The following is a 57,671-nucleotide window of genomic DNA, read 5'->3' as shown; positions in this document are numbered from 1 at the left end:
CAGTGGCTGGCATTAGGAGTTCACTGGGATGGTGACGGGCTGGGGTTGGATGGCGGGGTTAGACTCCGTGACGGCTGCTGCTTTCCTGACTGCCCAGGCTTCTTTGAATTTCTTGCAAAGATACGGGGGCAAATCCAGAATAAGCGAGGAGATAACCATTACGGCTGTCATTCCGAACAATGCTTCGATCAGTAGCTGTCTCATGATGTTCACCTCCTTCGGCAGGGTTGGCTGCTTTTCTGATTAGGCAACAGAACACAATTTCTTTTTTGGTAAAAGGCGCTATGTTTTGGTGCTTAGTCTCTCAAGGAACGATTCTTGATTATATTGATATTATACTCCTATTTGCTAAAAATGTCAATATATTGGATAATATACCCTAATATTGAACAAAAAATAAGGCCATCACATTGATGGCCTTTTTGGCGAGGATCGGAATCTTATCTGTTATTGGTTGACTGCCTCAAGTATGGGCAATTCGACCGGGGTGTCGGAAATGCCGCTGACCTGATGGAACAAGTTCGCGGCTTGGGAAGGAACGGCATAACAGGTCTGGTTGGTCTTGGCCGATCGCAGGAAGCCGAAGCGTTCGGAGTCGTTCAAGATGTTTTCTGATGTCAGACCGAAAAAAGCAGCGATGAGTCCGGCCTGGGCATTGTCGGCGATCAGGATCGTCTTGCCAAGAGCGCCGAAGCTGTCGAACAAGGTGTTCGAACCTGATCTCCTGGCGGATGCGGCCGCCGCCTCGCGGGTATTGGCCACGTTGATCCGCAGGTGCTCGCCTCGGAAAACGATTTCCTTGATGCTTATCGCAGTCGTCACTCTGCCCTCAATTACACGCTTCACGAAAAACCTCCTTTGTTTTGTTGTGGTTATCGAATGATCCTCGCACAAAGGTAAATCATACTTTCTTTTGCCTGATTTTGCAAGGTACAGGCCGAAGCGGCGAATAAAAAAGGCCGCGGTTCCTTGGGAACCGCGGCCGCGTGATCAGTATCCGATCACCGAGCCGCCCAATCTTTCAGCCAGATCACCTAGCCACTCGTTGCCATGGGGCATATCCAGCGGACTGTAGGCGATGGTGCCTGCAAGCGGCAAGCCGCTGACTGAGTAGCGTTGCCTCATCGCTTCATTGAATGCCTTGCCGTCGCCGCCGAGATCTTCGCCATCGAGCGTCTTGGGCGCTTGCCAAAGGGCATGATAGCCGGATTTAGGCTGCACCAGCAGCCTGAGTCCTCGTAGGGATAGGACTTTGCATAGATCGGATAAAGCCGAGCGTTTGCTCAGGATGACCGCCGAACTCTCGACCAATCCTTCCCTGAACGCGGCCAGGACTCCGGCCGCGACCGGCAAAAACAGCTCCCTGCCGCTGCCGCCGACCATCCTGAAGTCGGCCACGAAATCATCCGAACCTATCACCGAGACCAATGACCAGCCTTCGCTCTTCCCAAGCATGGTGCAAGGATCGAAGATCTCGAGCCAGGAGAGGTTCTCGAACCCAGCCGCCACCTTATGGAAACGGCTGATTTTCGATTGAGGATCCGCCGAACGGTTGTAATTCACCAGCCTGGTTCCGGATTCTTCGCAGTAAGCGCAGAGCTCACGCCAAGCCGCCGGAAGCATGATGGCGCCGCTCGGGTAATGGGGGAAGCTCGTGACGACCAGCTTGGAACTCTTATTGATCATCCGCAGCTGCGGGAGGAAACCGGAGGCTTCGCCGCACACGATTTCCTGATGCCACAATCCGGACTGTTTAGCCGAAAGGGCGAACTGCTCCAAACCAGGCTGCATCGAACTGGCCCAGAAGCGGCTAGTGCCGGCTCCGCAAGCGAGCAGCAAGCGCGGCCAGACCGTCTCGATATTCTGGACCGCCAGACCGTCGATCAACAATTCCCCCTTCTGTCCGGCGATCGCTGACGCCAAGAGCTGCGCCAGCCGAGGCTCGACATTGCGCTGCCATTCGTCAGCGACCATGGGACTGCTCATCATCAATGAAGCGACATTCTTGCCGCTCCTGACCATCTCCGGGACCTTGATGCCGGCCAGCCGGAATCTTACCGACTCCGGATAAGCCGCGGTCTGGGCCGCGGAGGCTAAATTGCCTGCCAACTCCCTATTCAACCAGCTTCGCTTCATCTTGCACCTCCTCGGTTTTATTTAATATTGGGTATTTTTGTTACCAATGAGCGTTTATCTAATGATAAGCTTAGCCCCGAACAAAGTCAAACCGTTGACAAATATGCAATATTGAATTATAATATAAAAAATCAGAAAAACTACTCACCCGAGTCGGGCGGGCAGTTTTTTTGTTTACATACTGCTCTTTGAGCAAATAAAAACTAAGGAGGAAGGAGAGATGAAGACTTTTGCCAGCCTTGCCGTTGCCCTGATGTTACTATCATGGTGGCCGGCCAGCCTGTCAAACGCCAAAATCCCGCCCGCAGTAACCGCACCAACGCCGCAACCGCCCAAGTACGAAGTCATCAAAAGATGCAAAGGAATCAAGGTAACAGCCTACTACGCCCCTCTCAGGAATCAGAAACGGTATAGCCGCAAGCCTAACGGTCAAATGCGGACTTACCGAGAGGAGGTCAGATTCCAAGGCCAAGGTATTATCACCGCATCCGGGGTTGCTCCCAGGATCGGCACCATAGCCGTCAACAAAGAACGATTTCCATACGGTACTACCCTGGAAATCAAAGAAAAAAACAAGCACGGGCAACTTGAAACGATCTTTATCGGCATTGCGGAAGACACGGGCGACGACATGATCGAAAACCCTAACCAAATCGACCTGTTCATGGGCAAAGGCGAATTGGGACTAACGCGGGCTGAAAGATTTGGCGCAAGACATGGTTTGGTAGTAGAAGCACTGAGAATGGTCAAGAGCTAATCTTGTCCAACAACAAAACGGAGCAGGTCCGCAAAGACCTGCTCCTCTTTTTTTATATTTTCGATTACTGGATAGTCGCTTCGCCGATCTGCTCGAGATCTTGATTGGAAATTCCCAGACTCAAGAGGCGCATGATCTGGTAGGCGGCGTCACCATTAGCCAGATAATACCGCTTGCCGTCTTTAGGATTGACGTACCAAGCCTCGCCTTTGCTCTCGGTCTGGAGCAATATCTTGCCCTTGAGCCGGCTGGCAAATTTCAAATCATAATTCAGCTTGCCGCTGCCCAAAGGATTGAAGCCGTTATTGAATTCGTTGGAGTCCTGGTAGCCGTCGCCGTCGGTGTCGCTATTGGCCGAATCGGTACCGATCGCCTCTTCAAGCTGGTTAGCCAGACCGTCGCCGTCGGTGTCGAACCCGCCGATATCCGACCTGATGCCGATCGGTATCTTGGACAAATCATTGTTGGTAATGCCTAGGCCGAGCTTGCGCATGGCCTGGTAAGCCGCGCTGCCGTCGGCCATATAATATCGCTTGCTGTTGGTGCCATAAACATACCAAGCTTCGCCCTTGCTCTCGGTCTGGAGCAGGATATAGCCTGACAGCTTCTTGGCGATTGCCGCGATCGGTCCGGTTCCTGGCGCTGGAAGGATCTTACCTGTCTCTAAAACATTATCTTTTTGAGCCTTCAGGGTCAGCTTCTGCAGCTTGCCTGATTCTATAGTGAAGACCCGGCCGTACTCGATGATCTTGCGATCCAGAGGCAAAGAAATGGTAAAAAGATACTTGCCTGGAGCCAGGATGGCCTCGCCGTAACCCTTCTCAGTCAGCATGATCTGGCCTATTCGCGTGCCGCGGAAATAATCGCCTTTATAATCCTGAGTCACGCCGTAAAGCTGGACTGCTTTATTGATAACCGCTTTACCGGCCGCATCCTTGACGTCGAAGCGGGTAACATTCGTTACCAGTTTCTTCCGTTCGCGCTTATACCGCTCCAAGGTGATATTCCAAAAAGTCTGGGTGTTTCCTAGGTCGTCTTTCATTACCACGGCGTAAGTGCCGGCCGGGTATTCGAACAAGACTTCCCCTTTGCTGTCGATAGTTACCCGCTTAATGCTCTTTCCCAGGATCAGCTTGCCTTTGACGTCCTGTTTCTGTTCATAAAATTCCAGCGTCTTGCCGGCCGGAATCAATTTTCCGTTGGCATCCTCAGCAATCAGCACCATATCGGTGAAGACGTATTCGTATTCGGTCAGCATCTGGTCGTTGACGTGGAGATAATTCTCGATATAACCGACGCTGCCTCCCAGGTTCGCATTAAGGACATAGTCTCCGCCAGACTGCCTGAAGGCATGGGACTTGTCAGTCACAAAAATATAGGCCTCGCCGGTGGCACCTGTATCCAGGTCCGAAGTGACCAGATCTTTCTTCTCGTTGATCGGACGGTTCTCGATATCGTAGCGTTGGGTATATAGGGAAAACTTCACATTCTTCTTGAGGTTTCCGTCCTGGTCACGGAAGACGAAACGGATGCCAGGCAAGACTTTGGTCACTGACAGTTCCTGGCCGCAAGATAAGTTGAGTTCGTTGAAATACCAGAAATTAGCCACCTCCGGATTCTTGTCGTAGACCTTCAAGGCATACATGATGGTCTTGTTGGCAGCATCCTTCGGCGGAGTATAAGTCACCGTCGCTTTGCCGCTGACCGAGCTGGTCTTGCCTCCGGCTAGGCGGCCGCATTGGACCGGGTTGCGATCGGCGTCTTCAGTTTGGCACCAGAGCTCGACATTGACGTTGGGCAGGAAGTCTCCTTTCGGATTGCGGAAAACGAACTCGAGCTTGATCGGATCGCACTTGGCCTCGGCAGTCTGGGCTGCAGCTTGGCCAGGAGAAAACGCAAGCGACAAGAATAAGCTGAAGACGGCTATGGCTGAGCCGAATAGTGGCCTGTTCATAATGTAAGTTTATTTTTTTACATTATACCAAAAAAAGGCGATATCACCTAGCGGACGCCGTTGATGTAGCTTTCACGGGTGCAGGATGCGTTGACGAGGAGGCTTTGGGCAGATGAGGACTGAAATACCACGACAAGACCTCGCGCGCGATCGGTACGGCGATAGCGCTGCCCTCCTTGCCCTCTTCAACCAATATGGTGATTGCGATGGTCGGCTCATCATAGGGCGCGAAGCCGGTGAACCAGGCATGCGGGTCTTTCTTTGATGACCACTGGGCCGTGCCGGTCTTGCCAGCCACCGGCACCGGAACCGTTTGCAAGCTTCTGGCGCTGCCGGCCAGCACGGTCTGGCGCATGCCCTCTCTGACGATTTTCATATTATACGGATCAACGAAGTCTTGGCGTACCGGATTGGGCGCTACCTCTCTTTTCTCTCCGGTTTTTGAAGTGATGATGGTTTTGACCAGGTGCGGCTGCATCAGCTTGCCGCTGTTAGCGAATGTCGCGGTATAAGCCGCGACTTGCAGCGGCGTGACGTTCAGGTCGCCTTGACCGATCGATAGATGATAGGTGTCTCCGATATACCAGCTCTCATTCTTAGTCTCTTCTTTCCATTGTTTAGAAGGCACGAAACCGGTCGCTTCTCCCGGCAGATCGATGCCGGTCTGCGATCCGAGTCCGAACAGCCGGTCGTAACGGGTGATGCGATCTACGCCCAATCCCTTGGTATCCTGATACCCTCCGCCGACGATATAGAAAAAAGTATTGACCGATTCGGCGATCGCCTTGCGGACATTGGTCATGCCATGGCCGCCGGCTTTCCAGTCGGGAAAATACCACTGGCTGATCCTCAGGCCGCCATTGCTCAAAAAAGCCGTATTTTCAGTGACAATGCCCTCCTCCAAGGCGGCGATCGCCATAACCGGCTTGATGGTAGAGCCGGAGGGAAACTCGCCGGAGATGGCACGATTGAACAGCGGCCGGTCAGGATTGTTAAGCAAGGCCTGATAATCATCGTAGCCGATGCCGTGGGCGAAAAGGTTGTCATCATAGGCTGGCAGGTTGACCAAGGCCAATATCTCTCCGTTGCGCGGGTCGATCGCCACCACGGCCGCCCGCTTCAATTTGGCCTTGTCCAGCGCGGCAACCGTGACCTGCTCGATCTTCTGCTGCAAATCCATATCCAAAGACAGTACCAAATCATGGCCGTCTTGGCTGTTTTGGATGCTGATAATCTTTTTCTCCCTGCCCAGGGCGTCGACTTCGATCTGTTTCTTGCCATTAGTTCCTCTTAGTTCATTCTCCCAAAAGCTCTCAAGCCCGGATTTGCCGATATAGTCGATCTGCAGGTACTCATCGCCATATTTGTCCAGCTCTTTCTGGCTGATCTTGCCGGTGTATCCGAGGATGTGCGACAAGGACTGCGCCGTCAAGTTGTAATCGCGGCTGACCTTGCTGGAGACGACAACGCCCTGCCAATTAGCCGACTCCAGCTGGAGCAGAAGCGCTTTTTCGTACGGGATCATGTCGGCGATGAAGACCGGCCGCAAAGCCTCGAGCGAACCGCGTTTGACCTTGTCCAAGCGGCCGTGGATGGCGTCGAAAAGCTCAGTCACGGTCAGGTTACGATCCGATTCGATATCTGTCGAGAATATGCGGTTGGAATTCATCGGTGAAAGTATCTCGCTGATCCGCATCTCGATTGCTTTGAGCTTCTCGGCATCCTTGGGCAAATCTGCGGGCACGACGTAAGCCAGGAAATTGGCCTGGTTGCGTACCAAAGGATCGAGATGCCGGTCATATATGACGCCGCGCCGCGGCTCGATGCGCTCGACGCGGATACGGTTGCCTTCGGCCATCTTATAGTAATAATCTCCCTTGATCACCTGAAGCCAGGCCGAGCGGGAGAGAAGGAAACTCAAAAGGAAGACCAGGGCGAAAATCAGATATTTCGACTTGTCGGCGTTGAAGGTCCGGCCGATAGTCTCTTTGCCCCCAGTGTCCATGATGAACGAGTCTTCCGTCCAGCCAAGGCGGTATGAGGTGTTGATGCGGCCCTTGCGAATCCGCCCCTGCCTGATGATGAAGGGGTCGTTGGCCGATGGTTCGAGGTCGCTGTTTTTATCCTTGAATCTCATAATAGGTAATCAGCCTTTAAAAATGAATACCGGCTTCAAGCGGTGGCTGGCGAAATTGACGAATTGGAAGCTCAGAAGCGCCACCAGCAGATTCAGCGCCAATCTGGCAGCCAGACCCAAGCCGCCTTCGATAGACATGGCATAGTGCGGCGCTTGGCCGAGGGAAAGCGAAAATACCGCGTCGCTTATCCTCAGAAAAAGTCCGTAAAAAAGCGTGGATAAGCCGACCAGGGCCAAGAACGAATACTGCGAACGGTTAGTGAAGAAACTGACCAAGAAAAAATACGCGACCAAGACCGTCAGGCTGTAGCTTATAAGATAGACGCCGAACGGCTGGAAGGAAAAGCTGTCCATGAAATAGCCGCACAACACGGTCAGGATGAATGCGGTCTTGAGATCTGTGACCACCAGGAGGATCAGGAGAAAAATCATTATCAGATCGACACCTCTCGCCCCGTCAGGCAAACCGCTGACAAAACCCAGCTGCAAGAAGACCAGCAGCAATGCTGCTAAAAAATATCCGATGAATTGGGCGTAGGCTTTGTATTTCATGACGGTTATTTGGATAATAAAACCGAAACGATCATCGTATCATCGATGCCGATCATCGGCTCGATTCTGGCGTCCTGCCATAATTCATTATTTTCCTTGATTACCTGGCTCACGCTGCCGACGACGATGCCGCCAGGGATGTTGCGCTCCAAGCCGGAGGTCACTACGACGTTGCCGTTCTTGATCACTTCGCTTTGCGGTATCAGCTCCATCTTGACGGTCAATCCGAGGTCGCCTTTGGCGATGCCGATGGTCCTGCTCTTGTTCTGTATCGCGACAGCGAACTGGCATTGGCTGGAAGTGACGAGACAGACCTGGGCGCTGTTTTCGGTGGTGTCGATGACCTTGCCGAAGATGTGGCCGTCCTCGTTCAGTACGGCCAGGCCTAGGGCGAGTCCGTCTTTGCTGCCGCGATCAAGCATGACCGTCTGATTGGCCTGATCCAGATCGCTCTTGCCGATGATGGCGGCGAGGACGGTCTTGCGGCCGTTGTTGTTCTTGAATTTCAGGAACTCCCGCAAGGTCTCATTTTCATTTTCCAAAGCCTTCAACCGGGCGTTCTCCTCGGTCAACCGATTCACCCGGTGCGTCAGTTCTTCTGCCGCGCTCGCCAAGTCGCGCCGATCAGTCTGGGAATTGTAAAGCAAGCGGACCTTGGCCCCGGCCGCGTAGAATCGCCCCAGAACCGGATTAAGCGCTGAATGCAGGCGGGATTCGAGCGGAGCCAAGACTTTGAGATAATGCAAAAAAATAAGCAGCCCGATAACTGCCCCGAAATAACCGACTCTTTTCCAATTGACTTTTTTCATACGTAATCTTACAGCTCATCGGCCGGCTGTGAACTGACCTTGGCCAAAAGCTCCGGGTCAGACAAGAGGATGCCTGTTCCCTTCACCAGGCAGATCAGCGGATCATCGGCGACCCGCACCGGTATTTTGGTTTCCTGGGCGATAGCCTTATCCAGCCCGCGCAGCAAGGCGCCACCGCCCGTCAGGACGATGCCGTGCTCGTAGATATCCGCCACCAGCTCCGGCGGGGTGGCTTCCAAAGTGATCTTGATATTTTCGATTATCTGACGCAGGCTGCGGCCGATCGTCTCGCGCACCTGCATATCATTAATGACGATGTTGCGCGGCAATCCGTTGATCAAGTCGCGCCCGCGCACATCCATATCCATCGGCTCGCGCAACGGAATCGCCGAACCGATGCGGATCTTGATGTTCTCCGCCACCTGCTCGCCGATCAGGAGATTGAATTCTTCCCGGATATACTGGATGATATTGTTGTCGAGCTCGTTGCCTGCCAAACGCAAGGATTTGTAGGTGACGACGCCGCCCAGGGAGATGACCGCGATTTCGGTCGTGCCCCCGCCGATATCGACCACCATGGTCGCCCGAGGATCGGTTACGGGCAGGCGGGCCCCGATGGCTGAGGCCATCGACTCCTCGATCAGGAAGACTTTGCGGGCGCCGGCCGATTTGGCCGCGTCTTCCACCGCCTTCTTTTCCACTTCTGTGATGTCCAGCGGGATACCGATGATCACGCGCGGACGCGGCGACAGGGCGAAACCGCCCTCGTGCGCCTTATCGATGAAATACTTGAGCATCTTTTCCGTCACCTCGAAATCCGAGATGACGCCGTCAACCAACGGCTTGATCGCTTGGATGTGCGCCGGTGTCTTGCCGATCATTTTTTTCGCCTCTTCGCCGATCGCCAAGATCTCGTCGGTACGGACGTTGACGGCGACGACAGTCGGCTCGTTTATGACAATGCCCTTGTCTTGGACATAGACCAGGGTGTTCTTGGTCCCCAGATCGATGCCCAAGTCGTGGCTGAATTTTCCGAAAAATCTATTTAGCATTCTTGTTTGATAATGTTTCGTTCTTATGATTCCATTCGCGCGAGCGGTTCCGTTCGATCTTCTTGGCGATCTCGCCAGCCAAATCAACTTTGAATATCACAGACAGATGCAGCAGACGGATGGCGATGTCCGCCAACTCTTCCGAGACGCCGTCCTTGCCGTCGAAGTTATCGCGGCGGAAGGCTTCATAGGCCTCGCTCACTTCGCTGTGGAGCAAAGCGAATTTTTCTGGCAGATTGACATCTTCCGGCTCGGTTCCCCAACTCTTGTCCCTGGCCAAAGCCATGATTTCGTCGGTGATTTCCTGGATCGTCGGCTGGTTCATCCGATTATTTCTTTACGCTCATCATGTCCAAAAGGCGGCTGATGCTCACCAGCTCGGCCGTGCCGTTTTTGCGGCGCTTGACCTCGACCTTGTCTCCCTGAGCCAAGGTCTTCTCGCTGACGACCGCGCGGAAGGGGCAGCCGATCAGGTCGGCCTCGGCGAATTTCTCGCCAGCCGAAATGTCGCGATCGTCGAACAATACCTCGACGCCTCTCTCCAAAAGAGTTTCATAGATCTCTTCGGCGACTTTGGCCTGGTTCAGGCTGATGAGGTGGAGCTTGAACGGTGCCACGGTCTCCGGCCAGATTACTCCCCGGTCGTCATGATGGACCTCGACGATCGTGCCCATGACCCTGGTCGGGCCGATGCCATAGCAACCCATCTCGACCAGGCGCTGTTCGCCCTCGGCATCCTTGTAAGTCAGACCGCAAGCTTTCGAGAACTTGGTCCTCAGCTTGAAGATGTTGCCGACTTCGACCGCCTTGGCCTGGCGCAGATCAGTGCGCTCGCAATTAGGGCAGCCCGGCTGTTCCTCGATAATTTCCTGATTGATAGCGATCTGGCAATCGTCGCAGATATGGATCGTATCTTCGCCCGCTTCAGTGACTGTCTGATATTCATGCGAATATTTTGAAAATGCGCCGCCGGAGGCGAAAGTGAGATAAGTCACGTCGAGCAGGCCGCAGCGCTCGAAGACCTTGAAATAGGCTTTCTGCGCTAGCTTGTAAAAACGGCTCAGGTCGTCCTCGTCGGTATGGAACGAGTAGAGATCCTTCATCAAGAATTCACGGCCGCGGATCAGGCCGGCCTTAGCGCGCTTCTCGTTGCGGAACTTGGTCTGGATCTGATAGAGGTATACCGGCAGTTCCTTGTAAGAGAAGATGTGTTTCTTAGCCAATGGCGTGACGATTTCTTCATGCGTTGCGCCCAATGCGTATTCCTTGCTATCAGAGCCTTTCAGCTTGAACAAGGCATCAAAACCTTCCCAGCGTCCGGTTGCCTGCCAGACTTCTTTGGGATTCAGTCCAGGCATCAAGAGTTCTTGCCCGCCAATCCGGTCCATCTCCTCGCGGATAATCAGGTTTATCTTCGACAAAACGCGCAAGCCCAGGGGCAGGATAGTATAGATACCTGCACCGACCTTGTCGATGAAACCTGCCCTGATCAGGACCTGGGCATTGTAGCTTTCCTCATCCTTAGGCAAGTCTCGGCTTACCTTAGTAAAGAATTTTGATTGTCGCATGTATTTGACCAAATTATAAAAAAGCCAGCGGCTTTTTGCATGGTCAGGAATTCATGTTCCATGACCAAAATAAAGGCTTGTTCAAGCTTGTTTGATGGATATATCTTAGCTTATTCAGGGCCTTGTTGTCAAAAAAAATAGAGGGAGAAAATCTCCCTCTAAATCGTATTTTTCGGCGGTTTTTCCTTCCGGTAGACAAAATCGTATTCCACTCCGTTGATTTGCGACTCCCTTGCGCGTTCGAGCTCTCGAGCGAGCTCCTGAATAGTGTAGTGGGTGTAGTGCTGCCGATCAAGCCGCAGGCTTGCAAGACCCTGCAAGGAGTTGATCAGCACGCTCTTCTTGGTGCTGGGGTGCATCTTGTGCTTCTTCTGGAAGAATGGGCTCACCTGAAACCTCCTTTGCCTTATATTAATGTGCCTTTTTCTGTCTCCACTTCTCCCAAACGACCAGCATCGGCGAGGCGACGAAGATCGAGGAATAGGTTCCGATTGCGATGCCGATGGTCAGTGCCAGAGCGAAGGCCCTGATCGAAGCGCCGCCGAAGACGGTGATAGCCACCAGGGTCAGCAATACGGTCAAAGAAGTGTTGATCGAGCGGACTAATGTCTGATTGAGGCTCATGTTGACGGTACCCTCGAAATCGAGGTGGCTCTTGGGCAGGTTTTCACGGATGCGATCAAAAACGACGATGGTATCATGGACCGAATAGCCGATGACCGTGAGGATGGCGGCAACGAAGGTCGTGTTTATCTCCATGCCATAGAACTTCCCCAGAACCGAGAAGACGCCCATAGTGATAATCGCGTCATGAAATAGAGCGATCAAAGCGGCCATGCCGTATTTCCAGGAAGCAATCGGCTTCGAGACTTTGCGGAAAGCGTAGCTGATATAGAATAGGATCGCTAAGAGTACGAAAAAGATGGCATTGACCGATTTCTGCTTCAGTTCCTGGCCGATCGAAGGACCGACCGAATCGAAACGCAGCTCCTCTACAGTGTTGTCTTTGGTCTTGGACTGGGCCAGCTTGGTCAGGCTGTTTACGACCGCGAGATGCTTCTCCTCGCTCGATTCCTGGAAACGGATGATCATGTCCTGATTGCCGACCGGCTGGACGATCAAACTGCCCAGATTGCCGACAGACTTGTCGTCGGCCAAGGCGGTCTGCACTTCGCTTACTCCCGGGCGCTCCTTGGCGAACTTGACTTCAAGCAAGCTGCCGCCAGTGAAATCGATACCGAACTTGAAACGCCAAAGGATTAGCGCCAGGCCGAAGACGACGAACAGGATGCCCGAAATCCAGAGCCAGATGCCGCGTTTTCCGATAATGTTGTAATTGGTCATAGGTAGGAAATTAATGCTTATTTACGCCCACTAACCACGGCCGCTTTTCAAGCCAAGATTCGGGAATGAGCTTTAAGAAATTTCGAGTGATGAAGATGGCCGTGAACATCGACACTAGGACACCGATTGCCAGGGTAATGGCGAAGCCCTTGACCACGCTAGTCGAGAATTGGATCAGGATGAAGCAGGTGATTAGGGTCGAGGCGTTAGAGTCGCGGATCGACGGCCAGGCCCGGCGGAAGGCTTCTTCCAAGGCGGCGCCGAAAGGCTTGCCGAATGCCAATTCTTCTTTCAAGCGGGCGAAGATCAAAACATTGGCGTCGACGGCCATACCGATCGACATGATGAAGCCGGCAATGCCGGACAAGGTGACTGTGACCGGCCAAAGCTTGAAGATGGCCAATACTAGAACGCTATAGATAGCCAGGGCGCCGACAGCCAGCACGCCTGGAAAACGATAAAACAAAATCATGAACAAAGCGACGAGGGCGAAGCCAATCAAGCCTGCACGAAAGCTGGCGTTAACCGACTGCTGACCCAAGGTGGCGCCGACCGACTGCTGATTGACCAAAGTGATCGGCACCGGCAACGCGCCGGCGTTCAAGCGCTGGGACAAAAGCTTGGCTTCCTTGATGTCGAATTTGCCGCTGATGACGGCTTTGCCGCCGGTGATCTCTTCATTGACGGTCGGCTCGCTGATCGAGAGGCCGTCCAAGAAAATGGCGACCCGTTTGCCGACATTGCGCTTGGTGATAGCGGCGAACAGTTCTCCGCCTTGCTGGTCGAATTCCAGCGCAACGGTGGGCGAATTATCATTCGGGTCGAATTCAACCGAAGCGCGCTTCATGTACTTGCCGGTCAGCTCGGTATTCTTCCAGTCGCTCTGGTCTCCGACGATATCGGACTCGCTCTGGGTCTTGATCAAGATATTGCGGATGCGATACTCGTCGATTTTCCTCTCCGCTTGCTTATATATAAGATGATAGCCGAACTCGGATTCGATCGGACCTTCTATGGTTCCGACCTTCTGGGAGAAAGCGGCATCTTCAAAAACCTTGACCATCTTGCCGCGTCCGAACCAGCCTAAGTCGCCAGCCCGGTCACGTGCGCCCGGTTCGGTCGAATTCTCTTTGACCAACTGGGCAAAATTATCTTTATTGGCCTTGGACTTGAGCTGTTCGATCTTGGCCTTGGCCGCTTCCTTATCCAAACCGCTTTCGCAGCCTGAAACATCCTTATAGCAGATCAATAAATGCGATGCCTTGACCTCCATTTGCGGCTGGTTATTGAACGGGTCAGTCTTGGTGCGCTTCTCCTCGTTCTTGATCAGCTGATAACCGATGCTGGTCTTGGACAGCTCGGTCGAGGTCTTGCCGACCGGCACCTTCTGGGCCAGCTTGAACAGCTCAGGATTATCCTGTTCGCTGATCCAGCCAAGCTCTCCGCCCTTCTTGTTCCCGGAAGAATCGACATTGGCCGGGTCGTCGCTGTATTGGTTGGCCAAAGCGGCGAAATCGCCGTTCGACAGGACCTTGCCCAAAACTTCTTCAGCCTTCTTGCTAGCTGACTTATTGAAAGCGTCCATGCCTTTCTTCTCTTCGGCTGTCAATTGGCGCTTTTCCGTATTCTGCTCCTTGAACTCGAGGAGCGGGGTCTCGCCGATCATCTTGATCGCCTGGGCGGTGTCTTTGATGCCGGCCAGTTCCACCATGACGTAATATTTTCCGGCAGAGAGATTGGTCTGGACGTTCGGTTCGGCGACGCCGAAAACATTGACGCGGCGCTCGATGACGTCGCGGACGCCTTCGACGGCTGATGGCTGATCCTTGCCCGGAACTGCCGAGACGTCAGCTTGATAGATCAGCTGGGTGCCGCCCAAAAGGTCCAATCCGAGACGGAAAGGAGTTTCTTTGACAGTTGGCAGTTTGACGGCTTGGCCGGTTTTGGAAGCGATCCAATCGGCACCGCGGTTGTAATAACCGCCGCCGACGATCAGGAGACCGACGATCAGGAGCAGAATGACCAGCGAAAAAATTCGCCAGACCTTGGCCCGTCCGCCAGACAGGAACATGGATTGGAAGATGTTTGGCATAAAAAAAATTAAACTCCTTACTCACCTATTTTCATCAGCGCCTAAGGGGTTCGAAAAATTAACAAAACTTACATATATTTTAAGGGCTATTAATGAAAAAAGCAAGGCAACTTATGCACAAAGCCCGAAATAATGGGGTTTATTGACAACTAAACAAAAAATCACCTTAATATTAGGTAAATTAAAGGGGCCCATCACTTAAGATGGGCCCCGATTTCACCAAACTACATAGTTTAAGGCTTTTTTTCCTCACCCTTGTCGCGAACCTCCTTCTTGCGCAACATACGCATATCGGCCTTGTGGCACACATCAGCCAAGCTGATATCGTCGTCGATTTTCTGCATCGCTAAGGCGGTCATGGCACTGACGTGATCGATCAACCCGTCATGGAAGGTGACGGGCACTCTTCTGAGCGCGCGCGAAATGCGGGCATAAGTCTTGTAACACTCGCGCCAGCTGGAAGCGAAAAACAGGACGACGAACTCATCTCCGTGGATGTGGATAGCCAAATCGCTGCGACGCACGGTCTGCATCAGAGTTTTACCGATCGAACAGATCGCCCGATTACCGCCATCATGGCCGTATTCGGCATTGACCCGCGCGAGGTGGTTAAGGTCGGCATAGACAACGCCATAATAACAGCCCTTGCCGTTACCGAAGCGCCGTTCCATCTCAAGCAGCCTAGGTGCTTCCTGATCGAAAAAACGCTTGTTGTAGAGGTTGGGACAAATCGGGCTGAACATGGAGAGTTCGGCCAACCTCAAGTTTTCGCGCTTCAGCTGCCTGAACCTTTCTTGTTCCTCTTCGAGGAAGCGGGCCATTTGGGCCAATTCGCCTTCAAGCTTGTAGGCTTTACGTCTTAAGAGTTTGACTTCATCTTCTTGCGAAACTTGGCGTTCTCTTTCCATGGCGTCTCCCTTTCTATGTAGAATGTGTTTTTTCTCTAAGATTAGAGTTGATAATGGACGTGCATACTAATGCAATAACTTATAAAATAGCACATTTTCATATTTTTGTCAATATATTATTTCACTTTGCTATATTTTAACTAATAATAGCAAAATGATATCTAGTGATTGACAAAAATGGCATATCATGTTAACTTGATTAATCCTCCTGTACCGAATAAGTTTAAACAAAAAAAACCGCACATTACTCAATACTTTCGATACGGGAGGTAAATAACATGAATCTTGGAAGCGATTTTTTGAATCAGCTACCCAAAGAGCTTAAAGCTCGCATCGCCAAAGCGGTAACCGACGGCTATGACCTGCGGACACAACTGCCCCACGACCCCTCTCATGATATTTCCAAAATCATCGCTGCCGCTTCCCTGCGGCAAGACCAGGAAATTATCGAGAAACTGCTTGAACAGATCGAAGTCCACTTGGCAGACCCTGCCAAAACCATTGCTGGCATCGAACAGCTCCACCAAGATTTCTTTCCTTAGGCAGCCTGAGCGCTGCACCCGGCTAAGCCCTTGCATCTTTTGCAAGGGCTTTATTCTTTTACGAACTGTGCTACAATTAGCTTAAATAAACCCACATGCACAATCCTGAAGAACCATACACACTCAATCAAAACAGCGCCGGAGTCAACAATGCCAGCTTCAGCGACCGAGAGGAGCTGGACCAGCTAGTACGCTCAGGCGACTACAACCACATGGCCGAAGTCTTGGGCAATAACCTGCGCCTGAACGTCCTGGTTCAATACGAAGTCGAAAAGATCAAGGCCGCTTATGATAAAGAGCAGCATCTCGCCGAATTCCTGGACGAAAAAGATTATGAAGCGCTTGCCCTACTCAAGCTGCTTCATCCCGAGTCTTTCGATCATTCGATCCATACCCACGAAGAATTGCGGCGTGCCATAAATGCCATAACTCTGCCCGACGGGCGCCGTCTGATCGATCTGATTCTTGAAGAATTGCCTAATCACAATCTGCGCCCCCTCGACAAGGGTGCCGTCATGCACGACTTGGGCAAACTGGAAATTCCCAACTTCGTTACCGACAACAGACTGGATGAGCAAGGCTGGGAAGTCGCCTTTAAGAACATGCCCTTCCCTGAGCAGCAGCGCATGCTGGGACTCTACGCCGACCGGCACAACCTAGACATCCCAACCGAAGTCTTCCTTGAACAGCCGTCCATGCTCCGGTACGTCGAAGATAGCATAGCCAAGGATGATAAGAGAAAATATAATGATCTTGTGCCTGTTAAGCTCATCCTCTCCCCTGAACAGGTCAAGGAACTGTCTGCCAAAGGCTTTCCGCCTGAAAAATCTTTTGCCGAAACCATGGCCGCCCACGAGCAGCGTACCGGAAACATTATCCGCGCCATCGGTAAGAATGACCCCGAGTACGAGCTCGCAGCTCGACTGGCCGAAAGTCATCACAGCGGCATCAGTGAGCTCGTGAAACAATATCCTGCTTCGACCACATCGCTAGTCCTGAGCAACCGCTTCGCCGTTATGGCCCAAGTCATTAAGCTGGCCGACATCAAACAGGCCATGAAGAGCCGAGGACGCAGCTACCGCGGCGGTCCTAGCACCTTTGCAAAAAAATTCAACGAAATCAGGACGCAGGTTGAGGCAGGAAAAATCATTCCCTACCTAGCTGCCCTATGGCTTGAATTCGAACTCGATGAAGCTGACAGGATAAACGCATCAGCAGAAGCTGCCGCAACAGGAGAATTGCCCACTGCCGCAGAAAAACAGATGATCAGGCACTGGGCTGACCACCAGAAGTTTTCAGAAAATTGCTAGTTTCTAATATAATAATAAAACCGCCTCAAGGGCGGTTTTATTATTATATTGACGGTCAGTTTTAAAGCCAACGATTCTTTTTGAAAATGACCCAGAGGGTGGCGACAGTTGCGACAGTCGCGACCGCGATGCCGTAAAAGGCCGACGGCGACTTGTCGAAAGGCAATTGTACATTCATGCCGTAAAAGCTGGAAATCATGGTCGGGACGGTGACTATGATAGTCAGCGATGTCAGGACCTTGATCACCCTGTTCAAATCCTGCCCCATGATAGTCGAATAGGCGTCACGGATATTGACGATAGTTTTTAAGGTGGCTTTGGTCGACTCGATCAGCTGCTCGTTCGATAGGAGCAAGTCTTCGAACAGGTCATGATTATCTTCGTTATGCTTGATGGCGTCGTTGCGCAGCAGACCGCGCAAGATGCCGGAGAGCGGAATCAAGGCTGAAATGAAGTCGTTCAGCACCTGCTCATAATCGACGAATTTGATGATGTCGCGGTTCTCGATATTTTCCAGACGGACGCGGATGCCGCGAACCTGGCGGCTAATGTCCATGATGTGGCGGCTGTACGACGCGTTGATGGCAGAGATGAGCTGGGCCAGAAATTCTACCTTCTGGGTAGTGTAAGTCTTATGGCTGCCTGACAGGAAGCGGTGCATGAATTTGAGATCCTGGCGGCTGACCGTCAGGACAAATTGCTCGCCCAAGGCGACCATGAACGGAACCGTGATGATGCCATCGGCTGCCTTTTCCGGAACGCGCATAAAAACATAAATTGCGTTCTCTTCTATTTCCAAACGCGGAACCTCGAAGGGGTCTTGCGCATCCTGGATGTGTCCAGGCTCAAGGTCGAACTTCTCAGCCAAGCCTTCGATTTCCTCATCTGATAACGCGCGGGCATCCATCCAGGCTCCCGGACGGAAGTCTTTGATAGTCTCCAAATCCTTGGTCAGCGACTCGCGATAGTAGTACTTGAGCATATGGTAATCTTTATTTTATGATCCGTGGCAGCAAGGAAGTGATGCGGGTCGTGATTTCGTAATTTATCGTGCCGATCTTTTCCGCCAACTCCTCGGCCGTGATGCGCTCTTTGCCCTGCTCTCCCAAGAGCACGACCTCGTCTTCGGCTTTGACTTTGGGCAGCTTCGTCACGTCGACGACGAACATATTCATGGCGACGCGTCCCAGAACACGGCAGCGCTTGCCGCTGATCAGCACCTCGCCCTTACTCGACAAGCCGCGATCGTAGCCGTCGCTGTAGCCCTGCGGTATGACGGCGACCTTCATCGCCCTGGGAGTGACGAAAGTCAGTCCATAGCCGATGGAGTGGCCCTTGGGCAGCTTCTTGACCTGCGCCACGTGGCTGACCCAACGCATCACCGGACGCAAAGTCAGTTCCTGCCCCTCAAATCGCTCACGCAGCTCCTCGGATGGCCACATGCCGTAAATGGAAAGTCCTGGGCGGATGATCTTATTGATGCCCTCCCCCTTCTCATAAACCATCACGCCGGAAGAGGCGGACTGGTGGGTGGCGAAGTCGGTGAAGCCGGCGCGCTGGAACTGCTCGACTGCCTTGCTGAAGCAGTCTATCTGTTTCTGTGCATGGCTAAAATCGGAAGTGTCTTCGATATTTGCAAAATGGGAATAAAGCGCATCAAGCTTGATCCAGCGGCAGCGTTTCAAGGCCGCAATGAACGCCGGCCACTCCGTTTTGACCAAACCTTGGCGTCCGAGCTCGGCGTCGATCTTGACGTGAATCGGCACTTTCTTGCGGCGGCGCTTGCCGATCTTCTCGATCAGCGAAAGGCGCTCCAGGTCATAGACCGCCAACGTGCCGTTAAGCTTGATCGCCGCCTCCAGTTCATCTTTGGCCACATAGCCAAGAACCAGGATAGGCAGATGGGTGACTCGCCGCAAGAGCCTCAATTCCAGAAGATCGTCGACCTGGAAATAATCGACGGCCGGTTCGAGAATTTGCGCCACTTCGTTCTGGCCATGCCCATAAGCATTAGCCTTGATAACTCCGACAACCCTCGTGTCGGGATGGGCTAATTTGCGGAACTGTTTGGCATTGTGCAATAGGTTTTTCTGGGAAATTTCGATGTAAGACAACATAAAATATTTTATTCTCGGAAACTAGCACTTATTATGTGCACCCATGAGGAATCGAACCTCAATTACAAGTTCCGGAAACTTGCGTCCTATCCGTTGAACGATGGATGCGTATGTGGACCTAGGCAGAATCGAACTGCCGCCCGAGCAATGCGAATGCTCTGTTCTACCACTATACTATAGGCCCCGATTATAACAGCCCATGGAAAGGCAGGCTTAGCCATTCCCAGAAACGCTGATATGCTGAACGCTTCTGCCACTCCTCATATTCAAGCTTATCAGAACTCAAGAGGTCGTTGACGAAAAAGTCTTTCAGCTCGCCGATGAACAGGCGATTTTCGGAAACCAGATTGGCCTCATAATTCAAAAGCAGACTCAAATTATCAAGATTGCTCGAACCGACTGCCGCCCAGCGATCATCGACAATCGTCGTCTTGGCGTGGTTCATGCCGTTGCGAAACTGGTAGATCTTGATGCCTGCGCGCATGGCGCCGGCAAAATGGGTCTGCGCCGCCGTGTCGACCAGGTTATGGTCGGACTTTTTCGGCACCAACAGCCTGACATCGACGCCCCGCCGGGCCGCCTGCTTCAGTATCAGCATGAAATGCTGGCTGGGCACGAAGTAGGGGGTTGTCAGATAGATGTATTCCTTAGCTGAACGGATGGCACTGATCAGGCGGCGGTAATAGAAGCGCTGGCGGAAATGCGGGGCATTGGTGAAGAGATGAAAATCGCCGGGTGCGAATTGGCCGAATCGCGATTTGATGAAGCGGCCTTCGCCGATCATCTGCCACATCTTATCGAAGGCATAACCCATTTCCTTGACCACTGGTCCGGTCAGCCTGACTTGGGCATCTTTCCAGCCCGTAAGCTTCTTTTCGACGCCGACGCCGCCGGTGTAGCACACTTCATTGTCGACGACCAAGATCTTGCGGTGATCCCGGAAGAACCAGGAGGTGATATTGTGTAAGCGCCAAGGACCGATCGGATTGAAAAAACGCACCTCGATTCCCTCTTTGCGCAGCGTGGCTGGATAAGAAGAGTTGAAAAAGCCATAGCTGCCTGCGGCATCGCAAATCAGCCTGACCTTTAACCCCGCCCTAGCCTTTTCAATGAACACCTCGAAAAATTGGCGGCCAATCTCGTCATTCAAGAGGATGAACTGCTCGAAATCGATGCTGCGCGCGGCCTTCTGGCAATCAGCCAGCATCGCCTCCCAAGCGGTTTCCGAATTCAGATACCACTGCCAGTTTTTCTCCGGCATATTTTTATGTTTATTTCCTAGCGATATATTCCCCGAGCCGTTTCAGTCCTTCATCGATCTTGTCCACATCCAGGGCATAGCTGAATCTCACCCTGTCTGGCGCCCCGAACCAGGTTCCGTCATAGGTTATTATATTGTATTCATAATACAGCTCGTTGACAACCTTGTTCGGGTCATCGAACCTCGGAAAGACATAGAAGGCGCCCTCGGGCTGCCACAAGTCGAGTCCCAAATCCTTCATGCCGCCATAGATGCGGTCGCGGCGCTCGCGCCAGATTTCCAAGTGCTCATCGATATAGGACTGCGGGCTTTTCAAGGCTGCCAGAGCCATTTCTTGAGCCAAAATATTGGTATTCATCGACGTGTGGGTCTTCATTTCGACGATGCGGTCAATGATGCCCTGGTCATAGGCGTGGACATAACCGACCCGGTAGCCGCACATCGAATAGGTCTTGGAAAATGAATCGACGGTAATGACCTTCTCGCTCTTGAGCTGGTAGAACTCGCCGACGTAAACCAAATCCCGATAGACGTTATCGGCGATGATATAGACGCCTAAGCGATGGGCCATCTCCTCGATCGCCTTAAGCACTTCCGGCGTCTGCAAAGTCCCGGTCGGGTTCGATGGCGAGTTGACCATGATCGCCCGCATGCCCCGCATCTTCTCTTCTAACTCCTCAAGCACGACTTTACCGTCGGCCAGGTCATAATATTCCGGCGTCATGCCGGCGAAAACCACATTGTGCGGATAGGAGTAGTAATACGGCCGTGGCAAGAGGACTTTCCCGCCAGGCACGGCGATGGCGCGCAAGGCCAAGTCGATCGCCTCCGATCCGCCATTGGTGATGACGAACTGGCTCGGGTTGGAATTTTCATAAACCGGCACCAGAGCCTCGCGCAAGGCGAGCTGGCCGGGAATCAGGCCGTATTTGAATTCGTGATAACCGTTCATCGCGGCGAATGCTTCGGCCGGTGGCGGCAAATCAGGCTGACCCGAACCGAAAGAGATCAGGTTACCTCCTCCTTTGCCGATAAAGAATGATGGGCTATTGATTATTGGCTTCATATGTTATTACAAAAGTTTCAGATAATCGAGGCCGAGATAGCCGGTTTCGAGATCGGTCAGCTGGCCTGCGCGCAGATGATTTCTGAATTCGCTGATCGTCATTTCTACAGCTTCGATGAACTCCGTCTCGTCGGATTCCGGCTCACCGACCTTGACACAATCGGTCGCCACGAAGGCGTAGCGAGTCCTGGTGCTATATGCATCATCAAGAATCTCCTGCACCAGCTGCACCTTACCCGAATAGCCGGTTTCCTCTCGTAACTCCCTGACTATCGCTTGCTCGGGCGTCTCGTCCTTTTCAAGGCCGCCGCCTGGCAGTTCCAAAAGCACCTTTTCCGGGCCGACACGGAACTGCTTGGCTAGAACGACCTTGCCCTCGCGGGTGATGGGTAAAACGCAGACAGCGACCCCCTCTTGCTTTATCTCAAAATCATACTCCTTGCCGTTCGGCAGAAGATACCTGCGGGATATGACCTTGCGCCAGCCGTCTTTGACCGATTTCTCATCGATTCTTTGCCATTCCATCTATTTGCCGTGACATTTCTTATATTTCAAACCCGAGCCGCACCAGCAAGGGTCGTTGCGCCCGATATGCGAACCGTCGGGTGCTTTGTCCTTGTTGTTTGCGACAATCACCTTCTCGCCCTCGCCTTCCTTGACCGGAGCGCTATACTGCGTCGCCCGTTCGGCCAAGCTCTTTCCGGCAATCGGCTGGTGGACGCCGCCCAACTTATAGATGCTATATACCACCTGTTTCTGGATGAGATTTGTCAATTCATTATAAAGCTGGTAGGACTCGCGCTTATACTCGATCAGAGGATCGCGCTGACCGTACCCCCTGAGGCCGATGCCTTGGCGCAATGATGACATCGCTTCAAGGTGCTCGATCCACAAAGCGTCAATCGAACGCAGCAAGACATCCTTTTCGACGACTTCCCAGTTGATGCCGACGCCACGGGCGTTCGAAACCAGCTCGGCATAAGCCTCTTCAGCCATCTTGACCAGATGCTCAATGATGGCCGTCCGGCCTTTGACCTTGTCGAGCTTGCTGCCCTCTTCGGCGATTTTCGAAAGCTCTGCTGGCAGACCCTCCTTTACCGGAAAAATGGTCAGCATTACCTGTTCGATTTCCTTGAGATTCCACTCGCTCACCTGCTCTGCCGCCGTATGAAAGCTCACCACCTGCTCGATCTCCAGCTCCACCATCTCGAGGACGGTCTTGGATAATTTCGTACTTGAAACTTTTTCGGTTGTTGCCGCTTGATCGAGCTCGATATTTCCTGCCGGAACCAGCTCTAAAATCTCGCGGCGGCGGCGATATATCGACTCGCGGTGCTTATTGATGACATCGTCATATTCCACGATATGCTTGCGCAAGTCGAAGTTATTGCCCTCGACCTTCTTTTGGGCCGATTCGATCGATCGGGAAATAAGCTTGTTCTCGATCGGCATATCGTCAGGCAATTTCAGGGTGACCATCAGCTTCTTCATGCGGTCGCCGCCGAAGATGCGCATCAGGTCGTCATCGGTCGAGACGTAAAACTGCGACGAACCCGGGTCGCCTTGGCGTCCGGCGCGACCTCGAAGCTGGTTGTCGATACGGCGAGCTTCGTGCCGTTCGGTACCGATGACATGCAGGCCTCCCAAAGCGACGACCTTGTCGTGCTCGATCTGCCATTCGTCGTGTTCCGGGGTGCCTTTGGCCGGTTCAGTTCCGCCAAGCATGATGTCGACGCCTCGTCCGGCCATATTCGTAGCCAGAGTAATCGAGCCGACCTTGCCGGCCTGGGCAATGATTTCGGCCTCGCGCTGGTGGTTCTTGGCGTTAAGCATCTGCGGACGGAGGCCTTCGCGCTCCATCGCCAAAACCAAGCGCTCGTTCTTCTCGATCGAGATGGTGCCGATCAGAATCGGCTGGCCTGCGGCGTGGCGCTGCTTGACCTCTTCGATTACGGCATTGTATTTGCCATCCTCAACGCGGTATATCAAGTCGTTCAGGTCTTTGCGGACGGTCGGCTTGTTGGTCGGGATGACCGTAGTCTCTAATTTGTAAATCTTATGGAACTCCTCCGCTTCGGTCATGGCCGTACCGGTCATGCCGGCAAGCTTCCTGTACATGCGGAAATAATTCTGGAAGGTGACGGTCGCCAAAGTCTGGCTCTCTCGCTGGACTTCGACGCCCTCTTTAGCCTCGATGGCCTGGTGCAGGCCTTCGCTGTAACGTCGGCCATGCATCATGCGGCCGGTGAACTCATCGACGATGATCACCTCGCCCTCACGCACGACGTAGTCACGGTCAAGCAAAAACAGCTCTTTGGCTTTCAGAGCCTGTTCGATGTGGTGGACGTCGCTGACGCCGCCGGAAGTGTAGATATTCTCGACGCCGAGCCATTTTTCCAGCTTAGCGATGCCGGACTCGCCGAGGGATACCGCGCGCATCTTCTCGTCGACGTTATAGTCCTCATCCTTGGTCAGGCGTTCGACTAATTGGGCGAACTGGAAATATTTGTCGGTCGACTCTTCGGCCGGAGCGGAGATGATCAGCGGCGTCCTGGCCTCATCGATCAGGATCGAATCGACTTCATCGACGATAGCGAAATAATGCGGCCGCTGGACCATCTGTTCCAGACGGTTGACCATATTGTCCTTGAGGTAATCAAAACCGAACTCATTATTGGTGCCGTAAAGGATGTCGCAATGATATGCCTGACGCCGCTCTACCGGACGAAAGTGCTTCAAGCGGTCGTCGAACTGGCTCTCGTCGATATATTCCGGGTCGTAAACCAAAGCGCGCTCATGAATGATGACACCGGTCGTCAAACCAAGGGCGTGAAAGACCGGGGCCATCCAGCCAGCACCGACGCGCGACAGATAATCATTGACCGTAACGAGCTGGGCGCCCCAGCCGGTCAAGGCGTTCAAATACAACGGCAAGGTGGCAACCAAAGTCTTACCCTCGCCGGTTTTCATTTCAGCGATCTGGCCTTTGTGCAAGACGATGCCGCCCAAGAGCTGCACGTCATAATGACGCTGGCCGATGACTCGGCGGGCCGCCTCGCGAATCGCGGCGAAGGCTTCGGGCATGATTTCGTCGAGCTTCTGCAGGACCTTTTCATCGCCAACCAGAGCCGGTTCGGCTGTGCCGATTCTCTTTTTGAAATCCAGGGTAGCATTCTTCAAATCTTCGTCAGACAAAGCCTTATACTTCTCTTCGAGTTTATTGACTTGGTCCACGATCGGTTCGAGGCTTTTGATATAGCGAGCATTTGGGTCGCCCCACATTTTAGCCAACAGATTCATAAATATAATTTATATGTATTAAGCCAAATAAAAAAAGCTCAAAACCCAAAACAAATAAATGTCATAATCCTGGGTTTTTAGCTAATATTAAAACAATAAATATTAAGCAACCCCCTTGTTTTGAATTTTGCGCCTTGGACCTGAATATTAACCAATATTCCGTTATTTCCTCCTACACTATAATAAAAATGGCTTAAAAAATCAAGCTAAACTTTAGAGATGAAATTGTAGATCATTTCCATGGTAATTATCTTGCCCTCCTCATCCAAGAGGTTAATGTCATGGTTGTCTATAGGCACGCAGACCATCTCGCGCAATTCGGGGCCGACATGCTTGCAGACATACTTTAACGCGTGGTCATTATCCAAGAGATCGCTTTGTTCAGCTTGCAGCAGTAGCATCGGTTTATTGACTTTCAAAAAATCCTTGACCGTGTTGCGCCGGATGAAATTTCTGATCTGGCCGGCGACTTTGACTGGAATAAAGCCGAAGGCTCCATCCCGATCAACGTTGTTCTTGCGATAAAGCGGCCCGCTTTTGCGTATATACTCGACTCCGAAGAGCTGCATGATCGGCTGCACGATATTAAGGATGAACCAGATTCTCCAGTTGAAGAATATCGGCATTTCCCAGGCAACCACAGCTTTGACCCGCGAACCATCCTCGACCGCCAGACGCAGCGCGATATTGCTGCCGAAGGAAATACCGATCAGATAAACGCTATCGAACTCGGATAAGAGCCGGTTGAGCCACTTTTTGGATTCAACGAGCCAGTCATCGGGCCCATACCGCTTAAGGTCGTCCATTTCTCCGGTGTGGCCAGGCATGATCGGCCTGGCTACCGTATACCCTTTTTTGTGGAAATATTTGAATAGCAGGTCGGTCTGCTCAATGTTGATGGCGAAGCCATGGATAATCAGAACGGCTTTGCCGTTCTGACCCTTGAGATATAATTCTGATTCAGGCAGATCCTTTTGATATTGAGGCATGGCTTGCTCTATGCAGTCTTGCGACGACGCTCGATCAGCTTTTCCTTGTACTTGGTGATCGACTGGGCCAAATGATCCTTGACCTTGTCAATCGACTTTGTCAGGTCTTCTGCGCTCTTCTCGATCACCAGTATGGAGTTAGGCAATTCCAAGACGACTTCAGTGCGGTAGATGTCGCCGGTCTTCTGTCCGCCGACCAGCAGTCCGACTTCGACATGGCAGGCGACCGGCTGTATCTTGCCCAAGTACTTATCGAGCATATTTATTTTCTTGTCGACATATTCCTTGATTTCCGGGGTCAACTTGATTTTCGTTGCTTTGATTGTGTATTTCATATGTTTTTTGTTCATGGCTCCCTCCGGGCCGACGAACGATTAGTTTTTAAGATACCCTAGGGCCTTGGCGGCCACTTCGCGGGGTAGGAACTGCATCTTGATTAGAAAATCAGCCGCTCCCAAGCGGAAGCATTCTTCAATAACCTCTTTCTTGTTCAGATTGCTCAGAACCACGACTTTGATGTCCTTGGCGGCCTGCAATTTCTTCAATTCGGACAGTATTTCCTGGCCAGGCATGTCGGGCAAGACCAAATCAAGCATTATCAGGTCAGGCTTGTTCTTGAGAGCCATGATTATTCCTTGCTTGCCATTATGAGCCTTGGATACGCTGAACCCGGCTTTTGCCAGCGACACTTCATACATCATGAGCTGGTCATCGTCGTCTTCAATAAGCAGGATTTTGGGTTTAGTTGTGGCCATATACAAGTATATTCTACTCCTTGAAAATTAAAGAATCAACTTACTTTGGCGACCGGCAAGGTCAGGGCGAAAGTCGTTCCCTTGCCGATTTCCGTCTTCTCAATCTCTATTTTAGCTCCAGGGGTCGCATCGACTATCTGCTTGATAATGAACAATCCGAGTCCTGATCCATCCGTATAAGCCTGGACCGCATTGTCAGCTCTGGCGAACTTGCTGAACAATTTAGGGATGTCGGCCTTGGGAATGCCGATTCCAGTATCGGCCACCCGGATGACGACGGCTGCTGCCGAGACCTCAGCGGAGACGATTATCGAGCCCTTGGTGGTATACTGGAAAGAATTGTTTATCAGGTTCACGATGGCCTGTTCGATATATTTCTCGTCGCTCATGATCGGCGGCAAAGGCTTTTTAGGGAGGATGAATTTAAGGGCGATATTCTTGCGGATCGAGGTCCTATACTTATCTTCCTCTATCTTCTTTAAGACTTCATTAAGGTCGGTCGGCTTGAGATTCAGTTCGAACCGCTCGCTGTCCATCTCTGAAGCGCGCAAGATATCGTTGATGATTTCTCCTAGCTTGATCGACTTCTCGAAAGCGCCACGCAGGAATTCCTTGCGTTTAGCTGGCGGTATCGAGCCCTCCTCCAGCATCGAGAGCACCCCCTTGATGACCGTGACCGGGGTACGGAGCTGATGCGAAGTGATATCCAGGAATTCCGAACGCATGTCCATGAGCTTCCTCAGATGCTCGGCTTTTTCCCTGATTTCCTTGGTCTGCTTATCCACTTTCTCTTGGAGCGTCTGGTTGAAATCCTCGACCTCTTTATAAAGCCTGGCATTTTCGATGGCGACAGCAGCTTGGGAGCTGATGATTTGCAGGAAATCCACATCTTCTTTGGTATAGGCGTCTTGTTCGATCTTTTCACCCAATACGACCAAGCCGATAGTTTTCTGATGGATCAAGAGCGGCGCGACTATTTTCGCTCCAAGTTTATCCAAATCCTTGATCAAAGATTCGTTATCGTCGGTAAGTTCGTCGCGGATAATGATTGACCGGTCTTTGAGGAGCCGCTTGCAGATGCTGCCGCCCATCGGCAAAGTCTTGTCCTTGTTCTTCAGGATCGAGAGGCACGCTTTCCGGCTGATGTCGGTGCTTTTGAAAATAAACACATCTACATCCTCCGTAGCTAAGACTCTTTTGAACTCATCAACTAGGGCTTTCAAAAGCTGATCCAAGTTGATGACGCTGTTCAATCTCAATGACATGTCCTTCAAGATGCTTCTTGAATTATAGCCTTTAAAAAACAGTACGTCGCTGGATTTCTGGATCTTCTTAAATAAAGGAAGAAAGAGGACCGCGAAAATCAAGGTGAAAACCGGGGCGATTATGAGCGATTGCGTCTCGTAGATGCTGCCGAACAGCGCCTCCTCGATGAATATTACCAGATAGAAAAACGAGTAAGCATAGGTAGCGATCAAGAAATAAGTATATATCTTGCTCATTATCGTCCTGATGCCCATCAGCCGGAATTTGAGTATGGCGATGGCGAAGGAGATCACATAAATCAGGACGAGGAAGTTGCCGAAAGGCGGCAATTCTATGCCATACCACAGCGGGAAATTAGTGCCGCCCCCGGTGAAGCCGATCAAGGCACCCCAAAAGGCGAAGCCGATCTGCGACTTTCGCACCCCGACTGAACTCCTGTAATGAGTATACAAAAGATAAGTCGCGTAAGGTACGAGAATCAGGTAGTGGGTGATGAAATAAAGATTGTAAACCGGGCCTGGCGTCGGCCAGAAAGAAAAACCGATAATCGGCCGGACACCGCTGACAAAATAATCGGAAAAGGAAAACAGGAAATAGTATATCGAAATCAGATAGTAAAAAATCAGGGTCTTGTTCCGTTTGAGCTCTAACAGCACCAGCACCCAATGAAGATAGAAAATGGACGTCAGCATCGAGCCGATCGAAAGCACTCTGACCCAGAACAAAGCCAGCGTGGCGTCGTCATAGACGGACAACCATCGCCAATAGGCCAACGACCAGATGGAATTAACCAAGGTCATCAGGAAGAATACCCTGTTCACGGGGCGTTTCCGGTTGCTGGAAATGACAAAAATGGAAATTATCAAAGTGACAATCCCATTGATCAGCCCTGATATTGAAAACAGGTATTGCATTTATGTTTATTTTGATGACTTCAAGACCAGCGCTTGACCGGCGAACGAACGTTTTATCTCGATATCTTTGAAATCAAGCGACTCTAGCAGCTCGGCCAGCTCCGCTTTATCCAGGAAACTGTAAACCGAATCCTTGCCTTTTTTCTGGATTTTCAAGGCATGAGAGAGAATGGCTGGACCGTAGTAAAGATTCTTGATTTCCCTAGGGTCGAGTATTTCCCTCCAGGAGGAAAAGAATACCATCCAAAAGTTGACATTCTTGACCGGAGACGACCACACAAACTTGCCGCCAGGCTTAAGGACTCGATACATTTCCCTCAAGACGGCTCGCAGGGCCGCCTTGCCCTCCGCTCCCTCGTGGTTGATGACATATGGCAAAACCAGATTGGCAACAATGCCGTCGAAGTAACCGTCAGCAAATGGCAGCTTATATGACAAGTCGTGCTGCAAGAGCTTGATCTTGCCCCGGTCGCCCGGCGCTAACAGCTTATCCACTTTGTCCTGAGTATACTTAAGCATGGTCTCAGTCAGGTCGAAAGCCGTAATCTCTTCTGCCTTGCCTGCTGAAGCCTGCCAAATAATCTCTACCATAGCACCGGAGCCGCAACCGACATCGAGCCACTTGCCGGATACGCTTTGGCCGATGGCCTCATTCATATCTTTGATCAGCTTTTTGTAAGGACGAGCGACTTCTAACTGAGGATAGACCTTGCCATATTCTTCGCCCCAGAATTTAACTTCTTCGGTAGAATACTTCTTCATAACGAGTTGTTAATATTGATGATTATATTATACCCCAAAACTGCCTCGAGTGGCAAACTTGAGATATAAAAAATGCGCCGTCTCCGGCGCGTTTTTATTTTTGAACCCCTATTTCGATAGCAAACTGGAAATCGGCTGGAATTCCTTGAGCTGCGGTATTATCTGATTGTGATATTTTCCCTTTTGCCAATATATTTTTCTAGCACAGGCGGTTTTTTTAGAGGTAATCACCCTGTATCCGTCGTCGATCACTTCAAGGGCGGCGCAGTTATCCAGCGCGATCGCGACGCCTGGCGTATTGCGCATCATCCGTTTGAGCGATTGCTGCCGCGGCTTCTCGATATCGTAATGAGGACAGGCCAATGCATCGATCAGATTCAGCCCCGTCACCTTGATTAATGTGCTATCGTGCTTATCAGCAAAGCGGCGAGCGTCGCTATTCCCTTGCCTGAACCAGCAATTGCAGCCGGCCGAGAGGCCCGACATAACCTTGCCGTCACGATAAGCCCTGAAAAGCAGCTTGTCTACGCCCAGCCTGCGCCATAACGTCACCATTTTCAGCGTATTGCCTCCGCCGACATAGATAATGTCAGCTGATTCTATCTTCTCCCTGATCTGTTTTCGGGTCAGCGTGCCAGCCACCAGCTGGAGCGAGTCGGTCAGGCAGCCGAGGCGGCCGCCATAATGCTTATTGAAATTCTCGACATATCCAGGGGCGTCGCCCGATGCCGTCGGCACGAAGAGCGCCCTGGGCTTGGCTTTACCGCTCAAACGGATGATCTCTCGGTCGATAGCCGTAGTTTCCGGCTTGAAGCCTTGGCGCCCGATCTCGCCTCCGCCGATTGCGATGATTTTTTTCATAGTCTATTGCGCCACCTTCTGACTTTTCGGCAGCGAGGATAAATGATGGTGCTCATACTTGGAATCGAAGAAATAGCGGATATCGGCGACCGGCATCCCTACCTTGCCGGTATTGAGGCTTTCGCCGCGAATGATTTCGGCCGCCTCAGCTCTCGTGATTTTGCCGGAGTAATAATTGTGCGCCACTGCCACCATCTCGACAGCGTAAGCGCCAGCTTCATTGAACAGATCATAGATAGTGGTGATTTTCGGCTCGCCGGTGACTATGTCGCGATAATTGATGGTCTTCGGGATGATGCGGTTATCGCGCTGCAGGTTGCCATAAAAGATGCCCAAAAACATCTTGAACTTCGACCAGCTCGAGTGCTTGATGAAACGATAGAAGAGATAGAGGATATCCAAGACGAAATTGTTGCGCAAAAGCCCGTAAACCATGGACTTGCGCTTGAGGGTGCGCTCGATCTCGCGCGGGGTCGTATGATATAGCTTGCTGATGTAATGCGGGAAATAAAGCGACCTCAAGACCTTGAAGTTGACGTAATCATTGAAATAATAGGTTTGGTTGACCTGGGCATCCAGATAGGTCTCGAGGTGCCGGTGCAAGTAGACGGCTTCATTCGCCTTTTTCGGGTCAGGATCATAGTAATTTCCCGAAAGATAATAGATCATCGGATGGAAGATGATGTCCAAGGCGCAGTGCGTGATATATCCGAAAACGAAAGCCAGGTCTGCTTCGCTCTTCTGTTCGCGCGCCTTGTCCAAGAGCTTGAAGATGATCTCGTTAGTCAGCCCGCCATCGCGGCCATGAAGGATTTCCGAAATCTTGCGGACATCGGATTTGGCGGAGTAGTAGAACGAATCTGGCGCGACGCTGCCAAAATAATAAGGCTTCGAATGCTCTTCGATGATCTTGCTGATCTGCTCCTGGTTGATCTGTCCCAGGAGTTCGTGGGCGAAATATAGATGTGTGTTTTCTTTTGGCATACCTTGTTAAAACCACCCTTTGACCATCGACAAGAACTGCCGCACCGGTCCGATATTGACGATATCGTTGAACGTCACCAGCAAGACCAAGAGCATCAGGAGCATGAAGCCGAAATTATGGATAATGGCTTCCAGCTCGCGGCGGACCGGTTTGCGTTTGATTTTCTCGATTATGAGGAAGAGGACCCTGCCGCCATCAAGCGCTGGGAAAGGTAAAAAATTGATGATTGCCAGGTTGATCGAAAGCAGTGCCGTGAACTGCATCAGGTAAACGAAGCCCATGCGCGCGACTTGGCCGGTCAAAGAAGCGATGCCGACCGGTCCGGCCACCTCGCCCGAAACTCCGCCTCCAGTAACAAGCCCGCTGATCAGGTCATAAAAAGCGACAAGAATCACCCAGGCCAGGACGAAAGTCTGCCTGATGCCCTGCCAGATCGCCTGGTACCATGGATATTTGACCAGGCCGGTCTCGGTCAAGGCGACTCCGATGCCGCCCTTGCCGGTCTCTTGCCTGATTTCCGGCTTGATCTTGAAATCTTTGATTTCGTCCGCGTGTTTGATCTGATAAGTCAGCTCTTTGTCCTTGTTCTCGTCGACATATTTCTGAATGGCCGGATAATCGGCAAATTTCTTCCCATCGATACCCAAGATGATGTCGCCGACCGCCAACCCGGCATTCTTGGCCGGTGACGGATCCATTATCTGCATGATCTGGATCTTGCGATCAGAGATGATGGCGTTCTTGTCGAGCGCATCGAGCGACTGCGGCATGCCGACCATCAACCCGATGGAAATCAGCACGATAGCCAGAAGCATATTCATCGAAACGCCGGCAGACAAGACGACTGCCCGCTTCCAGATCGGCATATTTATGAAATGATTCGGATCGTCGCTCTCGGAGTCGTCTTCGTTAAGCTTCACGAAGCCGCCGAGCGGGATCCAGTTCACGGAATAGATGGTATCAGCTGCGTCATCGACTTCCTTGCTGCCCCGGACTTTCTTCCACTTTCCCGAAACCGATTTATAGATGCCGAAGGCACGCGGCGGAAAGCCGAACCCGAACTCCTCGGCCTTGACGCCGAATTTCCTGGCTGTCCAGAAATGGCCCAATTCATGGACGAAAACGAGAACAGACAAAACCAATATGAAAGTCACTACGGTTAAAAACATAAGTTGAATGTAAAATTAAAAGCTAAAAGCGCAAAGAACATTTGCGCTTTACGCTTCGAACTATACTTTAGATAGTCATTATTTCCTCTTCTTTCTTGTCGCGGATCTGCTTGACCTCCTCGTTGCGGCGATGCACTTCCTCGTCCAACTCCCTGACGAAGCGGTATTTATCGTCTTCGGAAATGTCTTTGGCGTCTTCGGCCGCTTCGATGGTCTGCTTGGCCTCTTCGCGGATCTTGCGCAGAGCGATGCGAGCTTCTTCCATCTGGTCATTCAGCTTCTTGACCAAGTGCTTGCGGTTCTCTTCGGTCATGGACGGTACGGTCAGGCGGATCTTGTCGCCTTCGTTGACTACGCCCAACCCTAGGTCGGCTTCAACGATCGCCTTCTCGATTTCTTTCAGCACGGCCTTGTCCCATGGCGAGACTATCATGCTCCTTGAGTCGGAAACGCTGATCGAGGCCAAGCCGTTCAATGGGGTTTTGGCGCCGTAAGCTTCGGCAATGATGCCATCAAGCAAGCCTGGGTTGGCACGGCCGGTGCGCAACACAGCGATTTCCTTTTTGAAATAATCAACGGCCTTGATGAATTCTCCTTGTTTTTCTTGGATGTAGGTGTTCATGGTAGTGATTTAATTATTATCGAAGGTGCCGTTCCGGCGCATGCCAGGATCCAGAATCCTGTCATAACCCTTATAAGATTCCAGCATGCGCTGGAACGGCAACGCGATTTTACTTTTTCTGCAGCTGTTTGACTGCCATATAGACAGTAGCGGGCAAGTCCGGAGCGATCATCAGTACGGCACCGGCACGGTTAGACGGCAGCTTTTTCGAGGTCCAATTCTTGCCGCCGTCAAGCGAGCGATAAAAGGTGGTATTGGTCACGTAATAGATCTCACTGTCATTCTTCGGGCTGACCGCTAGCGCATTGATAGTAGCATTGGCGTCAGGAGTTAGCAAGTTGATCTTCGACCAAGTCGTGCCGTTGTCCGGTGATTGCAGGATGCCGTAACCGTTGGCCAGAAAGACCAGACCAGAAGTGGAGCCGGAAAAGGTCAGGTCCTTGAAAGTATTAGCCTTGACGAAAGTCTTCATATTGTTGGCCAAGCTCTCCAATGAGCTGCTGCCGACGATCGAACGGTGCAGGCCGGTCTTTTCCCCGGCAACCAGCATTACTTTGCTGTCGAAAGGACTGATCTTGATTTCCGCCACCTTGTCCTTGAGGCGGGTGATGACCTGCCAGCTGTCGCCGCGATCCAGACTCTTCATGATCTCGCCGCGAGAAGTTCCGGCAACCAGCGAATTGTCACTCGGATTCATCACCAGAGCCGATATCTTCAAACTGACGTCATTGTCATAATAAACCTGCGCCCAGGCGCGGCCGCAATCGACCGTCTTCAGTATCTTGTTATCCACTGCGGCATAAATCGTGCAACGGAACTGCGGATCAACCACTAGTCCCCTGACCGTAACGCGGCCTAAGGCGGCCGAGCGCTGCCAAGTGTCTCCCCGGTCATACGAGTAAAGCAGCCCCTCGCCGACCGTGCCGAAATAGACCGTCTTAGGATCGGTCGGGTCAAAATAGATCATGTTGCCATCGACGCTGGCAAAGCTGCCCGCCCGCCCGCTGATCGTCGGCATCAGGCTTTTCGAGACCCAGTTGGCACCCTTGTTGTCGGTACGAAAGATGCCTCCATCGATGCCGGAGGCGGTGTTCGAGTTGTTGCTCTGGACAGAGATGCCGCAACCTGACAGGACGAAGACTAACGCGAGACCCAGAATCATTGATCGAGTTTGCCTTTTCATAAGGTTGGATAATTTTGAGTTGATTTTGATTTCTTATTTATAAAATCTAATGATGGATTCTTCGAGGTTGCAGCTCAAACAGCCATGGCGACTGACTCCAGGACCGACTTGGGGCTGACATTGGCCTTGAGATACTCCTCGGCCTTCCTGATCGATTGGAAAAGCTTGAAAATATCCGGCAGAGACAGGCTGCGGCTGACCGCTTCAAGCTCGGGCATGACGATCTCGTGCTGGACCAGGTCCTTTTGTCCGGCATGAAATAGGATGAGGTCGCGAGCCAGACCCTGCCAGGTCTCCAAGATGCGCCGCGACAGCGTGACTGCCTCCTGCCCCGTAGCTTTGGCACCAAGGAGGTCGCCGATGGCAGCAAAGCGGCCGTTCAGATCGGAGCGCCAGAAACCGAGAAGCGCTTGAGTGCGCTCGACATATGAATCATAAAACTCCTTGTCTTCAAAGAATTTGACGGCTAGGGCCGGGCGGCCGAGAGAGAGGCGGGCCAAATTCTTGGCTTGGCTGCGGCTGGCATTATGTTCCTTTATCAGATATTGGTAAATCGTATCATTGGGTACCGAGCGGAAACGCAGGACTTGGCTTCGGGAAACGATAGTCTGCGGCAGGTTAGCCAGCTCCGTTGCAATCAGAATCACAACCACCTTGTCTCGCGGCTCCTCCAAGGTTTTGAGAAGCGAGTTTCCCGCCTCCTCGCTCAGGCTATCGGCGTGCTTGATGATGCCGATCTTGTATGAGTTCAGAAAAGAACTCAGGCTCAGCTCAGCTATCAACTCGCGTATCTGATCTATCGAAAGATTCTTCTTGTCTTTTTCCCGCTTGACCACATGAAGATCGGCGTGGATGCTAGCCAAAGAATCTTCTTCTCCAGGGCTCAGGCCAAGCTTGTGCTGGCGGCAAGATGGACAGGTGCCGCAGGGCAAAGGTCCGCCCTTACCGCGATTCTGACAGAGGAGGCTATAGGCAAAATAGCTGGCCACCGTGGTCTTGCCCAAGTCGTCAGGCCCGACAAAAATATAGCTGCCAGAAACCTGGTCAGTGGCTAAGGTTCGGCTCAGGAAGCTGACCACGTGGTCATTGCCCAAAAGAGGCCAATTTAATTCAATATTGGCTGATTTATTCATACATATATTATACATTAATCGGGCCAAAAATCAAACCTGATCAAGGCAAGTCCGCTCTTGCCATTTCTCTCTAAAATTAGTATAGTTTAGCCATGAAACCCACTAATAATCTCAAACGATTCATCCTGATTGCGGGTGACCTCTTCTTGCTTTACGCCACCCTGTGGCTGACCTTGCTGATCCGCTATCAGGCCAACCCCAATACCCAGCTCTGGCAGGATCATTTCCCGCCCTTCACTCTGGTCTTCGCCGGCTGGATTTTGATTTTCTATATCTCGAACCTTTATGACCTGCGCCTAGCCGTTAATAACGCCCGTTTTTGGCAGCTCCTCACCCGCAGTCTGGCCATTTCAATCGCCATCGCCATCGCTTTCTTTTATACCCTGCCGCCGAACAGTATCGCCCCTAAGACCAATCTGGCTATCTACAGCTTGGTATTTGTCGTCCTGTTCTCGCTCTGGCGGCAATTTTATAATTGGTCGCTTAAATCCTATCTGCCTAAATACCAGATCGGCATCATCGGTTATAACGACCAGGTCAAAGAATTGATCGCCGAGCTCAAGCGCAGCCCGCATCTAGGCTATCGCGCCGCCTTCATTGTCAACGATCAGGAACAGACAGCCATCGCCGCTACGGATACGCCCATCATCCCGAGTTCGTCCGATCTTAAAAGCATGGTCGAGCAATATCACATCAATACCCTCATCTTCACTGCCAACCCTCATGAATCGACCGAATTGAGCGACTCGCTTTTTTCCCTGATTCCTTTGAAGATAAATTTCATCAGCCTCTCAAGCTTTTATGAGACCGTGACCGGCAAAGTCCCGATTACGGCCATCAATCGCACTTGGTTTTTAGAAAATCTTAGCGAAGGCGGAAAATCCGGCTTCGACTCCTTCAAAAGGACTTATGACTTCATCTTAAGCGTCATCCTATTCGTCATCACTTTGCCGTTGTGGCTGCTGATCGGCCTGCTGATCAAGCTTAGCAGCAAGGGGCCGGTTTTCTTCATCCAGACGCGTCTCAGCCAGAACGGCGAGCCATTCCAGATTTACAAATTCCGCACCATGACCGTTACCGGCAATGATTTTTCCCCGACGGCCAAAAATGACAAGCGTGTCACCAGCCTAGGCGCTTTCCTGCGGACCACCAGGCTTGACGAGCTGCCACAGCTTTTGAATATAATCAAGGGCGAAATGAGTTTCGTCGGCCCGAGGCCTGAACGCCCGGAATTGGTCGTCGATCTGGAAAAGATCGTCCCTTTCTACCGTGAACGCATGCTGGTCAAGCCAGGCGTTACCGGCTGGGACCAGATTTCCGGGGAGTATCACTCACCTTCCTACGAAGACACCATGAAAAAGCTCCAATACGACCTCTTTTACATCAAGAACCGCTCAATCTATCTCGATCTCTCGATCATCTTGAAGACCATTTACACCATACTGAGCCGCGCCGGCATCTGAACGATATGAAGATATTACTAGTCATAACCAAAGGCGATGTCGGAGGCGCACAGAACGTGGTTTTGAATCTGGCTAAAGAATTCAAAAAACACGGGCATGATGTCAACGTCGCCGTCGGCCCAGGACAATATCTCAGGCAGCAGCTGGACGGCTGTCGCGTTCCTCATATGGACTTGGGGTCGCTTGAACGCACCTCGAACCCCCTGAAAATAATCTCATTCATTTACGAAATCAAGCGCTTGCAGGACAAATTTGCTTTCGACGTCATCCACTTCCACAGCTCCAATGCTCTGGCGGGCGGGATGGGCGCTAAGCTGTCTCGCAACCGAGCAGTAACCGCTTTCACCTTCCACGGCCTGTCGGTGCTGGACAAAAATTACGGCAGCCGACTTAAAAAATCATTTTACGCCCAGTATTTCAAATTTTTCTTAAAATTCATTGATCGCGATATCGTCATCTGTCGCGCCGACCGCGACCAGCTGACAGCTGACCGGATCATCAAGGGCGGTGAAATTATCCATAACGGGCTGGCCGCAGAGACGCTATCCTACCTTGAACGGAATGAAGCCAGAACTCTCCTATCACAGATGCTTGACCTCCCGGAGATCGGCCAAAAATACTTGATCGGTTCGATCGGAAGGTTGGCCTATCAGAAGAATTACGAATTCCTCATCGATATTTTCCCAGAAGTCCTGAAAATGCGGCCCGATGCAGCCGCCATCATCATCGGCTCTGGTCCGGAAAAAGAAAAATATTCGGAACTTGTCACTCGTCTGAACCTCAGCAAGCATATCCATATTCTCGAAGGAGTCGATAACGCCAGTGTCTACGTCAAAGCTTTCGACTTATTCGTCCTGCCCTCGCGCTACGAAGGGCTGTCCATAAGCTTGATGGAGGCCATGTTCGCTGGTGTCAACATCTTGGCCAGCAAGGTCGGAGGCAACGAAGAACTTGTCGGTCCAAGCCACCTTTACGATCTCGGCAACGCGGCTGAATTCCTTGAGAAAATCGCTGCGCTCGAAACTCAGGTACCAGCAGCTTATGCTAAAGATGATTTCACGGCTGAGCGCATGGGTTCAAAGCACTTAGAATACTATCAAAATGGCAAGAATTAAGATACTCCATCTCATTACCGGCCTCGATATCGGAGGTGCGGAAGTCATGCTTACCGAGACCTTGCCCAAGCTGCCTGGCTTCGATCATGCCGTCTGCTCGCTTTCAGACATGGGACAGCTCGGCGTCAAGCTGGAGTCGGCCGGGTTCAAGGTCTATTGCCTTGGCGGCGGCAAAAAATTCTCCCCTGCCTCGATTTTAAAGTTCCGCAGAATAGTCAAAACTGAAAAGCCGGACCTGGTCGCTACCCGGTTGATCCATGCCGACATTTTCGGCCGCCTTTTCGGCCGCCTTTTCGGAGTAAAAAGAATAGTCTGCCATCTCGAGTCAGTATTGGACCAGCCGAAATATGATAAATTCTTCTTTGTCGAAAATATTACCCGCTCGCTAGTCGACCACTATGTCGCGGTCGCCACTCCGGTCAAGGAAAAATATCTGGCCAAGACTGATATTGCATCGGAAAAAATATCCGTCATCCCCAACGGCATAAATCTGGAAAAGTTCACCAGCTTGCCGGGCAAGCCGGAGGCGAGACAGACCCTCGGTTTGGCGGCTGATGATTTTCTTGTCGGCTACGTCGGCCGGCTCAAGGCCGAACGCAATCATAGAACCCTGTTGGCTGCGGTGGCCAGACTCAATGGCAGCATTCCCCGTCTTAAGGTCTTACTGATCGGCGACGGCGAAGAGATGGCCAATTTGAAACTGCAAGCGGAGGAGCTTGGGATAACTGATCAGATAGCGTTCATGGGCAGACGGAACGATATTCCGATGTTACTCGCCTCTCTTGATGTTTTCATTTCGCCCTCGTTCTACGAAGGCATGTCAGTGGCCCTGATCGAGGCCATGGCCGCCGGTCTGCCAATAGTCGCCTCTGACATCCCTTCTAACGCCGAACTGATCAGTAATCAAAAAAGCGGGATACTGATCCCGCCCGAAAGTGAAGCCGCCATCGCCGATGCAATGTCTGAACTCTACCGAAACGCCAGGCTGCGCCAAACTTATGGCGAAGCCACGCGGATCGACGCTCAAAAATATTCGATTGTCAGCTGCGCCAGCCGATGGGCAGCCATATACGCCAACCTCTTTACTGATTAATCACTTCCAGCCGATGAACATGTGATTTAAGCCCCACTGGGTCAAGAAATATTTTTTCTTGATCTTGGTAAAGCCCGCCTTCTCCATCCTTTCGATGATTTCCTTATCCAAAAGATAATATTCCTCTTCCTCATCCATACCTCTGATCGAATCAACATCGCAAGTCGATCCGAATATCTTGTCGCGCAGATGGACGACCTTGTGCGCCAGAATTTCCGCCAACGGGTTGCCCATAGTGATGATGATATTGCCGCCAGGCGCCAAACAACGGTAAGCCTCTGACAGCTCCTTGTCACGGTCACGCAGCGGGACATGGTTGATGTTGGCGATGAAAGTCACGCTGTCAAAGGTGCCGTCAGGATATGGCAGACTGGTCAGGTCGGCCACGACATTCTCGTCGGTCAACCCTTCATATTTGAAGACATCGATGCCGACACCCTTTCCGTCCAGGAATTGCACGATGAATTTATTGAACTTGCCGCAGCCGACGTCCAAACAGTTGCCCCTGACCTCCCGGGCGACGTAATCATATCTCTCCGTCATGATCGAGGAAAAGCACCAAAAATCATCCTCGATGAGCAACGGCGCCCTGAATGGGAAAGATAAGAAATCGATTACCTGTCTAGCGGATGTTCTTCTCATTATTTTATTCTAGTTAATTATATTACAAGACCAGATCCCAGACCCCCAGCTTGTAGACATTGAGGCTGGAAAAAAAGATCAATGCGATTAAGATGCCATAATAAATGACCTTGCCCGCCAGTTCGCTACGCTTGGCTGCCAAGCGTCGGACTTCTGCAAGTCCCAAGACGGCGGTCGGATAGATCGCCGGATAAACCAGGAAAGAAAGCGACGGGCGATAATATTTCATGGCGAAAAACAGGGCCAAGAAAGACAGCAAGAAAGTCCAATAATAAAATGCTTTTTTCTTGTCTTCCATCTTATAGACACCATAAACCGAGAGGACCACAGGAACAACCAAGAAACCGAACAGCAACGTGATAGTAAAGTTGGGCAATGCGCTCAGCACGATATTCGACATCTTATAAAGCTCCCAATACTTCACTTTAAGAAACCACGATCCCTGCTCATAACCGGTGACGTTGGCCGAATAAAAACTTACTCCGAGAACGAGTTTGACATAAATGGCCCACAAGGCAGTGGGTACCAACTGCAGGAACATGAAGGCTGCCGCTTCTTTAATCTTCTTGTGCTTAAGGGCGATGATGATAAAGAATAGCGATAGGGCGAATATCTGCTTCCCGAGCATCAAGCTGCCGAAAAGCAATGAATTCACCGCTAGCTTTCTCCAACTCGGTTTCTTCGCGTAATCGAAAAACAGCCACAAGCTGGCGGCTACGACAAAAATTTCCATCATACCCGAACTGGTCGGCTGGGTAACCATCGTGTGGACAAAGGGGGAAAAAATCAGAAGCAGCGAACTGGTGGCCGCGACCTTGTTGCTGAAAAATCTTGCCGTCAGTTCATAGAAAAACCACACAGCCGCGAAAAGCATCAAAAGATTCGCAGCGATCAGCGAACCGAAGACGATGGCATAACTCGGCACGCCAACGAAAAGACGATAAGGAGAGAGTATCAGCGTGGCGAAAATGTCATAAAGCGGGTGATCGACGTACAGGCTGCGCTCTTTGTATGACTCCGGCCAATTCCTTGACTGGAGCACGTAGGACATAGAATCGCAGATGACTCGATAATCCGGGAATGTCTTGAAGAATTTATCGGTCTTTGAAAGATCGCCGCTGCTGGCATTATATTCGTTCTTTATCTTTTCTAGATCCTTGACCAAAAAATACTCGGAACCGAGTTGGCAAGGATTATCCGGCTGGTTGGCCGGATAATAAAGGCTATAAAAGAATTGGAAAACTATAGCGAGAAAAAAAAGCGAAAATAGATACCGTTTTTTCATAAGACGACAACGGTTAGGCCTTGTTCTTCTGGACTTTCTTCCAAGCGATATAATTATCAATACCCTCCCAGATGGTGAACTTGGCGGTGAATCCCAGGCCCTTGGCTTTGGTGAGGTCGGCACAGAAACGGGAAACCTCGCCCGGGCGGGAGTTGGTGTATTCGACGGTCACACCCATTTTCTTGGCGATATACTCGGCGATGTCGCGGACCGAGGTCTCGACGCCGGTGCCGAAGTTGTAGACCTGTCCGGCCGAGTTCTGCGTCTCCATCACCATGTCGTAAGCCGAAATCAGATCCTGGATATACATGTAATCCCTGGTCTGCGAGCCGCTGCCGAAGACTTGGAGATTTTCTCCATGCAAAGCGCGCCTGACCATGATCGGAATCAAGGCGCCGAATTGGCCATCCTTCTGCCCTTCACCGAAAATATTGAAAGGACGTACTACGGCGACGTCCAGATTGTAAGTCTTGAAATAAGCGTAGCACAGGCGGTCAGCGGCGGCCTTGGTGGCGGCATATGGGCTGTGCGGCTTCAATGGGGCGTCCTCGTTCAGAAGATCCATCCCCGGGTTAACGCCATAAACCTCGCAGGTGCTGGCGTAAATCAAGCGCCCGCCGAATTCCCTGACCGCCTCCAGCACATTCATCGTGCCGTAGACATTCACATCCACGAAGGAGTAAGGCAACTTGATCGATTCATCGACATTGATATTGGCGGCCAAGTGAAAGATAACATCATGATCGCGAACCGTCTTGCGCACCAGTTCTTTATCCGTCACGCTACCCCAAACCACGCGCGGCTTAGCCGCTAAAGCATCCAAGTGGTTTTCCGAATGTTCGCTGTAGGTATTCAGGACCGTAACATCATGTCCTTTGTCTAAGAAATGCTTGGTCAGGTGAGATCCCTGGAAACCCAGTCCTCCTGTGATTAGAATCTTCATAAATAGTAGCCTAATTGGTTTTAATTAAATCGGCATTTGAGCATCCGGCTCAGCATCATGAAGGCATGCTTGAGCCTGATTTTCTTGCCTTCTTCCAGATTCCTAGGATTATAAGACACCGGAACCTCTTTAATATGATAACCGCCTTTAATGACTTTAGCAAGAATCTCCACCTCGATATCGAAGCTATTGGCCTCGAATGTCAAATTTTTGCCAATCTTAGAGATAAACATCTTGTAGCCGCAGTTCACGTCAGTCAACCAGATAAAATATAGGAAATTAAAGGCCGTAGTGATGCCGCGATTGGCCAAAAAATACTTCAGATAACTCTTGTTATAAAAATTCATCGGCCGGTCCAAAAATCTCGATCCCAAAACCAGGTCAGCCTTGCCTTCGAGGAGGGGTTTCATCAAAGATTGGAGATCGTTGGGGTCGAGTTCCAAGTCGGCGTCCTGGATGACGATATAATCACCGCTGGCGACAGCCAAGCCGGTACGGATCGCTCCGCCCTTGCCGGTATTCTTCTCATGATAGATGACCCGATGGCGCTCCTCGATCGGCTTCAGCATGTCCTTCGATCCATCAGTCGAACAATCGTCGACGATGATTATTTCCTTTTCCGTGCCTTCGGGCAAGCTGGCGGCTTCAACCTTGCTCAGATTTTCCCTGATCGTCCGGGCTTCGTTGTAACAGGTGATGATGATTGATAGTTTCATAAAGCTACTTCGATACTATTTTTTTAAAAAAATTCTTAACGCCTTCCGGCACGAATCGCCTCAAGTCCAGCCAATAGACGGCAATGGCCATATACGCCGGATACTGCCCGCGCCTGATGGCGGCCAAGCGGGCCTTGCGGGCGAAATATTTCTGCCTTTCATAATGCTTGACGCCTAGAGCCTTGTCGGATTTGCGCCAAAGCAGCAAAACCTCAGGCAAATTGCAGACTTGGTGCTTCTCCATGACGCGAAGCCACAAGTCGAGATCTTGGGCATAGGTATATCGCTCGTCATAGCCGCCCACCTGTCCAACCACGCTCTTGCGGAACATGACCGCTGGGTGGTTGATTTGGTTGGAAAACAAGATCAAGCTTCTGACCTCCTTATCGGAAAGGCCTGGACGATGTTCGCCTATCCTTTCACCTTGGTCATCGATGACGTCGGCAAAGACGGAAACAACGGCGGTTTCGGGGTGTTTGTCCAGATATTCGACCTCGCGGGAGAGCCTTCCAGGAAGCGAAACGTCATCGGCATCCATCCGGGCGATATATTCGCCTTCAGCTTGAGCCAACGCCCGGTTCAGGGTCTTGGTCAGGCCGATGTTTCCCTGTTCGCTATATCTTATGCGCTGATCTTTGTCGGCGTATTGCTTGATCACCTTTCCCGAGTCATCAGTCGAGCCGTCATTGAAAATCAGAAACTCAAAATCCCTGAAATCCTGCGTCAAAATGCTCTCGATCGCCTGAGACAGGTGCCGGCTTTCGTTATAGACGCTCATGATGACGCTTACCTTGGGCATATTATTTTATAATATTTTAATAATCCCCTGAGCTAATCCGGCTTCCGGCATGGTTTTTATAGCGCATACGTACTCGTCTAAGCAGGAAAAGCCATGCCGGAAGCCGGACCAACGAAGATTGCTTACCAATAAAATTTTCCAAGAATCTTATTTCCTTTTGAAAACTAAAAGGGTGATGTGTCCGGCCGAACGATCGAACAGCAAGGCGATAAGCCGCCTGATTATTTTCGAGACGAGATCGTTGCCATCATGCACTTTTTGCAAGAAGACCTTGAGCGCCGGAACTTCGTCCTTGATGCCCTTGATCGCTCCGTAATTCTGCCGCATCACCAGCTCGAAGCCGTGTTTCTCGACTTTGGTCTGGACCGACCGCCCGTCCAGCATGAACTGATAGAAACTCTCTTTCTCAAAGATATCCGGCAGTGCACGGTAGCCGCCGAACTTGATCTTGATTTTCCTGAGCAAGGACATGTGCGGGAAAGTCAGAAAAAGATACCCACCCGGCTTGACCACCCTGGCCGCCTCGGAAATTATATCATCGAAGCCGTCATAAAAATGCTCGATCACCCCGAGTGACCAATATCCGTCAAAGAAACTGTCCGCAAAACCCATCTTCTTGACGTCTTGGATTTCGATCTTCAATTCCGGCATCAGCTCCTTGGTTTTCTTGATGGTCTTTTCGGCATAATCGACGCCGTAAGCATCATAGCCCCACTCTCCGAGCGCGTAGACCAGCTGGCCGATGCCGCAGCCGCCCTCGATGATGCGGCCGCCGGACGGCAGGAATCTTTTGGTGTTTTTCTTGACGATGCGGTTCCTCAAACCCTCTTTTATCTTATTCTCCAGTTGACTGGTTTCCCAATGGCTGTCCCAATAATCGGAATCGGCGCGATTCTCGACCATAACCAGCCGGTTATTTTTTTTGTCGAAATAAACCATTTATTTTTGTAATAATAGATTATATTCTGTCAGCTCGCTTTTCAGGATGACATCAAGGGCGTTGTTTTCCGAAATGAACTTGGCTGCTTCCGCACCCATCTGCTGTCGCCGCGTCTCATCACCAAGCATTTCGATAACCGACTGGCGGATTGAAGCGGAATCCGTCTCGCACAACAGGCCGTTCCGTCCATGATCGATCAAGTTCTCTATGCCCTGAACCCTGGCGCCGATCACCGCCGAACCGCAAGCCATAGCCTCGAGTAGAACCTTGGGATTGCCTTCATATAATGAAGGCAATATGAATATCTCATGGCGATTGATTTCTTCGGGCAACAGATTATTGGCCAGGTTGCCCTTGAGATTGACTCGCAGATTCTTCTCCTTAGCCACGCTCTCCAATTTCTCCCTTAGAACACCCTTGCCATAGATATCCAATTCCACATCCAGCCCCTCCAGAGCCTCAAGAAGATTGAGCAGGTTCTTCTCCTTCTCGAGCCGGCCGATAAAAATCATGCTGCGAGGCTGCTTGGCTAAGCCGAGCGGCTTGAAAAGGTCGACATCGATATAATTCGGCACGACCTTGATCTTCCCTTCTTTTAACTTATATCTTTTAACCGCGTAATCCCGAGCTAAACCAGTGGTCACAAAAACCTTATCAGCCAATCGATAGCTTATGAGCTCTAGCAGATATATCAAGACTTTTTTGATGGGTCCTATTTTCCAACCGATCGAGGCTTGCGACCACTGGTAGCCGCAACGCACCACCGCTTTCTTGCCGAAAAGATAGCGAGCGATGATGGCCGACCAGGCCCCCTGCATCTGATTGGTCTTGTAGATATCAGCATCCTTAAGCTCCTTGCGGTAGACCCAAGGCAGAACCAGGCTGTAAATCTTATCAGGAATATTCAATTTCTTGGGCAGGATTACGATATTGCTCTTGAACTTGCCGGAATACATCGCGTCTTCTTGCCCATAGGTCACGAAATATATCTTTTCGAAGCTCTCGGCCAGGCGGTTGTAGGGCTTGACCTCGCGATCGAACATCCCGACCTTTTCCCAGGTCTTCAAGGATACGCCATTGGTGAAAAATAAGGCCAGTTTCATATTAGTCAGTTACGAGATTAGAGGCGTAATCCGGATAAGCTCCTTTGTCGGAGACTATCTGACCCGGGTTGCCGATAACGACCGAGTTTTCCGGGACATCGAAATTGACATAAGCCCCTGGCCCGATCAAAGTATTCCGTCCTACCGTTATACCTCCGACGATTACAGCGTTCGGCCCGATCCAAGCGCCATCGCCTATGGTCGGATATCCGATTTTGGCGCCTCGCTGAACCTTGCCTAGCGTCACGCCATGGCCGATGCTGACATTCTTGCCGATTACGGCTTTTGGATTTATAACCACCCCACCGAAATGCCCCAAATACAGGCCTTTGCCGATTTCAGTCTTTTCGGAGATATCGAAGCCGAACCTGTACTTAAGCCCGCGCAGCTTAAGCCAATTGCAGGCATAAAGCGGTTTGGACAACAGGCTGCCGTTCTTGAAATAGTAGCTGCACTTCCGCAATCGATAAGAAAACCTGAAACCAGGAATAGCGAAATAGGCCTTGAAAAAAGCCGCCATGCCCGTCTTGCCGTAATAGCGATACAGGTCGCCCTCGATTTCTTTTTTGAGTTCGCTTCTTGTCATGTGGTTATTTTAGAAATTCCAAACTTTCCTGCCCATAGCCTCGTTGATAAAATTCCTATCGCTCTCATCAAAAGCTTTGTTACAATATGATGCGAACAAATAGACCGAAAATGAAACGAGTGAAATCAATCCTAACTGCGCAATGCTTTTGACATGGCTGCTGGCGAGGTACAAGACGAGAATCATCGGCACAGAGTTCAGGACCATGACCAGAAATGCTTTCCAAGGATAGCGCAGCTCCAAACCGAAGCGCTTGAAGGTGAGGAGATAATAAGGTATCAGCAGGATACTGGTAGTCCCGGTCGCCAAGATGGCGCCACCATAACCGAAGCGAGGCACGAGCAGCAGGTCCATCAGGAGGTTATAAAGATAAAAGGTCGAGGCCCGCAAAGCGATTTTCGACTCCTCGATAGTATAAAGCACGACTGAAAAGGCTGACAAGAATTGGGCAATGAAAGCGAAGCCAGCGGAAACCGCGAACCAGCCGACTATCCCGGGGTGGCCCGATCTGAAAACGATCGTCATTATCTCCTCTGCCAAGACTGCGAAGATTACCAGAACCGGCCAGATGGTGAAGAACGTCACCTTGTTTATTATCTGGAAAAAATGATTTACGGTCGACTTGTCATGGTCCAAGGAATACTTGTGCGTCAGGAAACTGATAGAGATCGAACGCAGCACGTTGCCAGGAGAAAAGGCGAAAACAGTCAGCGGAATTCCGAAGGCCAAAGAATAAAGCCCCACCTCCGCCTGTCCCCAGAAGTATGAGATGATAAAGACATCAGCAACCCGGTCGCGGAAGAGGTACAAGATATTATGGATCCACAACTGCACGCCGAAATTGAAGAACCGGCGATACGGCAAGGCTTCGGTGCTGCCATTCTCGGGTAAAGAGTAAACGCTTGTCCTAATCTTGTAAGAGTAGAGCAACAGCGCGGCTAACTCCATGAAACACCAAACATACAGGACTCCGGTTATGCCGTAACCTGATCTCAACGACAGATAGAAAAGCGCGAACTTGAAAACGTTATAAAAATTCTTGACCAGGCCGAAAAACTTATTCTCGAATATCGATACCAAGGCCGCATCGCCCACGATCTGCGATTGCAGCTTGAATAGAATCAGCAAAAGTATCAGCGGCAGCAGGCCGTTGAAGTATTCCGGCAACTTGAAAAAATCAATCACATAATCTCTAAGGAAGAAAAATGCCGCACCGAAAACGATTATCGCGACAAGACGGCTGGCTAGGGCCGAAGTGATGATCTTTTTCTGGAATCCGGCATCCTTTTTGGCACGATATTCAGGCAAGTACCGCTGAACGACCGAAACCAGGCCGAATGAGGTGGCGATGTCGACAAAAAGGATGAAGCTGCCGACGAAATTGTAAAAACCGAAATCTTCCAAAGACAGCTTCCTGACGAGCAAAGCTATTGTTAAAAAGCCGAAAAAAGCACCGACAATTATTGCGGAGTACTGATAGGCTGAGCCGAGGAATAATTTGCTTTTCAGGTTGTCGACGCCCATTTGTTTATTTTGATAACCTCACTACGAAAACGCGTCCGAATAGCGAGGCGACGAATCTGCTTTTGGTATAAAATCTGATGCCGGTCTTCGGGATCTGGCAGTCGGCATGGAAATCACCGAGCTTCAGTCCGGCCTCGGCGATGAAATAATCAAGCAGCTCCAAACTCATCACCGAGTGATGCTTGCATTGCCTGCAGGCCCTATAAATACTGGATTGCGGAGAGTAGCCGAACAGCGCCTTGATCCTGGTCAGAATCCACATGTCGTTAGGCGTGGTCAGATAGACGCTGCCGCCATCATTAATCACCCTTCGGGATTCGGCCAGCAGTTGGATCGGGTCGAAAACGTGCTCCAGGATATCCCCCATCCACACTGCATCATACTCGGCATCGCTGAACGGCAATCCGCCATCGACATCGACCTGTCGGGCATCGATTCCCTTCTGCCTGGCCAAATCGACACCGACCTGGGAAAAATCTATTCCGACGACCGCGTATCCCATTTCTTTCAACTTCATGGATATGCTGCCTTCACCGCAGCCGATGTCGAGCAGCCGCCCATTGCCCTTGCCCAACATATCCAGCATCAACCGCTCCTCTCGCTCGACCTGGGTCGTCTTACCTGATGAATATAAATTGTCTTCTCTTTCACTCGGCTTCATATTATTGATGTTCGCTACTTAATGAATCGATATTTTATCAAGACCCAGATCGCCTCAAGGCCGTCATGCAGCTTGATCTTCTTGCCTTCATCAACGGACCTGGGATAATAATTAATAGGCACCTCAAGTATCTTGTGACCCTGGCGTGCGACTTTGGCAGTTACCTCAGGGCAGAATTCGAACTTCTCGCACTTCAGATCAATACTCTTCAAAAGGTCGGCCTTGAAAACTTTGTAGCACGTCGGCTCGTCCGTAATTTTCAGTCCATACAGGAGATTAGCCATCACGCTCAGCATACGGCCGCCGAAGTAATAAAAAGCGCCGCCCTTCTGATTCTTGTTCAGGTACCTTGAGCCATAGACCACGGCGGCTTCGCCATCTATTATCGGCTTGACCAGCTTGTAGTAATCGTTCGGGTCGTATTCCAGGTCGGCATCCTGGATTATGGCGATGTCGCCCGTCATCTGCGCGATGCCGCTCCTGATAGCATGGCCTTTGCCGTAATTCTTGTCATGGAATATCTTTACCGCTTCGCCGGGGTAGTCCTTGATCATTTCCCTGGTACCGTCTGTCGAAAAATCGTCGATAATCACGATTTCCTTCTCGACGCCAAGCGATGACAAGTCAACGGCTTCCACCTTGGCCAAAAGCTCCAATATGGTCGTTTTTTCGTTAAACGCTGGGATCAGTATTGATAGTTTCATTCTTGTATTTATTCCTGATTAATTCAAAGGCATATATAGCTAAAATCACATGTAATGGGAAGGTTGTCAAATGGTAGCGCTCGTCGACATAAAGCATGGAATGGGCCAATAAGCTGAAAGCTGAAACCGTGGCCACCAGAATCATCGGGTGGCTTTCCTTGTCCTTGAAGCGCCGCAAAACCAGAGCGGAACCGGCCAGGAACAGGAGGGACAGGATTATCTTGCTATACTTATACGCTTGGAATAATATCGGAAAAACGACATCGAGCAAAAAGGCATTCTTGCTGCCTCCGCGAAACATCACCATCTCCTTGAAGTCTCTGACAGTGGAAAGGAATTTGCCTGCCTTATACGCGAACAGCTTGGCGGTCGTGCCGGGATTTTCCTTGATCGATTTGAAGGCCAGGCTTTTGAGATATGCGTCATACTCGATCTGGCTCATGTTTCCAGGCGGAGCGATCTTGGTAACGACATCGTACCCCGGCCAGACGGCTTTGAATTCGGGATAATTGCCGCCGAACAGCACCGGACCGAGTCCGACGCCGAAAGGCAGCGGCGTGCCGAAGGCCTTGTAGTTGCGCCCGATCCACGCCCCCCAAACCAAAACTATCGGCAGCATGAATAATGCCAAACTCTTCAGTGCCGCCCCTCTGGGTAACGCCAGCCAAACGAAGGCAACGTATAATGCTCCAGCTGGCGCGAAAATCGGTTTGGTCAAAAAGAAAAATACGAAAGCCAAGCCGCTCCAGAAGAACATCCGACGATCATTAGATTTGGCACCTTTCAATAGGAATATCAGAGACAAAAGAAACAGGACCACGGCATAAGTTTCCGAATAAAGAAACAGATTATAATAGATGAATAGCGGATAGAGGGCCACGAGGGCAGCTGCCCAAAGAGCGGTCTTGTCTTTACCGGTCAAAAGGCGTGAGAGCCAGAAAGTCAGCCACACTGTCAGCGTGCTTAAGAGCACCTGGAAAAAAATCACCATCTGTTTGCCTTGTCCGAAAAACTTATATAAGACCGCCAGGAATACCGGATAGCCCGGTGGGCGTTCGATGGATGGGTTGATGCCATCCCTGGAATACTGCAGATGCTCGGCCAAACTGATGCCGAGGTCGCGGTATTGCGGTGCATCATTTTCCACCGGATAGCTCAAAAAGAACATCGGCACCAAGCGGATGATGAAGGCCAAGGCAATAATCGTTAGCAGAAGCTTATTTTTCATTCTTGAAGGCTAATAAGTTGAACAGATTGAGCGGACGAATAAGCGGAAGGCTTTTTTTAGATACCAACGCGAACTTCGCGCCTTTGAAAAATTTCTCTATCTGATAGATATTCAGCAGGTGCGGACTGGCTGCTGGCCCCTCGATGCTGGAGAAGGTACCTTTGATAACCCATCGGAGAAGTTTGTAGATCGGACTCTCGGTCGGACCGCTGATAATCAAGAGGCCGCCGGGCTTCAGGACTCTTGCCAACTCCGAACCTGGCTTGGACAAGTCTTCGATATGCTCCAGAACATCGAGGCAATAAGCCGCATCGAACGTGTTGTCAGCGTACTCAAGCCGGTTGATGTCACCGACTGACACCTCGCCTTTGACCTTGCCTTTCAAAGCGAGCACATCCTTGTCGTTATCCATGCCGAAGGTTTGCACGCCAGCATATTTCCCTTCAATCATCTTCATCAGCAAACCTTCGCCGCAGCCGACGTCGAGAATCTTGGCGCCATCCATCTTTAAAACCGTCTCCGACAACGAGATTGAAGTCGCCAAGCGCTTGTGGAACAGCCAGGTCACGAGAAAGTTATTCGAATGATACTCGGGGACGATTTTTTCCAAATCCATATTGTTTATTCTTATTAATTCGATTCTTAAAGTGACAGCTCAATGATCTTGTCGCGGCCGCCGCGCGTGCCGTCGATCATCTTCTGGCTGTCAGCAGCGCTGCGGTAATAATATTCCAAGATCAAAGGCGGCAGGTCGTGCACGTTATCTTCAAACTCTTGAACGGTTTTGAAACGATATCCGGACACGTCTAAATCATATGCGTTCATGGTTGTGGTGTAATCCCTGACGTAGATGATATTCTTTTTGCCTTTGGCCTGCTCCTGCCAAGATGACGGCTCATACACGCCCTCTACGCGATAACCAGGCAGATAAACGCGATAGACCGGCGGAATCGAGGTCAGTACCAGCGTCGAATCCTTGTCGTATTTTTTCGTGATCCACCGGGCAATCTCCTGGAAATTCGTCTTTAGTCCGTATATCGCCCGATAGTTGCGATAATTGATCCCTGCTCCGATAACCAGGACCAGAATCAGGATTGCTGGCGCGATTCTTTTTGCGCTGTTACGGCGAGTGGTCAGGAAATGCTGCAAAGCTACAGGGATGGAGAGATAAACCAATGGCAGGATGGTTACGAAATTGCGAGGGAATTTAAGATATGACAAGGAAAAGAAGACAATGAAAAAATAGGCCAAAACGAAGATGTAGCCATATCTTATCTTTCTGATATTAAGGAGTATCCAGAACAGGGCGGCAGCGAGCAGGATAGAAAAAACTAAACCTTCGGTCTGGAACAATAGTTTGAAATAGTACAGCGGCTGGTCCAGGGCGAATCCCTTGGTGCTGCTCACGCCGCTAAGCTGATTGATCACCTCCTGGAAATACGAATAAAGGCGCTGATCGCCGCCCAGGGCGACCAGATTCTTGTAGCTAGCCAGGAATACGCCCAATCGGGTAATCGCCTCCCAGACCAAGGGCAGAAAAAGGAAATTGCTGGCGAAAGTCAGATAATCGCTGACTGGTTTTTTGGTTTTAAAAAGATGAAACAAGACGAACACGCAGATAAGGAAAACAACGGGTAGGATATTGTAGTGGCTCATGAGCAAGAGTGAGAGGAAGACCGATGCTATTTTCAACTCCCGGCGCTCGCCTTTGTCAACGAAGCGCAGAAGATGGAAGACTGTCGCCAGTAAAAGGAAAGCTGATAAATACTGCGACAGCCCGATGCGGCCGTACATCAGGAAGAGAGGCGAAATAATCAACAGCAGGGTTGAAAAGAACTTCAGGGTCTTATCGATACTGAAAAAATCCTGGATGCGATAGAAATAGATTACCGTGCCAGCACCCGCTAGGAGATTCAAAAGCCTGGTCACGAATTGTGCCGGGACGAACGCGTCAGCCAGCACGGCCGGCAAGATGTAGGATGGCCTGGCCGAGGTGTAGATGTTGCCGTAGTCGGCCATGAGCTGCCCCAGAAAGCCTGAGCCGAACAGCCCGCGCCAATTGGTCAGAGCTTCGTGGATAATGCTGGAATAAGTGTTAACGACTACGACGAAAAGCGCCTCGTCAAAATGGACCAGCCCTTGTCTGAAAAAATGATAGGCGGCGACCGCAAAATAAACCGCCAACAAACCGGCCAACGGCCGGTTTGCCTTGAAGCACTCCTCAAGATGGCTGGTCAGCTTACTCATTTGATCGCCAGATAATCAAGATAATAAAGCTTGGGGTCGCCCTTGATCTCATATGTAAAATCCTTGTCGCTGCCGAATTCCGTAAGCCTGTAGCCGAGGCTCTTCAAGAAATCCAGATATTCCTCTGGGGCCACACCGGCCTTCTCTAGGCCATAAGGCCAGAACTCGCCGATGATCGACAGGCTGTTTCCTGCCAAAATTTTGGCCATCCCCTTGATAGCGAAGAAGTCATAGCCCTGGATATCGATCTTGATGAAATCGACTTTCGGCTGATCGGCTAAGAAATCATCGATGGCGACGCAATCGATCTCTTCGATAGTCCTTCCCTCTCCGATATCATATGTCTGATGATCGACATTCAGATCCTTCGATTTGTACAGCTTAATCTTGCCGGTCTTCTCGCCAACAGCCTTGTCGATCAGTACGACATTATCTAATCCGGCGGCGTATTTCTTGAGCAGGTCGAAATTCCTTTTTTCCGGCTCGAAAGCGTAGACCTTTCCGGTCTTGCCGACCAGCTTCGAAAGCAGAATGGTGTAAAAGCCGATGTTGGCTCCAATGTCCACGACGGTCATGCCTGGATTGATCTTGTCGCGCAGAAAAGCGATCTTGTCACGGTCGGAAAAACGCTTGTACATGAAATAAAGCGGCTTGTAGAGCCACTGGATACTGAAGAGCCGATTGGCTAGTTTGAATAAAAACATAATCAAATTCTTAACCCACATCTGATCCATGCAGGGTCTTTCTATTGTAACATAGAAAAATAAACTCACTAACACCGTTGCCGGCAGGATGATTAAAAGCTGAACCATGACCACCACCGGCAAAGCGCCCCCCCCTCCGGTGAAAATATGGATGCTCTTATTGCCGACTGCCGAAATCACCAACTCGTGCCACAGATATATGGTGTAGCACATGCCGCCTATCGCGGCCACGAGGCTGTTGCTGAATATCTTTTTCCAAAGCCCTTCGGACAAAACCAGGAGATAAAACAGGAAAATCGCGGCCAAATAAATGAACTGATAGTACAGCGGCTCCCCAGCCCTAACCCCGATGAACTTATCCGAAATCGGTAGATAGATTATCAAAATCAGTAAGCAAACGCCGGCGAGACCGTTCAAGCTCTTGGACCAAGTCTTGGTTAGCCCGCTCAGATAAAAATCGACCAAAAGATAGCCGACCAGGAAATATTGCAGAAAATTATATAACGAGCGGTGGTCGGTCGGGAAAAAGGCCTGGATTGCCGGCAATAAGAAAATCAGGCCGGCTAGCAGCGCCCTTCTCCTTTTGGGCGATAAGCCGAAGACTGCTGCGATAAAAGGGGCCAAGAGATAGAATTGCATCTCTATCTCCAGCGACCAGGTCACCCCGTTGACCCAAGGCAAGGTATCAAAGAAATTATGCAGATAAAAGACCGAGGCGAGCAATCCGGGAAACAGCCCGGCGAAATCGTACTTATGCTTGATAATCAGCAGGAAGAAGGTCGCGAACAGCGCGATCATGTAAGGCGGCTCGAGCCTGGTCAGCCGCCGCAGATAGAACTTTCTGATATCGACCTTGGCGCCGCCCTTGAGCAGGTGCTTGGCGAACGGCAGAGCCAGGATGAAGCCGCTGATTACGAAGAATAATTCCACCCCTTTGAAGCCGTTTTCAAAGAATCCTCTGAAAATCGGATAACCGAGCTCGCCCGGATATGGATATTTGACCAGGACGAAGCCGTAGACGTGGATGCAGACGACCATCAGGATCGCTAGGAATCTCAAGCCGTCGATTTCCGGCATGAAGAAGCCTGAATTGGTCTTGCGCCTAATCCTTTTGTCCAGGAAATCCTTGAGCATCAGATGAATTTAATCTTTTTCATGGCAAAGAAACACATCTTCAAAAGGATCCAGCCGTGGCGGAAGCGCGAGATGTTGGTCTCGCCGTAGACGCGGGCCTGATATCTGATAGGCAAATCGACGATCTTGAGATTGAGCTTGGCGGCGCCGAAAAGCAGGTCGAAGTCGCCGAAAGGATCGAAGTCGCCGAAGAAGCTCCGGCCCTTGATGATCTTCTCGTACTCTGTCCGGCGCAGGACCTTGGTGCCGCAGAGGGTGTCCTTGATCTCCTGATCCAATAGCCAGCTGAACATCGAGCTGAAGAACTTGTTGCCCAAGATGTTCAGGAAGCGCATCGAGTCATCCTCAAGCTGGTAGACCAGGCGCGAGCCGTTGATAAATTCTCCGGCCGACTGATTGAGCGCTTCATAGAACTTAGGCAGTTCCTCCGGACGCACGGTCAGGTCGGCGTCGAGGATCATCAAGATGTCGCCAGTCGCGTTCTTAAAACCCTTACGCACGGCATCACCCTTGCCCTTGCCTTCTTGGACGAAGACTTTGATGTCTTTATCCGGGTAAGCCGCCTGGACCCGCTTCATCTCTTCCAGCGTATCATCTGTCGAGTTGCCCTCGACGAAGATAATCTCAGTGTGTGAACCCATATTAGGCACACGCTTGACCGCATCCTCGATATTTCCCTTCTCATTGCGTGCTGGTATGACAACCGAAACCGATTCGGGCGCGATCGTGGAACTGTATTTTTCCGCCCGCTGGCGGGCGACGCAATAATTGACCAAGCACAGACGCTTGATTAGCGGCATCTTGGCCAGATACTTGTTGAACAGCCACGACAGCACTGGTATATATTTAGGAATCAGCAGGCGCTGGCCGGTCTTAACGATTTCGAAACCGGAGAGGTACAGCAAATTTTCCACGTCGTGCTTGGTGATCCAATTCTGCACCGGCTGAGGCATCTTGAGGCCAATCTTCTCGGCCAAGGCCATGACCGGCTCCCAAAGATAATTGTAATAGGTAATCACGATTCTCGACCCATGATCAGATACTTTGTGAAGTTCCTTAAAAACACCCTGGATGTCATCAAAAAAGCTGATCATGTCGGACAGCAGGATATAATCAAATTTCTCATCTATTTTAATATTTTCCGCGTCGGCGACCTCGAAGCGCAAATCCGGATATTTCTTGCGTGCGATACCGATCATGCCCTCGCTGATATCGACTCCCAGCCCCCTGGTGGGCTTGAGGTGCGCTAAAACGTCGCCGGTCGCCGTGCCGATTTCCAAGACCGAAGCCTCTGCCGGCACAATGAAACGCATCAATGATTTGATGTCGTCATGATAATAGCTGCTTCTGGCCCGCCACTTGTCGCGCTTATCCGCGATTTTGTCGAAATACTCTTTTACGTCTTTTTTAGGCATATTATTCTTTGTAGACCCAGTGTTTATAAAGGAAAAAGTTCCACGTCACCATCATGGCGATGCTGCCCATGCGGACTAGACGGTAGTCGAACCCCAGCTTGTGGTTGAAGAGATACATGGAAGCGACAGCGAAGGTGTAGTTGAATCCGGCCAAGATTGCGAACCTGACAATCTGCTTATGCGGCAGGGATTTCTCCTTGAACGACCAATACTTATTCAGGGTAAAGATATAGATCAGCAAAAAAATCTGATTGACGACGACTGCAGTCAGAGGTTCAAAGCCCCAAATCTCCTTGAGATAGATCAACGTGCTCATGTCAATGACCAGCCCCGAAGAGCCGACAATGAAATACTTGCCGAACTGCCGGTAATTCGTCTTTACGAAGTTCAAGATGCGTTCCATTTTTTGTTGTGAATATTAATTTTAAAATCCCTGCTATCAAAATAAAAAAGCCGCCGAATACTTACCAGCTGCTGGTCTTTTCGATGACTTTCTTCTTCAGATTCAAATATTTTTCAATAGCTTTCTTCTCAACTTTGGGAGACACTAATCGCAAGAGCTCCAGCCCCAAGATACGGTATTGTTTGCCGACCTTATTGGCCTTGATTAGCCCGTTTTTCAGCATCCGTTTCATGGTGCTATTACTGATCTTAAGCAATTTTTCTGCTTCCTCAGTAGTATATACGGCGTTTGGCAAGATTTCTTGAGTCATTCTTATATTATATTTTAGGTGTCACTGGGTGTCAATAAGAACTGGCCGTCTTGCCGGCTTTGAAAATTAACACAAATTTATTTAATGTTAGGTAAAAAAATTATTAATAACTTTCTCTTATTTTCTCACCATACACCTCCTTCAACAACTCCAAGTTTTTCTGGCTTTTCAGCAATAAGTCAATATTCTTATCCCTAATGCTCCCTAGGACCTCCATTCCCGGCACATCACCGACAACTGATTGATATAATCGTGCGAAGGCCTCGAAATCCTTGATGAAGCAATGCCCGCCGGCACCGCGGCCGCTGTCGTCAACAGGGTTCATGTGGCTCTTGCCGATTCTCGGATCAGCCGAGACCATGTCCCTAACCTTTTCCCAGTCGCAGCCAGACTTATCGGCCAGATCATAAAGCAAATTCGCATATATGACCTTGATATACAAAAATACATTAGCGCCATACTTTATCAGTTCAGCCTCCTTGGATGAACAAATCAGTTCGAAAGGCGCTTTCGGCAAGACGCTAAGCACTCTTTCGGCCCGTGTCCGATATTCCTGATTTTCAATCGGTATGCCGATAATGTTTCTGGTCGGATTGGCCGCGTCATAGGCGGCAGTCTTTTCAACCAAGAACTCCGGCGAATGCATAACGAATACGTTTGGATAACGCTGTTGCAACGCCTCGGTCGTTCCGGGTAAGATTGTCGATTTGATGACAGCCGTGCTGCCGGCACCGACATTCTTCAGCGCATCGCTGACATAACTGTCATCGAATCCGTCGGGCGTAGTCGGGGTCGGCACGGCAATGAAAACAATGTCGCAAGCGGCGATTTTTTCTCCGTTGCCCGAAAATTCCTGCTCTAATGAATAGCGGACGACGTCATACCCCCTTTTTTCAAAGTCATTGGCATAATTGCGGCCGATCCAGCCTTGGCCGATGAATCCGATACTTGTTTTCCCCATATGGCAAATAAAAAAACCTCCTATTTCTGATCAGGTTTTTATGAGAATGATTTAATTCGCATCTTATGCCAGGCCGATTTCCTTCTTGTGCTCCTCCAGCCATTCCGGCAGATTGACCGTCGGCTCCCAGCCCAGAAGCTCTTTGGCCAGG

General features: G+C 50.9%; 57 protein-coding genes and 2 tRNA genes (1 of these 59 only partly in view). 6 read left to right on the top strand and 53 right to left on the bottom strand.

Annotated features, from left to right (window positions below; all coding sequences use genetic code 11):
• Nucleotides 1-12: 12 nt before the first annotated feature.
• The 3 genes from HGA34_00505 to HGA34_00495 all read right to left on the bottom strand — a co-directional run bounded on the left by HGA34_00505 (nucleotide 13) and on the right by HGA34_00495 (nucleotide 2,136).
• On the bottom strand, nucleotides 13-204 hold the full coding sequence (locus HGA34_00505) for a hypothetical protein (GenBank protein NTW22009.1): 192 nt from the start codon (nucleotides 202-204) through the stop codon (nucleotides 13-15).
• 243 nt (nucleotides 205-447) lie between these two features.
• Nucleotides 448-846 carry a hypothetical protein gene (locus tag HGA34_00500; protein NTW22008.1) on the bottom strand — a complete coding sequence of 133 codons (399 nt, stop codon included), beginning with the start codon at nucleotides 844-846 and terminating at the stop codon, nucleotides 448-450.
• A 144-nt stretch (nucleotides 847-990) separates the two neighbouring features.
• Nucleotides 991-2,136 (bottom strand): hypothetical protein, encoded by a 1,146-nt coding sequence (locus tag HGA34_00495; GenBank protein NTW22007.1) that lies wholly within the window; start codon nucleotides 2,134-2,136, stop codon nucleotides 991-993.
• A 220-nt stretch (nucleotides 2,137-2,356) separates the two neighbouring features.
• Between HGA34_00495 and HGA34_00490 the strand changes: the two genes are divergently transcribed.
• Complete coding sequence (locus HGA34_00490) at nucleotides 2,357-2,893, top strand: hypothetical protein (protein ID NTW22006.1); 537 nt, start codon at nucleotides 2,357-2,359, stop codon at nucleotides 2,891-2,893.
• A gap of 64 nt (nucleotides 2,894-2,957) precedes the next feature.
• On the opposite strand, the gene HGA34_00485 is transcribed toward HGA34_00490, so the two are convergent.
• The 11 genes from HGA34_00485 to HGA34_00435 form a co-directional block, all read right to left on the bottom strand.
• Nucleotides 2,958-4,847, bottom strand: coding sequence for a hypothetical protein (locus tag HGA34_00485; protein NTW22005.1), 1,890 nt, complete (start codon nucleotides 4,845-4,847; stop codon nucleotides 2,958-2,960).
• Between the two features lie 43 nt (nucleotides 4,848-4,890).
• Nucleotides 4,891-6,984: a penicillin-binding protein 2 gene (gene mrdA / locus HGA34_00480; GenBank protein ID NTW22004.1), complete on the bottom strand. Its 2,094-nt coding sequence runs from the start codon at nucleotides 6,982-6,984 to the stop codon at nucleotides 4,891-4,893.
• Nucleotides 6,985-6,993: 9 nt separating this feature from the next.
• Complete coding sequence (locus HGA34_00475) at nucleotides 6,994-7,536, bottom strand: hypothetical protein (GenBank protein ID NTW22003.1); 543 nt, start codon at nucleotides 7,534-7,536, stop codon at nucleotides 6,994-6,996.
• Nucleotides 7,537-7,541: 5 nt separating this feature from the next.
• Nucleotides 7,542-8,345, bottom strand: a complete 804-nt coding sequence (locus HGA34_00470) for a rod shape-determining protein MreC (GenBank protein NTW22002.1) — start codon at nucleotides 8,343-8,345, stop codon at nucleotides 7,542-7,544.
• An 8-nt stretch (nucleotides 8,346-8,353) separates the two neighbouring features.
• Entirely contained in the window at nucleotides 8,354-9,397 is a 1,044-nt protein-coding gene (locus HGA34_00465; GenBank protein ID NTW22001.1) for a rod shape-determining protein, read from the bottom strand.
• A complete protein-coding gene (locus tag HGA34_00460) occupies nucleotides 9,387-9,722 on the bottom strand; it encodes a hypothetical protein (GenBank protein NTW22000.1) in 336 nt (111 codons plus the stop codon). Before HGA34_00460 ends, HGA34_00465 begins: the two co-directional genes overlap by 11 nt.
• 4 nt (nucleotides 9,723-9,726) lie before the next feature.
• Nucleotides 9,727-10,965, bottom strand: a complete 1,239-nt coding sequence (locus tag HGA34_00455) for a prolyl-tRNA synthetase (protein NTW21999.1) — start codon at nucleotides 10,963-10,965, stop codon at nucleotides 9,727-9,729.
• A 158-nt stretch (nucleotides 10,966-11,123) separates the two neighbouring features.
• Nucleotides 11,124-11,354, bottom strand: coding sequence for a hypothetical protein (locus HGA34_00450; protein ID NTW21998.1), 231 nt, complete (start codon nucleotides 11,352-11,354; stop codon nucleotides 11,124-11,126).
• Nucleotides 11,355-11,376: 22 nt separating this feature from the next.
• Entirely contained in the window at nucleotides 11,377-12,309 is a 933-nt protein-coding gene (gene secF, locus HGA34_00445) for a protein translocase subunit SecF (protein NTW21997.1), read from the bottom strand.
• A gap of 10 nt (nucleotides 12,310-12,319) precedes the next feature.
• Nucleotides 12,320-14,401: a protein translocase subunit SecD gene (secD, locus tag HGA34_00440; protein ID NTW21996.1), complete on the bottom strand. Its 2,082-nt coding sequence runs from the start codon at nucleotides 14,399-14,401 to the stop codon at nucleotides 12,320-12,322.
• A gap of 233 nt (nucleotides 14,402-14,634) precedes the next feature.
• Nucleotides 14,635-15,309, bottom strand: a complete 675-nt coding sequence (locus HGA34_00435) for a GGDEF domain-containing protein (GenBank protein ID NTW21995.1) — start codon at nucleotides 15,307-15,309, stop codon at nucleotides 14,635-14,637.
• Between the two features lie 278 nt (nucleotides 15,310-15,587).
• Here HGA34_00435 and HGA34_00430 point away from each other — a divergent pair, with 278 nt between their 5' ends.
• Together HGA34_00430 and HGA34_00425 are read left to right on the top strand one after the other, a co-directional pair.
• Nucleotides 15,588-15,851, top strand: a complete 264-nt coding sequence (locus HGA34_00430; protein NTW21994.1) for a hypothetical protein — start codon at nucleotides 15,588-15,590, stop codon at nucleotides 15,849-15,851.
• Between the two features lie 95 nt (nucleotides 15,852-15,946).
• The gene (locus HGA34_00425; protein ID NTW21993.1) at nucleotides 15,947-17,161 is read left to right on the top strand and encodes a hypothetical protein; all 1,215 of its coding nucleotides are present in this window, start codon (nucleotides 15,947-15,949) and stop codon (nucleotides 17,159-17,161) included.
• A gap of 61 nt (nucleotides 17,162-17,222) precedes the next feature.
• Here HGA34_00425 and HGA34_00420 read toward each other — a convergent pair whose 3' ends face one another.
• From HGA34_00420 to HGA34_00330, 19 genes are all read right to left on the bottom strand, one after another.
• Nucleotides 17,223-18,143, bottom strand: a complete 921-nt coding sequence (locus HGA34_00420; protein NTW21992.1) for a magnesium transporter CorA family protein — start codon at nucleotides 18,141-18,143, stop codon at nucleotides 17,223-17,225.
• 10 nt (nucleotides 18,144-18,153) lie between these two features.
• A complete protein-coding gene (alr, locus tag HGA34_00415) occupies nucleotides 18,154-19,278 on the bottom strand; it encodes an alanine racemase (GenBank protein NTW21991.1) in 1,125 nt (374 codons plus the stop codon).
• A gap of 36 nt (nucleotides 19,279-19,314) precedes the next feature.
• Nucleotides 19,315-19,386: transfer RNA gene (locus HGA34_00410), tRNA-Arg, on the bottom strand.
• A 5-nt stretch (nucleotides 19,387-19,391) separates the two neighbouring features.
• A tRNA-Ala gene (locus HGA34_00405) sits at nucleotides 19,392-19,462 on the bottom strand.
• Nucleotides 19,463-19,465: 3 nt separating this feature from the next.
• Nucleotides 19,466-20,539 carry a hypothetical protein gene (locus tag HGA34_00400; protein NTW21990.1) on the bottom strand — a complete coding sequence of 358 codons (1,074 nt, stop codon included), beginning with the start codon at nucleotides 20,537-20,539 and terminating at the stop codon, nucleotides 19,466-19,468.
• Between the two features lie 10 nt (nucleotides 20,540-20,549).
• Entirely contained in the window at nucleotides 20,550-21,605 is a 1,056-nt protein-coding gene (locus HGA34_00395; GenBank protein ID NTW21989.1) for an aminotransferase class I/II-fold pyridoxal phosphate-dependent enzyme, read from the bottom strand.
• A gap of 6 nt (nucleotides 21,606-21,611) precedes the next feature.
• Nucleotides 21,612-22,130, bottom strand: a complete 519-nt coding sequence (locus HGA34_00390) for an NUDIX hydrolase (protein NTW21988.1) — start codon at nucleotides 22,128-22,130, stop codon at nucleotides 21,612-21,614.
• A complete protein-coding gene (secA, locus tag HGA34_00385) occupies nucleotides 22,131-24,905 on the bottom strand; it encodes a preprotein translocase subunit SecA (protein NTW21987.1) in 2,775 nt (924 codons plus the stop codon). It abuts the gene before it with no gap.
• A gap of 206 nt (nucleotides 24,906-25,111) precedes the next feature.
• On the bottom strand, nucleotides 25,112-25,894 hold the full coding sequence (locus tag HGA34_00380; GenBank protein ID NTW21986.1) for an alpha/beta fold hydrolase: 783 nt from the start codon (nucleotides 25,892-25,894) through the stop codon (nucleotides 25,112-25,114).
• 8 nt (nucleotides 25,895-25,902) lie between these two features.
• Nucleotides 25,903-26,229, bottom strand: coding sequence for a ribosome-associated translation inhibitor RaiA (raiA, locus tag HGA34_00375; GenBank protein NTW21985.1), 327 nt, complete (start codon nucleotides 26,227-26,229; stop codon nucleotides 25,903-25,905).
• 39 nt (nucleotides 26,230-26,268) lie between these two features.
• Complete coding sequence (locus tag HGA34_00370; protein ID NTW21984.1) at nucleotides 26,269-26,649, bottom strand: response regulator; 381 nt, start codon at nucleotides 26,647-26,649, stop codon at nucleotides 26,269-26,271.
• Nucleotides 26,650-26,684: 35 nt separating this feature from the next.
• Complete coding sequence (locus HGA34_00365) at nucleotides 26,685-28,829, bottom strand: GAF domain-containing protein (protein NTW21983.1); 2,145 nt, start codon at nucleotides 28,827-28,829, stop codon at nucleotides 26,685-26,687.
• Between the two features lie 6 nt (nucleotides 28,830-28,835).
• Nucleotides 28,836-29,591, bottom strand: a complete 756-nt coding sequence (locus tag HGA34_00360; GenBank protein ID NTW21982.1) for a class I SAM-dependent methyltransferase — start codon at nucleotides 29,589-29,591, stop codon at nucleotides 28,836-28,838.
• 108 nt (nucleotides 29,592-29,699) lie between these two features.
• A complete protein-coding gene (locus tag HGA34_00355; GenBank protein ID NTW21981.1) occupies nucleotides 29,700-30,452 on the bottom strand; it encodes a type 1 glutamine amidotransferase-like domain-containing protein in 753 nt (250 codons plus the stop codon).
• Nucleotides 30,453-30,455: 3 nt separating this feature from the next.
• Entirely contained in the window at nucleotides 30,456-31,436 is a 981-nt protein-coding gene (locus HGA34_00350; GenBank protein ID NTW21980.1) for a zinc dependent phospholipase C family protein, read from the bottom strand.
• Nucleotides 31,437-31,442: 6 nt separating this feature from the next.
• Nucleotides 31,443-32,606: an RIP metalloprotease RseP gene (rseP, locus tag HGA34_00345; GenBank protein ID NTW21979.1), complete on the bottom strand. Its 1,164-nt coding sequence runs from the start codon at nucleotides 32,604-32,606 to the stop codon at nucleotides 31,443-31,445.
• Nucleotides 32,607-32,673: 67 nt separating this feature from the next.
• On the bottom strand, nucleotides 32,674-33,228 hold the full coding sequence (frr, locus tag HGA34_00340) for a ribosome recycling factor (GenBank protein NTW21978.1): 555 nt from the start codon (nucleotides 33,226-33,228) through the stop codon (nucleotides 32,674-32,676).
• Between the two features lie 109 nt (nucleotides 33,229-33,337).
• Nucleotides 33,338-34,411, bottom strand: coding sequence for a hypothetical protein (locus HGA34_00335; protein ID NTW21977.1), 1,074 nt, complete (start codon nucleotides 34,409-34,411; stop codon nucleotides 33,338-33,340).
• Nucleotides 34,412-34,485: 74 nt separating this feature from the next.
• Nucleotides 34,486-35,544, bottom strand: a complete 1,059-nt coding sequence (locus HGA34_00330; protein NTW21976.1) for a DNA polymerase III subunit — start codon at nucleotides 35,542-35,544, stop codon at nucleotides 34,486-34,488.
• A 92-nt stretch (nucleotides 35,545-35,636) separates the two neighbouring features.
• Here HGA34_00330 and HGA34_00325 point away from each other — a divergent pair, with 92 nt between their 5' ends.
• Genes HGA34_00325 through HGA34_00315 form a run of 3 tightly spaced genes read left to right on the top strand, consistent with a single transcriptional unit; the run spans nucleotide 35,637 to nucleotide 39,215 of the window.
• A complete protein-coding gene (locus HGA34_00325) occupies nucleotides 35,637-37,007 on the top strand; it encodes a sugar transferase (protein NTW21975.1) in 1,371 nt (456 codons plus the stop codon).
• Nucleotides 37,008-37,012: 5 nt separating this feature from the next.
• Nucleotides 37,013-38,122: a glycosyltransferase family 4 protein gene (locus HGA34_00320; GenBank protein NTW21974.1), complete on the top strand. Its 1,110-nt coding sequence runs from the start codon at nucleotides 37,013-37,015 to the stop codon at nucleotides 38,120-38,122.
• Complete coding sequence (locus tag HGA34_00315) at nucleotides 38,109-39,215, top strand: glycosyltransferase (GenBank protein ID NTW21973.1); 1,107 nt, start codon at nucleotides 38,109-38,111, stop codon at nucleotides 39,213-39,215. The genes HGA34_00320 and HGA34_00315 overlap by 14 nt, the downstream gene beginning before the upstream one ends.
• Here the strand turns inward: HGA34_00315 and HGA34_00310 are convergent, their stop codons facing one another.
• The 20 genes from HGA34_00310 to HGA34_00215 form a co-directional block, all read right to left on the bottom strand.
• Nucleotides 39,216-39,857 carry a methyltransferase domain-containing protein gene (locus HGA34_00310; GenBank protein NTW21972.1) on the bottom strand — a complete coding sequence of 214 codons (642 nt, stop codon included), beginning with the start codon at nucleotides 39,855-39,857 and terminating at the stop codon, nucleotides 39,216-39,218.
• Nucleotides 39,858-39,879: 22 nt separating this feature from the next.
• Entirely contained in the window at nucleotides 39,880-41,142 is a 1,263-nt protein-coding gene (locus HGA34_00305; protein ID NTW21971.1) for a glycosyltransferase family 39 protein, read from the bottom strand.
• A gap of 13 nt (nucleotides 41,143-41,155) precedes the next feature.
• Nucleotides 41,156-42,085 carry an NAD-dependent epimerase/dehydratase family protein gene (locus HGA34_00300; protein NTW21970.1) on the bottom strand — a complete coding sequence of 310 codons (930 nt, stop codon included), beginning with the start codon at nucleotides 42,083-42,085 and terminating at the stop codon, nucleotides 41,156-41,158.
• Between the two features lie 20 nt (nucleotides 42,086-42,105).
• The gene (locus HGA34_00295) at nucleotides 42,106-42,801 is read right to left on the bottom strand and encodes a glycosyltransferase family 2 protein (GenBank protein NTW21969.1); all 696 of its coding nucleotides are present in this window, start codon (nucleotides 42,799-42,801) and stop codon (nucleotides 42,106-42,108) included.
• 4 nt (nucleotides 42,802-42,805) lie between these two features.
• Nucleotides 42,806-43,600, bottom strand: coding sequence for a glycosyltransferase (locus tag HGA34_00290; GenBank protein NTW21968.1), 795 nt, complete (start codon nucleotides 43,598-43,600; stop codon nucleotides 42,806-42,808).
• A 147-nt stretch (nucleotides 43,601-43,747) separates the two neighbouring features.
• Nucleotides 43,748-44,539, bottom strand: a complete 792-nt coding sequence (locus HGA34_00285; GenBank protein NTW21967.1) for a class I SAM-dependent methyltransferase — start codon at nucleotides 44,537-44,539, stop codon at nucleotides 43,748-43,750.
• Nucleotides 44,540-45,643: a glycosyltransferase family 4 protein gene (locus HGA34_00280; protein ID NTW21966.1), complete on the bottom strand. Its 1,104-nt coding sequence runs from the start codon at nucleotides 45,641-45,643 to the stop codon at nucleotides 44,540-44,542.
• A gap of 1 nt (nucleotide 45,644) precedes the next feature.
• On the bottom strand, nucleotides 45,645-46,163 hold the full coding sequence (locus tag HGA34_00275) for a serine acetyltransferase (protein NTW21965.1): 519 nt from the start codon (nucleotides 46,161-46,163) through the stop codon (nucleotides 45,645-45,647).
• Nucleotides 46,164-46,238: 75 nt separating this feature from the next.
• Nucleotides 46,239-47,753 (bottom strand): oligosaccharide flippase family protein, encoded by a 1,515-nt coding sequence (locus HGA34_00270; protein NTW21964.1) that lies wholly within the window; start codon nucleotides 47,751-47,753, stop codon nucleotides 46,239-46,241.
• Nucleotides 47,754-47,757: 4 nt separating this feature from the next.
• A complete protein-coding gene (locus HGA34_00265; protein NTW21963.1) occupies nucleotides 47,758-48,414 on the bottom strand; it encodes a class I SAM-dependent methyltransferase in 657 nt (218 codons plus the stop codon).
• 14 nt (nucleotides 48,415-48,428) lie between these two features.
• Nucleotides 48,429-49,118, bottom strand: a complete 690-nt coding sequence (locus HGA34_00260; protein ID NTW21962.1) for a glycosyltransferase family 2 protein — start codon at nucleotides 49,116-49,118, stop codon at nucleotides 48,429-48,431.
• Nucleotides 49,087-50,346: a glycosyltransferase family 39 protein gene (locus HGA34_00255; protein NTW21961.1), complete on the bottom strand. Its 1,260-nt coding sequence runs from the start codon at nucleotides 50,344-50,346 to the stop codon at nucleotides 49,087-49,089. The genes HGA34_00260 and HGA34_00255 overlap by 32 nt, the downstream gene beginning before the upstream one ends.
• On the bottom strand, nucleotides 50,336-50,962 hold the full coding sequence (locus HGA34_00250) for a class I SAM-dependent methyltransferase (protein ID NTW21960.1): 627 nt from the start codon (nucleotides 50,960-50,962) through the stop codon (nucleotides 50,336-50,338). The genes HGA34_00255 and HGA34_00250 overlap by 11 nt, the downstream gene beginning before the upstream one ends.
• Before the next feature lie 26 nt (nucleotides 50,963-50,988).
• Nucleotides 50,989-52,593 (bottom strand): hypothetical protein, encoded by a 1,605-nt coding sequence (locus tag HGA34_00245; protein NTW21959.1) that lies wholly within the window; start codon nucleotides 52,591-52,593, stop codon nucleotides 50,989-50,991.
• The gene (locus HGA34_00240; GenBank protein NTW21958.1) at nucleotides 52,590-54,431 is read right to left on the bottom strand and encodes an FkbM family methyltransferase; all 1,842 of its coding nucleotides are present in this window, start codon (nucleotides 54,429-54,431) and stop codon (nucleotides 52,590-52,592) included. The genes HGA34_00245 and HGA34_00240 overlap by 4 nt, the downstream gene beginning before the upstream one ends.
• The gene (locus HGA34_00235; protein ID NTW21957.1) at nucleotides 54,431-55,846 is read right to left on the bottom strand and encodes a glycosyltransferase; all 1,416 of its coding nucleotides are present in this window, start codon (nucleotides 55,844-55,846) and stop codon (nucleotides 54,431-54,433) included. The genes HGA34_00240 and HGA34_00235 overlap by 1 nt, the downstream gene beginning before the upstream one ends.
• A 1-nt stretch (nucleotide 55,847) precedes the next feature.
• Nucleotides 55,848-56,249: a GtrA family protein gene (locus HGA34_00230; protein NTW21956.1), complete on the bottom strand. Its 402-nt coding sequence runs from the start codon at nucleotides 56,247-56,249 to the stop codon at nucleotides 55,848-55,850.
• 61 nt (nucleotides 56,250-56,310) lie between these two features.
• The gene (locus HGA34_00225; protein ID NTW21955.1) at nucleotides 56,311-56,559 is read right to left on the bottom strand and encodes a helix-turn-helix domain-containing protein; all 249 of its coding nucleotides are present in this window, start codon (nucleotides 56,557-56,559) and stop codon (nucleotides 56,311-56,313) included.
• A 103-nt stretch (nucleotides 56,560-56,662) separates the two neighbouring features.
• Nucleotides 56,663-57,520 carry a hypothetical protein gene (locus HGA34_00220; protein NTW21954.1) on the bottom strand — a complete coding sequence of 286 codons (858 nt, stop codon included), beginning with the start codon at nucleotides 57,518-57,520 and terminating at the stop codon, nucleotides 56,663-56,665.
• A gap of 63 nt (nucleotides 57,521-57,583) precedes the next feature.
• On the bottom strand, nucleotides 57,584-57,671 hold the final stretch of the coding sequence (locus tag HGA34_00215; protein ID NTW21953.1) for an NAD-dependent epimerase/dehydratase family protein. It continues 815 nt past the right edge of the window; 88 of the gene's 903 nt are visible here — the last part of the coding sequence; the start codon falls outside the window, past its right edge; it ends in the stop codon at nucleotides 57,584-57,586.

Source organism: Candidatus Falkowbacteria bacterium (assembly GCA_013336275.1).
GTDB lineage: Bacteria > Patescibacteriota > Patescibacteriia > Patescibacteriales > GWE2-39-37 > JAAXUA01.
Note: the sequence above shows the minus strand (reverse complement) of the source record. Positions and strands in the feature narration are given on the sequence as shown.

Coding starts and splice junctions, on each gene's coding strand:
- HGA34_00365 (NTW21983.1), bottom strand. CDS start 28,829: ATGCAATACCTGTTTTCAATATCAGGGCTGATCAATGGGATTGTCACT.
- HGA34_00490 (NTW22006.1), top strand. CDS start 2,357: ATGAAGACTTTTGCCAGCCTTGCCGTTGCCCTGATGTTACTATCATGG.
- HGA34_00275 (NTW21965.1), bottom strand. CDS start 46,163: ATGGCGGCTTTTTTCAAGGCCTATTTCGCTATTCCTGGTTTCAGGTTT.
- HGA34_00380 (NTW21986.1), bottom strand. CDS start 25,894: ATGCCTCAATATCAAAAGGATCTGCCTGAATCAGAATTATATCTCAAG.
- HGA34_00395 (NTW21989.1), bottom strand. CDS start 21,605: ATGAAGCCAATAATCAATAGCCCATCATTCTTTATCGGCAAAGGAGGA.
- HGA34_00495 (NTW22007.1), bottom strand. CDS start 2,136: ATGAAGCGAAGCTGGTTGAATAGGGAGTTGGCAGGCAATTTAGCCTCC.
- HGA34_00360 (NTW21982.1), bottom strand. CDS start 29,591: ATGAAGAAGTATTCTACCGAAGAAGTTAAATTCTGGGGCGAAGAATAT.
- HGA34_00310 (NTW21972.1), bottom strand. CDS start 39,857: ATGAGAAGAACATCCGCTAGACAGGTAATCGATTTCTTATCTTTCCCA.
- HGA34_00485 (NTW22005.1), bottom strand. CDS start 4,847: ATGAACAGGCCACTATTCGGCTCAGCCATAGCCGTCTTCAGCTTATTC.
- HGA34_00320 (NTW21974.1), top strand. CDS start 37,013: ATGAAGATATTACTAGTCATAACCAAAGGCGATGTCGGAGGCGCACAG.
- HGA34_00475 (NTW22003.1), bottom strand. CDS start 7,536: ATGAAATACAAAGCCTACGCCCAATTCATCGGATATTTTTTAGCAGCA.
- HGA34_00435 (NTW21995.1), bottom strand. CDS start 15,309: ATGGAAAGAGAACGCCAAGTTTCGCAAGAAGATGAAGTCAAACTCTTA.
- HGA34_00225 (NTW21955.1), bottom strand. CDS start 56,559: ATGACTCAAGAAATCTTGCCAAACGCCGTATATACTACTGAGGAAGCA.
- HGA34_00465 (NTW22001.1), bottom strand. CDS start 9,397: ATGCTAAATAGATTTTTCGGAAAATTCAGCCACGACTTGGGCATCGAT.
- HGA34_00270 (NTW21964.1), bottom strand. CDS start 47,753: ATGGGCGTCGACAACCTGAAAAGCAAATTATTCCTCGGCTCAGCCTAT.
- HGA34_00240 (NTW21958.1), bottom strand. CDS start 54,431: ATGCTCAAGGATTTCCTGGACAAAAGGATTAGGCGCAAGACCAATTCA.
- raiA (NTW21985.1), bottom strand. CDS start 26,229: ATGAAATACACAATCAAAGCAACGAAAATCAAGTTGACCCCGGAAATC.
- HGA34_00280 (NTW21966.1), bottom strand. CDS start 45,643: ATGAAACTGGCCTTATTTTTCACCAATGGCGTATCCTTGAAGACCTGG.
- HGA34_00290 (NTW21968.1), bottom strand. CDS start 43,600: ATGCCCAAGGTAAGCGTCATCATGAGCGTCTATAACGAAAGCCGGCAC.
- frr (NTW21978.1), bottom strand. CDS start 33,228: ATGAACACCTACATCCAAGAAAAACAAGGAGAATTCATCAAGGCCGTT.
- alr (NTW21991.1), bottom strand. CDS start 19,278: ATGTTGTCTTACATCGAAATTTCCCAGAAAAACCTATTGCACAATGCC.
- HGA34_00230 (NTW21956.1), bottom strand. CDS start 56,249: ATGGAACGCATCTTGAACTTCGTAAAGACGAATTACCGGCAGTTCGGC.
- HGA34_00400 (NTW21990.1), bottom strand. CDS start 20,539: ATGCCGGAGAAAAACTGGCAGTGGTATCTGAATTCGGAAACCGCTTGG.
- HGA34_00470 (NTW22002.1), bottom strand. CDS start 8,345: ATGAAAAAAGTCAATTGGAAAAGAGTCGGTTATTTCGGGGCAGTTATC.
- secD (NTW21996.1), bottom strand. CDS start 14,401: ATGCCAAACATCTTCCAATCCATGTTCCTGTCTGGCGGACGGGCCAAG.
- HGA34_00220 (NTW21954.1), bottom strand. CDS start 57,520: ATGGGGAAAACAAGTATCGGATTCATCGGCCAAGGCTGGATCGGCCGC.
- HGA34_00250 (NTW21960.1), bottom strand. CDS start 50,962: ATGGATTTGGAAAAAATCGTCCCCGAGTATCATTCGAATAACTTTCTC.
- HGA34_00245 (NTW21959.1), bottom strand. CDS start 52,593: ATGAGTAAGCTGACCAGCCATCTTGAGGAGTGCTTCAAGGCAAACCGG.
- HGA34_00300 (NTW21970.1), bottom strand. CDS start 42,085: ATGAAGATTCTAATCACAGGAGGACTGGGTTTCCAGGGATCTCACCTG.
- HGA34_00255 (NTW21961.1), bottom strand. CDS start 50,346: ATGAAAAATAAGCTTCTGCTAACGATTATTGCCTTGGCCTTCATCATC.
- HGA34_00315 (NTW21973.1), top strand. CDS start 38,109: ATGGCAAGAATTAAGATACTCCATCTCATTACCGGCCTCGATATCGGA.
- HGA34_00390 (NTW21988.1), bottom strand. CDS start 22,130: ATGGAATGGCAAAGAATCGATGAGAAATCGGTCAAAGACGGCTGGCGC.
- HGA34_00260 (NTW21962.1), bottom strand. CDS start 49,118: ATGAAACTATCAATACTGATCCCAGCGTTTAACGAAAAAACGACCATA.
- secF (NTW21997.1), bottom strand. CDS start 12,309: ATGACCAATTACAACATTATCGGAAAACGCGGCATCTGGCTCTGGATT.
- HGA34_00505 (NTW22009.1), bottom strand. CDS start 204: ATGAGACAGCTACTGATCGAAGCATTGTTCGGAATGACAGCCGTAATG.
- HGA34_00295 (NTW21969.1), bottom strand. CDS start 42,801: ATGAAACTATCAATCATCATCACCTGTTACAACGAAGCCCGGACGATC.
- HGA34_00355 (NTW21981.1), bottom strand. CDS start 30,452: ATGAAAAAAATCATCGCAATCGGCGGAGGCGAGATCGGGCGCCAAGGC.
- HGA34_00330 (NTW21976.1), bottom strand. CDS start 35,544: ATGAATAAATCAGCCAATATTGAATTAAATTGGCCTCTTTTGGGCAAT.
- rseP (NTW21979.1), bottom strand. CDS start 32,606: ATGTTTTTAACCGTAGTGACTTTCATATTGGTTTTGTCTGTTCTCGTT.
- HGA34_00455 (NTW21999.1), bottom strand. CDS start 10,965: ATGCGACAATCAAAATTCTTTACTAAGGTAAGCCGAGACTTGCCTAAG.
- HGA34_00305 (NTW21971.1), bottom strand. CDS start 41,142: ATGAAAAAACGGTATCTATTTTCGCTTTTTTTTCTCGCTATAGTTTTC.
- HGA34_00425 (NTW21993.1), top strand. CDS start 15,947: ATGCACAATCCTGAAGAACCATACACACTCAATCAAAACAGCGCCGGA.
- HGA34_00235 (NTW21957.1), bottom strand. CDS start 55,846: ATGCCTAAAAAAGACGTAAAAGAGTATTTCGACAAAATCGCGGATAAG.
- HGA34_00265 (NTW21963.1), bottom strand. CDS start 48,414: ATGAAGCCGAGTGAAAGAGAAGACAATTTATATTCATCAGGTAAGACG.
- secA (NTW21987.1), bottom strand. CDS start 24,905: ATGAATCTGTTGGCTAAAATGTGGGGCGACCCAAATGCTCGCTATATC.
- HGA34_00325 (NTW21975.1), top strand. CDS start 35,637: ATGAAACCCACTAATAATCTCAAACGATTCATCCTGATTGCGGGTGAC.
- mrdA (NTW22004.1), bottom strand. CDS start 6,984: ATGAGATTCAAGGATAAAAACAGCGACCTCGAACCATCGGCCAACGAC.
- HGA34_00430 (NTW21994.1), top strand. CDS start 15,588: ATGAATCTTGGAAGCGATTTTTTGAATCAGCTACCCAAAGAGCTTAAA.
- HGA34_00370 (NTW21984.1), bottom strand. CDS start 26,649: ATGGCCACAACTAAACCCAAAATCCTGCTTATTGAAGACGACGATGAC.
- HGA34_00285 (NTW21967.1), bottom strand. CDS start 44,539: ATGGTTTATTTCGACAAAAAAAATAACCGGCTGGTTATGGTCGAGAAT.
- HGA34_00460 (NTW22000.1), bottom strand. CDS start 9,722: ATGAACCAGCCGACGATCCAGGAAATCACCGACGAAATCATGGCTTTG.
- HGA34_00350 (NTW21980.1), bottom strand. CDS start 31,436: ATGCCAAAAGAAAACACACATCTATATTTCGCCCACGAACTCCTGGGA.
- HGA34_00335 (NTW21977.1), bottom strand. CDS start 34,411: ATGAAAAGGCAAACTCGATCAATGATTCTGGGTCTCGCGTTAGTCTTC.
- HGA34_00420 (NTW21992.1), bottom strand. CDS start 18,143: ATGCTCAAGTACTACTATCGCGAGTCGCTGACCAAGGATTTGGAGACT.